Raw genomic sequence first — 57671 nt, forward strand, 5'->3', positions numbered from 1 at the left:
TTTTAGGTTTTAGGTTTTAGGTTTTAGGTTTTAGGTTTTAGGTTTTAGGGAGCAGAGACCAGGGAGCAGGAAAGAGGGAAGTCGGAAGTGGGAAGAGGTAAAAAATAATGTGTACCTCATAGCTATGATAAACGCTATATATCTATCTAGAATTTTAGTTGATATGTCAACCTATAATTGATATAAAAACAGATAAACTTTAAACTTGGTGCAAGATATGAGTTTAATACTTCATCATTAACAATTAGTGATTAACAATTAGTCTAAGCTAGCAAGACTTGTTCAACTGTCAAAGCTAACTCGGGAAATGTTGGTGATTCAATCTTTTGATTTCCTGTAAATTCTGTCAAATCATAAAATCCATCAACTAAACGCAAAACCGAAACCTTAGACTTCATTGGATCAACAATCCAATATTCAGGCACTTCCCGGACTGCGTATTCAGAACGCTTGTAGCGGTAATCATCTTGGGGATTACCTGCACTGACAATTTCTACTGCTAGTAGTGGTGCTGATTCCAGCACCGCTGATGACATGGAACGGATAGCTTGCCGCTGACTTTCTGAGATAATGACTAAATCAGGAATTCTAGATTTATTCTCAGCTATGCGAACCCCAAGATTACCAGGCATAACCACCCAATCTAAACTAACCCTCTCAATTTCTCTATCAAATTGCTTGAATAAAAAAAGCATAATCAGGGCATGTAGTCCACTAGCAGGTGGCATAGCAATAAGCTCTCCATTAACAAGCTCATACTTATTGTCAGTGTCATCATGGTAGGAAAGATACTCTTCAAATGTGTAAAACTTTTTGGCAGTTTGAATCATTTGATTTGCCTCCTAGAGCACTGGTTTATTAGTGTAGTTAAGGTGGGTTTTGTTGACGGTTAACCGTCAACCGTCAACAAAAACCTATTGTAGGTTTATTTCTAGTGGCCTATTTTTCTGAATCTACTGACTCTTGCTGCTCTTCGGTTTGTGGCTCTTCGGTTTGTGGCTCTTCGATTTCCGGCTCTTCCATTTCTTGCTCTTGATCTGAGATAGGTACTAAAGCAACCGCTGCGATCGCATCTTCATCATCTAACTTTTGCACTCTGACCCCAGTTGCCATCCGGGATTGGGGAGAAATAGCATCAACAGCTTGACGAATGATAATCCCTCGACTAGTGACTATCATCAATTCATCCCCTTCATTAACTACCTGTAGGGCTGCCAGTTGGTCTTTGGGTAAACGGAATTTGGTTGAGCGAACTCCCATACCCGCACGGTTTTGTAGCCGGAATTGGGATACCGGTACTCGCTTGCCATAGCCTCCCATGGTGACAATTAATACCCAAGGACCCTGAGCCGCTGTTTCCACCATCTCAGAATCACTAAGGTCTTCTGTCTCTTCCTCTGAATCCTCAGTAGCAGCTAGACTAGCGATGATTTGACCGGACAAAATATCCATACCGATTAATTCATCATCACCCTTGAGTTTCATAGCCTTAACTCCTCTGGTCGCACGACCGAGGGGGCGGAGTTGATCATTGTCACACTTGAAGTGAATTGCCATGCCATGACGAGACCCAATTATGATGCTGTCTTCTTGCCTAGCACGAAGTACCCACCGCAACTGGTCTCCTTCCCCGAGGGAAATAGCAATTAATCCATTCGCCCGAATTTTGCTGAAAGCATCTAGAGCAGTTTTCTTGATGTAACCCTTATGGGTTAACATGACTAGATATTCATCATCCGTAAATTCAGATACTGGTACAATAGATGTAATTTTTTCTTCGTGGGGAATGGGTAACATCTGCACAATCGGTACCCCCCTGGCGGTGCGAGATGCAGCGGGGATTTGGTAGGCACGCAGAGAGTAGACTACACCGCGATCGCTAAAAAATAAAATGCTATCGTGGTCGCAGCAAGTGAAGAAATGCTCTACCTCATCATCATCTTTGATCCTGGCAGCAGCTTTACCACGAGTTGCCCGAGCTTGAGCTCTAAACTCATCCACAGGCATGCGTTTGATATACCCTTGCTCAGTCAGCAGAATCACAGCTTTTTCATTAGCAATCAGGTCAGTATCATCTAGTTCCCCTTCAACCTGTTGAATTTGTGTGCGGCGTGGTGTGGCAAAGCTCTGTTTCAGTTGCTGGGCTTCAGTTTCAATAATCTCCAGGATGCGACTTCGGCGAGCTAGGATATCCCTTAAATCGGCAATCCGAACTTGTAATTCCTCATGCTCAGCTTGAATCTTTTGGGCTTCCAAAGCAGTCAGACGGCGCAGCTGCATTTGCAAAATAGCATCAGCTTGGGCTTCAGATAGACTAAATTCTGTAACTAATTGTCCTCGTGCTGTAGTCGTATCCGCCGCCCCCCGAATCACCGCAATCACAGCATCTAAGCTATCTAGGGCAATTAGTAACCCTTGCAGTAAATGATCCCGTTCCTCAGCTTTGCGCAATTGATATTGAGTCCGTCGGGTAATGGTTTCAATGCGGAAATCCAGGAAAACGTTTAAGAACTGCTTTATGGTCAGCAACTGGGGTTCATTGCCCACCAGGGCTAGCATATTTGCTCCAAAATTGGTTTGGAGGGGGGTTTGCTTGTACAGATTATTCAGGACAACTTTGGGATAAGCATCGCGCTTTAGTTCGATTACGATGCGCATGCCATTGCGATCGCTTTCATCCCGAATATCGGAAATGCCATCAATGCGCTTATCATTAACCAATTCAGCAATTTTTTCGATTAAGCTTGCCTTATTGGTTTGGTAAGGTAGCTCAGTAATAATAATGGCTTCCTTGTCTGGACGACCTCGTTGCCCAATCGTTTCAATTTCTGCCACACCTCGCATGGTGATAGAACCCCTACCACTCGTGTAAGCATCTTTAATACCCGATGTGCCTAAAATCTGTGCCCCAGTGGGGAAATCTGGACCAGGGATATACCGCCGTAACTCCTTATCAGTGATTTCGGGATTATGGATCAGGCCAACTAAGCCATCCACCAACTCTCCCAGGTTATGAGGGGGGATATTGGTTGCCATACCCACAGCAATCCCCGATGAGCCGTTGAGTAGTAATTGGGGAATCCGTGCCGGTAAGACAGTCGGTTCTTGTTGGGAACCGTCAAAGTTATCAACGAAGTCTACAGTTTCTGACTCAATGTCCCGGAGTAGGGCATTGGTAGCGATCGCTTGCAAGCGGCACTCTGTGTAACGCATTGCCGCTGGGGGGTCGTTGTCTACGGAGCCAAAATTTCCATGACCATTAATTAGAGGCGATCGCATGGAGAAATCCTGAGCCATGCGCACCAAAGCGTCATAAACAGCAGTATCCCCATGGGGATGATACTTACCCAACACTTCCCCTACCACACGAGCGCATTTCCGGAATGGACGGTCTGGGCTTAATCCCAGCTCATGCATGGCATAGAGAATTCTTCGGTGTACTGGCTTGAGCCCATCCCTGGCATCTGGTAATGCCCGACCTACAATAACGCTCATAGCGTATTCTAAGTAAGACCGGGACATTTCGTTCCGCAAATTTGTCGGGACAATGCGTTCTTGGGATGTACTCATAGTTGGACAAACTCCCTTATTATCGAGGATTTTGCTAAATAAATCGGTTAAAATCTCTTAAAAGAGGCTTTTAACACGTTTTTTTTTCAAATTTGGCTGGTTATTTTTAAATTTTAACACAAAATCTAGACTATAGCCGCTAACAGAACCACAGGCAAGGCTTAGACAACGAGCAGATTCGCGCTTCTTGTGCAAAAATTATGGGAAAAAGACAGAAAATTTCCTAGGGTAGCTTAGAAAATTAACCTGTTCTTGTTCATGTTGACTGGCGGTTCATACCACCAGGTTGTTTTCCTACCCTGACAAAACGTCAGAGGTTCCCAACAACTAAGGAGTTTTTGATGAAACTATCCTATGTTTTGATCGGCTTAGCTATTTTTGCCTTCGTTTTGAGACCAGATTTAATCCCTGTCTCCCTCGCTCTAGCTATAATCGGCTTTGGTGTCGTGTTTGGTATGTTTAGGGATCACCTGATGAAGTAATCAGCCAGGTTAATTTATTCACAAGTACCTTGCTCTGAAACGTTTTTCCATCATTTTGGCTGAATCGTGCTATACTATGTTGCCTGTCATTTACTCCGATGAGTTTCTTGAACACGATAACGGTCGGTTTCACCCAGAACGACCAGAACGTTTAACTGCCATTGTGGATGCCATCAAAGCTGCACCTTGGGCTGACCAAATTAAGTGGCAGTTACCGACAGCGGTGGAAACTCGTCGAGTGATGCCCCTAGTACAACAAATTCATAGCCAGCGCTACATTGAGACAGTTGAAGAAATCGCCTTGAGTAATGGTGGCAGGTTAGATGCGGACACAGGGATATCCCCCCGCAGTTACGACGTTGCCCTACTCGCCGTTAGTGCTTGGCTAGATGCGGTAGATCAAGTCCTCACTACCAATAATTCAGCCTTCGTTCTAGCCCGTCCCCCTGGTCATCATGCTGAACGTCAGAGAGGGATGGGGTTTTGCTTATTTTCCAATGCTGCGATCGCAGCCTACTATGCCTTAGAGCAATCGGGAGTCGAACGAGTTGCCATCCTAGACTGGGATGTTCATCACGGCAATGGCACTCAAGATGTTGTGGAACGAGATGCTCGCATTGCCTACATCTCCCTTCATCAATCCCCTTGCTATCCTGGTACAGGCCAAGCCAGTGAACAGGGGTTTCACAATAATGTCCTCAATCTTCCCATGGCACCAGGCAGCACCTTAGCAGATTACCAGCCGATGTTTGAAGAGAAAGTGATGCCATGTTTAACCAAATTTCAGCCAGATTTATTGATTGTCAGTGCTGGTTATGACGCTAATGCCGCCGATCCCTTGGCAAATATTGCGTTGCAGCCAGAAGATTATGGGTTATTTACCAACTATTGTCTGCAACTAACTCGTCGGATTGTTTTTGGTTTAGAGGGCGGGTATGAACTCACTGCTCTAGCTCAGTCGGTGGTAGCAACAATTGAAGCGTGTTTGGCTTAGAAAGTTGATATGGGTAAGTATTCAGTCATCAGCAGTCAGCAGTCAGCAGTCAGCAGTCAGCTGATAGCTGATAGCTTACGATATGGCTAATTATAGATAGTTATAAGTAGAGTTTGCTAATTAAAACTTGATAACGATAGAGTTTTATGTATAGCGCTATAGTAGGCGGCGATAGTCAAAACAATTAAATGTTTTAACTCGCCATACTGCCTTGATGATCTTGGAAACAAGAGTAGTTAGATCAACTTAACTGCTCTAAGTCCAAAAAATAGAGTCAGAGCCACAACAGTGGCACCAGCTAGAAGTCCAAAGTAAGCGATCGCTGCAGAGATCATAGTATCCCCCGAAAATTCAATAGTTTAATAATATTACCTAATTTTACCTCATATTGACTGTTATTCCTCAGAGCAATAGTCAAGCGTCAATAGTCAACCGTCAACCGTCAACCGTTAACCATTAACCGTCAACAGTCAATAAACATGGAAGACAATCAATTTTTTATTTTTGTGTGGCGCTTTAATGCGATTCTTATTCTGGTTGCCGGATTGCTGGCAATACCAGCAGCTTTCGCTTCTTTGGCTTCTGTTGCTATGCATAGAATAGTCAAAATTACTAGGAGAAACCGGCGGACTATTAACGTTGTTAATGTCAATCATAACGATAGATCAAAGTCTCAAAAAAAGTTTCAAAAGTTGCAAATCGGTGATTTTATAGAAGTTGATGGCACAACCTATATAATGCTACAGCTGTACTATACCCAATCCTATTCTGCTAAATCTACAAGTTCAACTATAAACTATTTGTTTTTGGATAGTGAAACAGGTACAAGTAAATGGCTCTTTGCTAATAATGACTATTTAATTAAGAGCTTTAGGTTCATTTCAGAAACTAATAATACAAATAATACTGGTGAATCTATATCACAAGTTCGCGCCGTTTTATACCAGCTTATGAAACAAGATACTAATGGTGATGGAAGATTAACAAACGAGAATGGTATGACAATAGCATTTACCCATTACAATGGTAATGACTATCAGGAAGTTATAACTGGAGTAGATAGATTTTTGGGTTACAAGGTTATCAACGCAAATAGCCTATTAATTGTGTACAAGCGGGATGGGATTGTTTATTCAGCAAAGGTTTCTCTAGATAATTTCGCTCTCTCCAATGAAAATGAAATCGCTAAATACGAAAAACTTACCTCTGTAAGCTAAACTCTCCTGTTCTTTCTTCTTCTCGTCCCAAACCAACCACACTTCCCACACCCCCGATCAGCTCACCTTAAAATCAGAAATCGTCTCAATCCATACCCGTGCTCCATAGAAGTAGGGCGGGGTAGTTGATCAGAGATCCAGACAATGATCGCTTCTACGCCACTAGTAGTGGCTATTGCCAGTCGTTGGTTTTTGTAAACTAAATCTTTTGTTGACTAAGCTCCTGCTCTGTATCCACCTATTTTACCTACATGGCTCTTGCATCTTGCCTTACCCGTAGCGCTATAAATGCTATTGTATGCCGATCAAAAAACCGTCATTGCTCTCAACTTACCAGACAATAGGCTTTGTATCATCAAAATTAAATTGATTAATATTATTGCGCTTAAAGGTTTAGTAAAATGCAAGAAAGATTTAGTAACCAAAGCCATAGTACAGGTTGGGTAATTCAATCTTGGGCATCTTTTGTTATTTCTGTTTTTGCCATGGGTATTGGCATTGCGAATTTGCCAGGAGATAACTGGATTAAAGGTTACTTAGGCATGGGTTTAGCCTTCTCTGTTGGTTCTAGCATCAACATCGCGAAAACCACAAGAGATATCCATGAATCGAAAAAATTAACCTCCAAAGTTGAAGAAGCTAGAGTTGAAAAACTACTGACTGACCACAACTCTATCCATTAATATAAAGTCTATCAGCTTAAGCGCTACGCGCACGCTACGCGAACAGTTACTAGCTATTTTTAATCAGCTATCAGCTATCAGCTATCAGCTATCAGCTATCAGCTATCAGCTTCTGGCCAATGGGTGATCGCTGACCGCTGACCACTGACCGCTGACCGCTTAGGCAATTACCTTAAAATCAGAAATCGTCTCAATCCATACCCGTGCTCCACAATGTAGGGGATTATCTGGGCGATACATGACCCGACAAGGGCCATTGACTTCCACAGTGTGACCGTAAGTGTTTTTAGAGCCACGTTTGACGGTAATCACTGGATTGCGTTCGCCGGTCTTGAGATTTTGGCGAATCACTTTCTGATTAACGTGGATGACCGCCTTCGTATAATTTGTACGCTTTGACCAATTCCGCTTCGGTCCGCGAGTGCCAGGGGTAACTACTGGCATGCCATCAAATAAGGGAATCACCCAAGTTCTACCGACCTTATAAGCTCCTTTGACTCTGCCCTTGCTCAACAGGAAACGGACGCGAGTGGCAGAGATACCTAGTAATTCAGCAGCTTGTGCGGTAGAAATCATCATGGCGGTAAAACCATTGCTTTAACGATATTGTTATATTAACACGATTTCCGAAAAGATGCAAAGGTATCGAAAGGGTGTAAAGGGTTGTAAGTGTGGAAGGTTAGAAAAACTATTGCATTGTCGCAAGTCTTTGGTTGGTGCGTTACGGGGCGACTTTAGCCGCGAAGAAGTTGAACATCAAACTAAGCCCGCCCCTAACACACCCTACGCAACATCTCCCCGATTCCCTAATCAAAATAAAAAAAATTCGGTCAAGTTCTGGTTAATTCCAATCCTTGACCGAATTTTTTCTTGTAATAGTCAAGAACCCTAGGATCCTTGACTATGTGTTCACCAAATCAACAACATACTAACTTAGATTTTAGAATTCAGACGTCGTACTTTCTCCTCAGTTTTTGACCTGTGGCCAGGGATTCAAATCCCTGGCAACTTGCTATCTTAATCTACCAACAGATGTCGAATCAAAATACTGATCACCTCACCAGAATTTCCGACAGGTTGAGGAGTGCTCCACTCATGAACTTGGGCGTAGCCACGGCTATAAAGATTATAGATTGTGACCCGCACAGTTTTGGGAGAACCGATCAATACATGTTTGATTTGCTCCCGTCCTGGCTGAGGTTGGCCAAATAATTCAGGGAGATTAGGATTGTTGGGATTATACTCAAAATTTGGGAGAAAGTTTTCGATGTCCATAATTTTTTTTGCTGTTGTATTTGTGACATTTTTATGGTAATAATAATTATTTATCTTGTCAAGTATTTTTGTTTTTTTTGTGATATTTATTTTTCGTAATGGGGTATATATAAAAAAAAATAGATTAGTATTTTTGTTTTTTTACTGATGTTTTTAATTAGCGATCGCGTAGCGTAGCCTAAGGCGAATCCATAGCGCCTATTTCAGAGCATCATATTTTTTTATCAATTCTAAATTCTAAATTCTAAATTCTAAATTCTAAGCAGGTGCACAAAATTAATTACACATTTTTCAAACCTCAAAGCCTTACAATGTAAGGGTTACAGAGATTGGTAGTAGGAAATTAATTTTGTTTAGGTGCTTATCGTTTATACTAATAGTATTGAAATACCTAGTATTTTTTACCTGCTCCCTGCTCCCTGCTCCCTGCTCCCTACTCCCTGCTCCCTGCTCCCTGCTCCCTGCTCCCTGCTTCCTAAATTGCTATAATTAAACCTATCGAACATAATTACCTATAAATTATGGCAGTATTGTCCCTTTTGGCTAGTTTAGAACTATCGAAAGTAGCGTCACCGTTGTTAGGTATTATTGCGGGACAAGCAGGGAAGCATATAATTAAATCTCTGAGTAAAAGCGATATCGAAAAAGCCATTAAAGCGGGAGCAGAAGCGGTTGATGAATGGGACAAACAACTGGATAATCAACAGCGCTTATTTTTTCACGCTCCCCCGGATGGCTGGAAGGGAGTTAATCGGTTTTTGAACGACTATTTTACTCATTCTGCTGTTGTGGCGGAATTACAGAAACCGTTACTTAATCAAGGGAAGCCAGACCGGGAGATTTTAAGCACCGTATTTCAACAAGAAGCTGACGCCAAGACTATTAAACTAAATCAAGACAGTCTCAAGCCTTGGATAGAGACATTTATTAATGCGTATTTTCAGCACACGGATACTTATATAAAATTTCAGGTAGCTAAAGGGGATTATAATCAACAGTTAGCTAACTGGTTTGATGATGTCAAATTTGCTGGCATTGCTGTACCTGGGCAAGAAGTAGAAAAATCGGAGAAGTTAGCTCAGATTTTTGTAATGCCAGATGTAGTGGAAGACGTATCAACTGCTGGCGCTTGGGAGCAGGAGTTGTTAGCAGCTGGTAGTGGAGAAAAACCGGAAAGGCTACTATTGGAAAAGACAACTGGCCGAAAATTATTAGCTCAGCAGTTATTGAATCAAAATCAGTCGAGACGAGTAGTAATCTTGGGTGCGCCAGGCTCCGGTAAAACCACCTTGATGAGCTATTTTGCGGTAATGTTAGCTCAGCAAAATCCTGAGGTTTTAGGATTAGATCGTGATACCGACTGGCTACCGATTTTAATCAGGATGCGAGATTTTGCCAGACATCTCGATAAAAGCGTGATCGACTATGCTCGGATATTTGCGGAAAAGACCATGTCAGTGAAACCGTTACCAGTGGGATTTTTTGAGCATTGGTTGTCTGATGGTAGAGCGTTGATATTGCTGGATGGTTTGGATGAAGTAGCAGATGAGGCTAAACGCCATGATGTAGTCAAGCGCATCGAGAATTTTTTAGGACAGTTTGATAGAAATCGCGCTATTATTACATCTCGCCCTGCTGGTTATCGGCGCGACTTTTTCCGCACTGAGGAATTTCCCCACTATCAAATTCAACCCTTTGATGACCAGAAGATTTCAGCTTTTATTGATAACTGGTATAACAGTCGTTTTCAAGACAAAGCAGAAGCGGAAAGGTGGAAGCATAGTTTACGAAAGGCGCTGAATGATAATGACCGGATTACCTTGTTGGCACGGAATCCCTTATTGTTGACAATTATTGCATTAATCCATCGGTATCAAGCGGTATTGCCCAAAGAACGGTTTGAGCTTTATAATTGTGCCGTCAAAACCTTGTTAACCTCTTGGGATGCTAAGAAGGAAATCCGTTATAGATTAATATTTAAGTATCTAGATTTGTATGATTTGCGCCGATTGATGGAATTGTTGGCTTATTGGATTCATAGCCAAGGAAATAGTGACGATAACGAAGGCGGCACCATTATTAATAAAAAAGATTTGATTGCTCAGTTGAGTAAAGAGATTAAAACCTTGAAGCAAGTACAGTTATATCAAGCTAAAGAAGAAGCAGAAGCATTTGTAACCTTGATTCGCGATCGCACGGGTTTATTGAATGAGCAGGGGCAAGATTGTTATGGGTTTGTCCATAAGACGTTTCAAGAATACTTGTGTGCTGAAGAGATTAACTATCAAGCAGAAAATGAGTATGATTTTGGAATTGTTTTGAATCATATTAAAGAGCATTTACATGACTCCCACTGGCGCGAAGTGTTATTATTGTTGATAGCACAACAAAAACCGAAAAATGCGGCGAAGGCGATTCGGGCAGTATTGACTAATAATAGTAACTATGAGCAATGGTTACATCGGGATTTGTTATTTGCTGGTAATTGTTTGGCAGAAGACCCGAAGAATTTGCGAGGTGCTGATCGTGCCTTAGTGCAAGAGATTTTAGAGCGGTTGGTTGAGTTGGAGGTGAGTAGTGAGGAGCGGGTTGGGGAGAGGGTTTACGAGCAGATTGATCAAATAATTTGTAGTTTCTATGAAACGGATTTTCAAGCACAGGTATTGGAATTGTTGAAAGAGCAATCAAATTTAATTGATGAAGAACGATTGCTCAACTATCGAGGCGAGTTAGGGGAAAAGGATCAGCTAATTACAACATGGCTGGCACGGCTTCAGGATAGCCATCTTCTAGTGCATTCGAGGGCAGCCGAAGCCCTGATCAATTTGGGCAACAGCTCAGAACCCTTGCTTAACGGCCTGCTAGAACTGATTGAGCATGAGAAGGTTTATGTGCGTCTGATCGCAGGCTATGCCTTGGGCAAATTTGGCAACAACTTAGAAGACGTGGTCAAAGGCCTCCTAGCACCATTTCACTTTCCCTATTATTTTGTGCGTCTTTGTGAATTGGGTGTGGGTGTCTTGGACATATTGGGAAACAATTCAGAAACCTTAGTCAACGCCCTCCTAGTAATGCTTAAGAATGATGACTATGATGACTATTATGTGCGTGGAAATGCAGCTGATGTCTTGGGCAGATTGGGAAACAACTCAGAAACTGTACTCAGCGCTCTTCTAGAACGGCTAATGGATCATGAGTCTTCTGTGCGTGTCAGAGCAGCCGATGCCTTGGTCAAATTGGGCAACAGTTCAGAAACTGTAGTGAGCACCCTTCTAGCACTGCTTCAGGATGATGATTCTGATGTGCGTGGGGATGCAGCCAAAACTTTGGTAGATTTGGGCAACACCTCAGAAACTGTAATCAGCACCCTCCTAGCACTGCTTCAAGATGATGATTCTTTTGTGCGTGGGAATGCAGCGACAGCCTTGGGCAATTTGGACAACAGCTCAGAACCCGTAGTCAGCGCCCTCCTAGCACTGCTTCAAGATGATGATTCTTTTGTGCGTGGGAATGCAGCGACAGCCTTGGGCAATTTGGGCAACAACTCAGAAACTGTAGTCAGCACCCTCCTAGCACGGCTAATGGATCATGAGTCTTCTGTCTGTGGGGATGCAGCCATAGCCTTAGGCAGATTGGGAAACAGCTCAGAAACCGTAGTCAAATCCCTCCTAGCACAGCTTCAGAATGATGATTCTGGTGTCCGTGGGAGAGCAGCCGAAGCCTTGGGCAAATTGGGAAATGGCTCAGAAACCGTACTCAACGCCCTACTACCACTACTAAAGGATGATACGTCTTTTGTGCGTGGGAATGCAGCCGATGCCTTGGGCAAATTGGGCAAAACATCTAATCATGTGCTCCCTACCGTGATTGAATGGATTGAACAACACCAAGATTCCGACTATGTGGGCAGAGGTATTGATGCTCTGTGGGATTTGGTGGTAGGACGGCAATAGGGAATCGGGAGTCGGGAGTCGGGAGTCGGGAGTAGTAAGAAAGAGAGCCAAAGAATTTTTGATATTATTACAAATAAAGATATTGCTGTGCTATAATAATATATTTTCCATTTTTAAGGTATTGTTGTTGTTGGATGCGATCGTGTAGCGTGACCAAAGGTCTATCGCATTGCTGATCATCCTACTAATGGAATCAGTTTTGAAGGACGCGATCGCATTTCACCTTTCCCTAAAGACCTCACGGAGTTATCACCCCCTCAGCGTTAAAATTTAAAGGTTATTTTAACCCAGAGGTGCTCGTCTCAGAGTTGACATAGACGGCAACTGTCCCTAGACTCACTATCGGAGCTAGAGCTTCACAAATTTGTGATTTCAGGGAGTATCTAGATGATCAATATCTTACAGATCCTGCGTGTTGCTGCTGCAGTACGCCATGGTGGAGAACTCACTTCAGACGACCGGGATCAGGCTATTGAGATTATCGACTGGCAACGGGAGGTTCTACAGTTAGCAGAAGAGAACCCCGAACCCTTACGACCTTCAGTGCGGGCTTTGTCTGATTATCTCAGCTGTCATACTAATGATGCTATTGCCCGTATGTATGCCAGCATGATGATCGAAGAATTCATTGAGGGGGTGATTGAGTACTTGGGTGTAGAGCCCAGCTTTACAACAGTTGAACAATGGCTGGTATGTATCAACTACGTGATTCAACGAGCACCTGAGTATAAAGGACAGCACTTTCCGATGTCCAAGCTGTTCGTGTTTTTTATGTACGCTCCTTCTGGGGCGACCTTATTTCGCCTCAAAGAATTTAATGTTCTGTTGACAGCCGTGCTGCAAGGGTGGTGTGATTATCTAGACTCTCCGGATTCCAGAACAGTTCTCAACCCAAACCAAGACCTTGAAGCTTCAGATGGTTGGCTGTCTCTAGAAGCCCAAAATGAGTTGTGCCTTGAACAGTGCGTAAACTATGCCAATAAAGATAACCCCGATATGCCCTACTGGGGGTTCAAGTCCTATAATGACTTTTTCCACCGGGAGTTAGACCTCGATACATACCGACCTGTTGATAGCCCGGATGATGACACAGTAATTGTATCACCTAATGACGGTACTGTTTATCGAATTGCTTGTAATGTCAAGTTATGCGACAGGTTTTGGAGCAAAGGTCAGGAGTATTCCCTGATTGATATGCTCCAGGGTAGCCCATACATAGAAAGTTTCATTGAGGGTGATGTTCTACAGTCATTTCTTGATGGCTCTGACTACCATCGTTGGCACGCACCAATTAGTGGTACTGTTCTAGAAGCCCGTGTGATTCAAGGCTTGACCTTCAGCGAATTACGCTCAGAAGGATTCGATATAACTGCGGGAACTTTATCTCAAGGCTACCAAGCTATGGTTAATACCCGGGGGTTAATCGTGATTGAAAATCCCACAATTGGTAAAGTAGCGGTTTTACCGATTGGGATCACAGAAATTTCCTCAATTACAATCAATGTTAAAGTAGGTCAATCCTTAGCAAAAGGTGAGGAACTGGGATACTTTAGTTATGGTGGATCAACTCTGGCCTTAGTGTTTCAAACCGGTATGATCAAAGAATTCATTGCCCAGGAACCTGACCAGAATCTAGTGTTGCCGTCTTTAGGTAAAAGCGAAGGCAATCCTAATTGTAAAACTGAGGAGACCTGTCAAGCCAGCGATGGCTGTTTACGAGTACGCTCTCAAATTGCGGTAGCCAATTAACTGAATTCTTACCTTCAGGCGTCAGCTGTCAGCGGTCAGCTTACTTAAAATAAACCTCGTGGCACAGGCTTGATTGTGGCACAGGCTTGGACGCTGTGACCGATAAGCTGATAGCTTACGTAGGGAGCAGGGAGCGTTAAAAGGGTGGTAAGGGTGGAAAGTAAGTAGAAGTATCCAAACCTTGATTATACCTCATAACTAAGAGAAACGCGCTGATCATGCTACTAATGGAATTAGTTTTGAAGGACGCGATCGCATAGCGTGACCAAAGGTCAATCGCGTAGTGGCTCAATGCTCACGCATCGCATTTTCCCTGCTCCCTGCTCCCTGCTCCCTGCTCCCTACTTCCTAAAATCCAACCATTGCGATCAAACAACATAAAACCCTCAACAGCTCTAAGCCATCGAGGATTTGGTAATATTAAAAGCTGAAAGCTGATGGCTGATAGCTGAATGCTTACCTTTTTTTCCTACGCTTCCTTGCCAGCTTCCTTTCCTTAATTTTGGCAGCAACAATACTCCGGTCAATGGGCAATCCTGCTCTAGGAATTACCTGATATTGTCGCTCTTGTTCTAGATTTTTAAGCTTAGTGTAATCAACCCAGTGGATACAATCTACTGGACAAGTGTCTATCGCTTCTTGTATCACGTCTTCTGGGTCGCCATCTTGCCGAAAAACCCGGGATCTACCGTGGTCGGCTTCCATATAAAACGTATTTCGAGCGACGTGGGCGCAGTGTTTACAGCCAATGCAGGTAATTTCATCAACGTAAACACCTTTTTGTCGCAGAATACCCCCTAGCTCTGGCTCAAAACCAGACCGCTCTGGAGCATCTCGAAAGACACCCCCTAACTCTGGTTCTAAACCCGAACGCTCTGGCGTCGGTGAGAACTCAGACATTACGCGCTCCAGCGTTGTACCACTAAACGAATTGAACCATCTTTATTATCTTGTTGCTCAGCAACCTCAAAGCCTTGCTTAGCAGTTTCCTTAATTACTGTGTTGTAAGCGTAACGCTGGGTTACCCGTTGTAGGAAACCATCTACAGACCAAGGCTGTTGCCAATACTGAAAATCAGCAACAAGTTCGTAGGCGTTACCATTCCAACTAAAACCGATGTCGTAGTCATTCTCTTGCTCAATCACTACTTCAGCAGTGCGAGTTTGACCTTGATAACCGCGCACAGAGCTAGGACCAGATTGCCAATCAATCCCTAAGTCACTTAAAGCAGTTTCTAAGGATGAACGGTTACGGATTTGGGTTTTGATAGTGCTGAAATGAGACATGTTTGGTAATTAAACGAATTTACTAACTGGAACACAAATTTACCAATGGCTAACCGTAGCTTGAGTTGTCGCTGTTGCGGACAGTTCAAGCTTTTGGTCGAAGTAATCTGATGTTTTCTCAACAGATACGACTCGTCCTAGCTGAGCTTCAATAGCAGCTGTTACCTCTGCGCAAGAGGCTCCGATGATCCCAGTGACTTTTTCCTGGACTCGACCATCTGGATAAATGACAAACTCTAATGTTTCCATAGTCGCCTTAGTGCTCGGTTTATGCCTATTTAGAGGTTGTGGCACCGGTTGTTGCACCTGTCCAGGAGTATGTAATCCCGGATTGATATCACACTACGCATTAAGGTGTTTGACATTGATACAAGCAGCAAAAGTAGTTCTACTAAACTATTGCCTATTGCCTCTTGCCTATTGCCTTGCGCGTAGCGCTATATCACTGATCACTGACCAGTGCTATAGCTGGTCACTAATCAAATGATAATAATTTAGATCATGGCGCAAACAACATTAACATAAGTTTATAGTAAATCGAGTGTTTACTTTAATATTTTGTAAGTTTCTCGTAACTTTAGGGAATAGTCAAGGGGTGGTATAACCCAAAAATGGTTTGTTAACAAAATCTAGAGAATATAGGGGACTGGGCAAACTATCAAGTATGAAGTATGAATTATGACAGTTCGGCTAAACAGTCTATAAAGTTATGAGTGAAACGCAAGTCAGAGGTGTAAATAACCCCAAAACCGCCAATCCCAATGGATTAGAGCGAATCAGAGTAGGGGTTTTAGGCTTTGGGGGATTAGGTCAAGCGGCTACCAGAGTGTTAGCTCCTAAGGGAGAAATGCTTTGGGTAGCAGCAGCTGACCGTAAAGGTTATGCGTATGACGCGGCTGGGCTAAATCCTGAGCGTTGTATCCAGACCTACCAATCTCAAGGTTCTTTAGGTTATCTAGAACCAGGTGGCACCTTAAGTAGCAACAGTATCGAAGACTTAATCCAAAACGCGACAGTAGATGGATATTTCCTAGCACTGCCAAATTTACCGAATACTTTTATGGCATCGGTGGTTAAGCAATTTATTCAATCGGGTTGGCAGGGAGTGTTAGTAGATGCTCTCAAGCGCACTAGTGCTCTAGAACAACTGTTGCAACTCCAAGATGAATTGCAAGCCGCTGGAATTACCTATATGACTGGCTGCGGTGCTACACCAGGACTATTGACCGCTGCTGCTGCGATCGCATCTCAAAGCTATGCCGAGATTCACAGTGTCAAGATTACCTTTGGGGTAGGGATTGCTAACTGGGAAGCCTATCGAGCCACCATTCGAGAAGATATTGCTCACCTTCCCGGTTATGATGTAGAACGAGCCAAAGCCATGAGTGATGCTGAAGTCGAAGCCTTATTAGATGAAACCAAAGGCATCATCAGCCTAGAGAATATGGAACACGCTGATGATGTGATGCTGGAACTAGCAGGGATTTGCTCACGCGATCGCGTTTCTGTTGGTGGTGTCGTTGATACCCGCAATCCTAAAAAACCCCTCAGTACCAATGTCCAAATCACCGGTCGCACCTTTGAAGGTAAGATTTCCACTCACACCTTTACCCTTGGTGATGAAACCAGCATGGCTGCTAATGTTTGTGGTCCCGCCTTTGGCTATCTAAAAGCAGGAGTTTCCCTACATCACAAAGGGATTTATGGTCTATTGACTGCTGCTGAAGTCATGCCCCAGTTTGTGAAATAGTCGGTTTTAGGGAGTAGGGAATCGGGAATCGGGAATCGGGAATCGGGAATCGGGAATCGGGAATCGTGCGTAGGGTGCGTTAGGGGCGGACTTGCTATGATTTTCCGCCTCAACGCCCAGGTTGGGATAGTCCGCCCCGTAACGCACCACCTCTATTCTGTCTATAGGTATTAAAAACGCTATAATAGGATGTTGGGATAACTAACATTGATCAAAATCTCCCTATTTCCCCATTTCCCCATCTCCCCATTTCCCCATCTCCCTATCTCCCCATCTCCCCATCTGCTTACCCTCTTCAACTAAGCTGGATGTTTCCTCCTGTTCCAGATTAATCGCATCGGTCGTTTGTAGCACAAATGGTAGACTAGCCCCTAGTAAACCTCGCTGAATCCGTTGGGGTGTCTCTGGGAAAACCACAAACAAGGGATAGATACGATTTACGCCATCACTGAGAATGTGTTGATAGCCAGGAGGCATTAGCCATTCATAGTCTTTGTCTAGTAACACTTGGGTCTGACGCCAGCGACTGAGCAAGTCAGAGAAGTCTTCATGGGGACGATGGATGAATAGAACAATCTCTATCTCCATCTTGATTTTCCATTCGGGATCGCACATTACCATAGCTAGATCACAGGGTAAAGCTACAGTTTCGGTGATCGTGCCATGGCTGACACTTTTATGCCCTAAGGAGGATGGCGAGTGGCGAATTCTCACCACTGGCAAGGGAATGGTGATCACACTCTCATAAGGTCGGCGCATACTAGGAATCATTTCCAGGTAAGGTCGATAGGATTTCAGGAGTGCGATCGCACCATCATGGTTACTATACTCTGCTAGCCAAGCTTCGTAATCAGATTTCTGAACAGGCATCGAATTAGCCCATAGTTTCAAACACTTTAAACATTGGTAGATACATAGATATCAAGATCACACCAACCATGCCTCCCAAAACCACAATCATAATTGGTTCCAAGATACTAGTTAGTGCTTTAACCGCTTGCTCCACTTCATCTTCATAGAAGTCAGCAACTTTCATCACCATAGAATCCAACTCACCCGTCTCTTCACCAATACTAATCATTTGAATTGCTAAAGGAGGAAAAATGTTTTCTCGTTGTAAAGCCAGACTAATCATCCCACCCTGTTGAATCTCATTTTTAGCTGAATTAATAGCATTAGAAATTACCTGGTTACCCGCTGTATCTCTGACAATATCTAAGGAATTCAGGATCGGTACTCCCGAACGAGTTAAGGAGCCAAAGACTCGGCAAAACCGAGCTACGGAGCCTTTTTCATTCAACTCACCAAACAGAGGCATTTTCAACTGCAAACCATCAATTTGCAACTTACCCATGGGGGTTTTGTAGTAATACTTGAAAGCTGTATATAAAGCAGCTACAACAACAATAGGAATCAGAACTTTCCAACTTCTGAGTATACCGCTCAACCATAGCATAAATCGGGTTAAAAGTGGCAATTCTGTTCCTAAATCTTGGAATATTCCAGCAAAGATTGGGATCAGAAACATTGTCATTGCCAGAAAAACCAGTAGGGCTAAAAATCCTACCACACTAGGGTAAGCCATAGCTGATTTGATTTGGTTTTGCAGGCGATTCATATCTTCGAGCAGCTTAGCTAATCGGTTGAGCACTTCATCAAGTACACCCCCAACCTCCCCAGCCTGAACCATACTCACATAAAGATCATCAAAACAATCTGGATGGTTACGCATGGCTTCCGATAGATTAGTTCCTTGTTGAACCTCGGTACTGATGTTCATCAACGCCTTTTTCAGCTTAGGATTAGAACACTGTTCCCCTAATACCCCAAGACATCGGACGATAGCCACACCAGCATTAACCATAGCGGCAAACTGACGAGAAAAGACTGCTTTGTCTTTGATCGTGACATTGGTAAATTTTTCAGAAAGGCCTGATAGGCTAAAGTCAATATCTATGCTTTTCTTGACGCTGCCAACAGCATCATACCGATGTTCTAGCATGGTGCGGGCTTGTTCAGGAGTAGCAGCGTCAATTTTTTCTTTTTTGGATTTGCCTGATTTGTCCCGAACTTTAGCAATAAAAGTAGGCATGGCTTTTTTCTAGATTAAGTCTAATGGAAAGTTTGATGGTAGCAGTCGGTCCTTTCTCTAGACTAGCGGGTCGCCTTTGCTCTACCGCCCTTAGAATTCATCCCTGCAGAACCAGCAACGATACGTTGCAATTCATCCGGTTTAGAACTTTTACTAAGTCCTGCTTCCAAAGAGATCAAGCCAGATTTCACCTGACCCGCTAAAGCTTGTTCCAGGGTCTGCATTCCCAATTTCACACCGGTTTGGATAGCAGAGTAGACTTGAGACGTTTTTCCTTCCCGGATCAGGTTAGAAATAGCAGGTGTCACTACCATGATTTCCTGAGCCATCGTCCGACCAAACTCACCGGGTTTAGGATTTTTCTTCGGTACTAGACATTGACTAAATACTGCAATCAAAGAGTTAGACAGCTGAGCTCGTATTTGAGCTTGCTGTCCAAATGGAAACACATCAATGATCCGGTCTACGGTTTGAGCAGCTGAGTTAGTGTGTAGTGTTCCAAATACCAAGTGACCAGTTTCAGCTGCGGAAATAGCGAGACCAATAGTTTCCATATCCCGCATTTCACCCACCAAAATCACATCCGGGTCTTCCCGCAGTGCCCCCTTCAGAGCATTGGCAAAGGTCTTAGTATCTTCACCTTTTTGACGTTGGTGAATCAAGCTCTTGATGTTAGGAAACACATATTCTATCGGGTCTTCCACTGTCAGAATATGTTCTGCCCTTGTGCGGTTAATTAAATCAATCATGGCTGCTAGGGTAGTAGTTTTCCCAGAACCAGTCGGTCCGGTGACCAATATCATTCCCCTTGGTCGTTCACTCATCGACCGCACCACATCCGGTAAACCCAATTTGTCAAAATTAGGAATCTTGGAAGACAACGCCCTCAAGCAAGCCGCATAGCAACCCCGTTCTTTGTAAACATTGACACGGAAACGAGCCAACCCCTTGACACCATAGGAACAATCAAGTTCCCAGTTTTGCTCCAATTCCTTACGCTGTGAATTGTTAAGCATACTGAAAATCAATCGCTGACAGGCTTGAGGGTTCAAGGCTTCGTCATCGATGGGTTGGAGTTTACCACTGACGCGGAAGTAGACTGGCGCACCCGCTTGGATGTGCATATCTGACCCCCCCATCTCGATCATCTGCTCCATCAAGTCTTCAATCATTAGTTCCATAATGTTGTCTCCCTTAAAAACCTCAGTAGTAGTTATTGATTAGACCTGAGTGAAAATAAAATAGCCAATTGTTAATTTTTACTTTAAAATTAACAAGAAACTAATAACTAAATTAATTTTGGAAACGCGGTGTCATACAGTAAGGACAGTCTAGCCACTCCGGCTGCAATTGAGCTGAGCAAGTGGTACAGGTTAGAGAACTCTTGCGCTTAGCTTTCATTTCTGTCTCTAAGCCGGAATCAGTAAAGGTTACTCGTTCCACTTCTTCAAAGGTGGTATAACCTTGCTGTACCAAATTCAAGCTATAGGCTAATATCGTGATCATCCCTTCCTCTACAGCAGCTTCCTTAATCCTCTCCGTGGGAGCCCCTTGGTTGATTAAGCCTTGCAGGTTCTCAGTGATGCGCATCACTTCATAAACACCAACCCGTCCTTTGTAACCAATACCATTACAGGTTTTACAGAGTGTACCTTGTGTCCTAGCTTCAGCAATTTCCTCCGGTGTTAGGGTATTGGCGCGATAGACGGTAATCTCGCCATCTCTAGAAGCTGACAGACCATAGCGCGCTAGTTCTGCAGAACTTGGTTGGTAAGAAATGCGGCAATTAGAACAAACACGCCGCATCAATCGTTGAGCCAACACTCCCAGCAAGGCACCGGAAACCATGAAGGGTTCAACACCCATTTCATCTAAACGAGCGATCGCACCAGCCGCATCATTAGTGTGTAGAGTAGTCAATACTAGGTGACCAGTCAAAGCTGCTTCAATCGCGGTTTTAGCTGTTTCTTTGTCTCGGGTCTCACCCACCAGAATCACGTCCGGGTCTTGGCGCAGAAAGGCTCGTAGAATTGAGGCAAAATCCATGCCTTTTTCCCGAATAACTTGCACTTGGGTAATCCCAGGTAACGAATACTCAATCGGGTCTTCTGCAGTACTAATATTCACCCCAGGATCATTACGTTCTGCCAGAATTGAATACAAGCTGGTTGATTTCCCCGATCCCGTTGGACCGGTCACCAATATTAATCCAAAGGGACGCTTAGCCATTTCCCTGACCAATTCTAAGGTGTCTGGGTCTGTGATCAACTTATCCAACCCCAACTGGGTGGATTCGTTATCTAGGATCCGCAGAACCACCTTTTCCCCATAACGACTGGGCAAGGTATTGACCCGAAAGTCAACTTTGCGCCCCTGGAACATACGCCGAATTTTACCGTCTTGGGGTAAGCGTCTTTCAGCAATGTCGAGATCTGCCATGATTTTGAAACGAGCCGCCACCGCTGTATGTATTCGCTGGGGTAAGGCATCAAAGGCTTGACGCAGTACCCCATCTTTGCGATAGCGCACCCGCAACTGCTCCTCTTGGGGTTCGATGTGAATGTCAGAAACCCCTTCTTGTAAAGCCTTAGCCAGGATTTTGTTGACCAGGTTGATGATCGGAGCCCCCCCTGCCTCATTCAAAGACGAATCTAGGTCTGCTTCTGCTTCCTCTGGGGCATCCTGTAAAGTATCGAATGAGCCTAAATTCTCTAAATCCTCCTTTACATCTACGGATTTTTGTTGATCTAGTTGCTTTTGCCGTGCCAACTGATCGTCAAGATACTGACTAATGATTTGCTGATAGTCTTCCTTAGTGATGACCATCCGTTGCAACTTGATTCCCTGAGGTCGTAGAATCCGATTCAAATCATCCTGGGCTTCTAGATCATCAGGAGAAACCATTGCCACCAAAACCGATGGTGGCTCAGTTTCATGCTTAGATATGGGTAGCAGGTGATAGCGACGGCAAATATCAATGGGAATCAGGGTTTCGATCAAGCCACCGACTTGCTGAGTAGAAATATCACTAATTTCCGGATCTAGAGACTCAACACCAAACAGAACTTTCAGTTCAAACAACTGCTGTTTCTTGTATTGGCGGATCAAATCAGGTGGTAACTGACGTCCGGTCATTGCTTCGATGACTTCCGTCAGGGGTCTTCCGGACTTGCGAGTTTCCAGCCAAGCTTGCTGCATCTGGTCAACATTAACGTAACCAGCCTGAATAAGTTTATTACCAAAGGGAGAAAAATCGTTACGGACTACTAGGGCGCGTCGTTGAGATGAGGAGTAAGTCATGACGGAATAGGAGCTCTCCTTACTTTACACAGTATTCCCAAAAGCCTTATGTTAACTTGCATCGGAGTGGTTGCCACTCCATTATTTTTACCTTTTAGTTATATTCACGGACTCGGATAATTTCTCGTAGCTAAATATAGGATTATACATCATAAAAACTAAGCCAACTCATTCGCTGTATAATTCTTATGGAAATTCTCACAAGCCAAAACCCCGTGTTTTTAAACCACCGGATGTAGGCTCGCAGAGACTTTAGTCGCCTAGAAATATTTTTGTCAAAAGGTTGACAATACCCTCGCGCTATAGTAATATGAAGATATGGGTACAGGCTGAGAATCCGTTCGCGTAGCGTGGCCTTTGGCCTTGGCGCAACCGGGAGAGAGACCCGCCACTGCAAGGGCGTTAAAGTAGAAATGCCCGGAGGGTAGGGAAAATCCTCCTTTCTTGATGCAGCGCGGTCTTGGGGGTTTCCCCCAAGACCGCGCTGCATCGCTAAAAACCCAATCATCAATTAAACGTTGGTGTGTGAACCCAGCAGAATCGCATTTTGAGAAAAGAACGGTACGGCGGGGTTAGAAGTTACCGTAAGAAGAGTGGAGCCTTTATAGTTAGTCGGCTATGAGTAACAAGTTTTAATCTTTTTGATTAAGGCTCCACTCTTCTAAGGTTTCGTCTCCGGCACGCCGGAACCAGGTGAAACAGGGAAGCAATGGACTTCATAAGGCACTTCTCAAAAAGTAACTAAACGCTATCGCGAGACTAGCCCGCTGGGTATGCACGTGAACTGAACTAGAATCTTGGTCTTGACGGGGTTCAGGTTTAGATATTGCCATTTGGACACGGAGGTTTAAGGCCGGTCGTAGATCTAGGAATCCCCGTCTTTTTAAAGCGGGGAGTGTCAACATCAAAACATTCAACTATGCAACAAGGCCAGCAAACTGAAGTAGCACCATCAAAGACAGTCCGTGGAAAAACCACAGTAGGTGGCGAGCGTAAGCGTACAGGCCATAAGGATCTGATCGGCGACCCTGCCCAAGACCCGCATTCTTGCTGATGGAGGCCGTGGAAGACCACACAGTTGAGGTAAGTGTAAGGTCGCAACAACTCTCAATCAGGTTAGAAAGCCATGCTATAGTCTTAGACTGAACCTGGTTAGTTTAAAAAATTTGCTGGAAAATTGGATGGCTAGTAAGAATTAATAGATAAACTAGCAGTCTATTGAATTGGGATGAGTGGAGCATGATTGACGAAGCAAAACAGTCAGATAACACTTCGCATGAGACAAACGAAGAGTCCACTACGGTACTCGAAGACAATCGTGAGGCGGAAGTGGTAGCCGTAGCATCTGACTCAGATGTTAACCCTGAAGCAGCACAACCAACTGAATCCCCTGCGGCTGTTGCATCTGAGTCAGAGTCGGTAGACCAAGAAGCCCAGACCGAGGTAGCTCAAGCAGCTACCGATGAATCACCTAAGGAGGACGATTCCAAAATTATAGAAACCATCAAGCAGGAAAATGAGGCTCTGAAAGCTCAACTAGAAGAGCGAACTCAGCAATGTGACTCCTTTAAATCTCAATACATCCGGATTGCGGCAGATTTTGAGAATTTCCGTAAACGGTCAACTAAAGAGAAAGAAGACTTGGAACATCAAGTTAAAGGAAACACCATCACTGAGTTATTGTCAGTAGTCGATAATTTTGAACGGGCGCGCACCCAAATTAAGCCTCAAAATGATGGGGAAATGTCGATTCACAAAAGCTATCAAGGTGTTTATAAACAGCTGGTAGACAGTCTCAAGCGCCTTGGGGTTGCTGCGATGCGACCCGAAGGGCAAGAGTTTGACCCCAATCTCCACGAAGCGGTTATGCGAGAACCAACGGATGACTATCCAGAAGGAGTAGTGATAGAACAGCTAATGCGGGGTTATTTACTTGGGGAGCGGGTGTTACGTCACGCTATGGTGAAAGTAGCTGCTGCCGCAGAACCACAGGAAACCTCAGAAGCTCAGAAATCTGCTGAGGCAGAAAATTAGCTGCCATTGAGTGGTTAACCTTCCTTTGGTGTCAGTCTCTGACCATCCTACGAAAAGGGACGAATGCACCAAGGGAAGTTCTATTATTTTGACCAACTCAACAAAAAATCAAACTAAAATAACTTAACATAACCGTTAAGCCGCAACCCTATGGGAAAAGTTATTGGCATCGACCTAGGCACAACCAATAGTTGTGTTGCTGTCTTAGAAGGAGGTAAACCCATAGTCATTTCTAGCTCGGAAGGTGGGCGAACCACACCGAGTATTGTGGGATTTGGCAAGTCAGGGGAGCACCTGGTGGGTCAACTGGCCAAGCGTCAAGCAGTGACCAATGCGGAAAACAGTGTCTACAGTATCAAGCGCTTTATCGGACGTCGTTGGGATGAAACCGCTACAGAGCGTTCCCGTGTCCCCTATACCTGTGTTAAGGGTCGTGATGAGACGGTAGATGTAAAGATTCGGCATCGAGAGTATACCCCTCAGGAAATCTCGGCCATGATCTTACAAAAGCTCAAGGCTGATGCTGAAACCTTTCTTGGGGACTCAGTGACTAAAGCTGTGATCACAGTTCCTGCCTACTTTACCGATGCTCAACGGCAAGCCACCAAGGATGGGGGTACCATTGCTGGTTTGGAAGTATTGCGCATTATAAACGAACCGACTGCTGCTGCTCTTGCCTATGGTTTAGATAAGCTGGATCAAGACCAGCTTATATTGGTGTTTGACTTGGGTGGTGGTACCTTTGATGTCTCAGTTCTGCAACTGGGGAATGGGGTCTTTGAAGTAAAGGCAACTTCTGGTAACAATCACTTGGGGGGAGATGACTTCGATAATGTGATTGTCCGCTGGATGGTTCAAAACTTTAAAGCCAAAGAGGGCATCAATCTCACCGAAGACAAAATGGCTCTTCAGCGTTTGCGAGAGGCGGCGGAAAAGGCAAAAATTGAACTGTCTAGCATGGTAGCCACCCCCATCAACTTGCCCTTCATTACTGCTGATGAAACAGGACCAAAACACTTAGAGATGGAGTTGTCCCGGGCTAAGTTTGAAGAACTATCCAGGGACCTAATTAACGCAACTATAGAACCGGTAAAGCAGTCGCTCAAAGATAGTGACCTCAAGCCAGAGCACATTGACCGGATTTTGCTGGTAGGGGGTTCGACCCGTATCCCGGCGGTGCAGGATGCTATTAAAAGGTTTTTTAATGGTAAGGCTACCGATCGTTCGGTTAACCCCGATGAAGCTGTGGCATTGGGAGCAGCAATTCAGGCTGGTGTTTTGGGCGGGGAAGTAGAGGATGTCCTGCTACTGGATGTTACTCCCCTGTCCCTGGGTATAGAAACCTTAGGAGAAGTGTTCACCAAAATTATCGAGCGCAATACTACTATTCCTACCAGTAAGTCCCAGGTATTTTCCACAGCTACTGATGGACAAACCTCGGTAGAAATCCACGTATTGCAGGGGGAGCGGGCAATGGCTAGAGATAACAAAAGCCTGGGAAAATTCCTGCTCACTGGTATTCCCCCAGCTCCCCGTGGTGTCCCTCAAATTGAAGTTACCTTTGAAATCGATGTCAACGGCATTCTTAAAGTCGCTGCCAGTGATCGAGGAACTGGGAAAGAGCAAAGTATTGTGATTACCAATACGGGTGGATTAAGTCCAGCGGAAGTGGAACGGATGCGCCGTGAGGCAGAAGACTATGCTGACCAAGACCGCCGTCGCATGGAATTGGTGCAACTGAAAAACCAAGCCGATGGCTTACTATATAACTATGAATCTACTATCAAAGACCATGGGGAATTGATTAGCGCTAACCTTCAGGCTCAAGGACTAAAGGAGCAAGCAGATCAACAAAAGCAGCACCTAGACACCATAATGACAGACCCCTCAATTGAGGTCGAGGAGGTGAAAGGAGCTATTGAAACTTTGCAGAAAACTGTCTTGGAAATTGGGGGGATCATTTACGCGAGTGCCAGCCTGGGGTCAGACCCGGAATTTATGGCGTCTGACGAAACAGTTCAAGAGTCCAATTCAAACGACTCCACCCAAATAGAACCGGATGCTGTAGGAGAATTTGTGGTTGATTTTGAGGATGAAACCTTAGAAGTAAATGTTGACTACGAAGCAGTTGATTACGGCAACAGCTCCCTCAAAGATAGATAATTCAATTCGCTCCTTTGACTAGCTCAAGCCAACCTTGAGATTATGATCACATAAGCAGGTGGCAATCAGCTGATTTTTTTGATAGACAATGATATAGGATGCAGGTAATGCTGGAATGCGCTCTTTGTGCTTTTATAGCAATAACCTGAGGAATAACAATAGCCCCCACTATGTAAATGGAAGACCGATCAGCGCTCTATGGCTGACTATTATGATCTGCTTGGTGTCTCTCGTGATGCCGACAAAGATGAAATTAAACGTGCTTACCGTCGCTTGGCACGGAAGTACCACCCAGATGTTAACAAAGAACCAGGAGCTGAAGAGCGCTTTAAGGAAATTAACCGGGCTTACGAAGTCCTCTCAGAACCAGAAACTCGAGCAAGATATGACCGTTTTGGGGAAGCTGGTGTTTCCTCAGGTGCGGGAGCAGCCTACTCAGATTTTGGCGATATGGGCTTTGCTGATATTTTTGAAAGCTTCTTCAGCGGCTTTGCTGGTGGTATGGGTCAGCAGCAAACTGGTCGTCGGCGTAGTGGCCCGGTGCGTGGTGACGACCTCCGACTAGACTTGAAGCTGGCTTTCAAGGAAGCTATATTCGGTGGTGAAAAGGAAATCCGCATTCCTCACCTAGAAACTTGTAAAGTCTGTAACGGCACAGGGGCAAAGCCAGGAACTCGACCCCGCACTTGCCCAACGTGTAACGGTACAGGTCAAGTACGGCGTGCTACTCGTACCCCTTTTGGTAGTTTCACCCAAGTCTCAGTTTGTCCTACCTGTAACGGTGAAGGTCAAATCATTGAGGATAAGTGTGAAGCCTGTGGTGGTGCTGGTCGTAAACAAGAAACCAAAAAACTGAAAATCACCATTCCAGCAGGGGTGGATAATGGCACCAGGCTACGGGTTTCTAAAGAAGGGGATGCTGGATTACGTGCTGGTCCACCAGGAGACCTATACGTTTATCTATTTGTAAACGAAGACAGCCAGTTTCAGCGGGATGGCATTAACATTCTGTCTGAAATGAAAATTAGCTATTTACAAGCAATTTTAGGCTGTATTATCGAAGCAGAGACAGTAGACGGTCCAGTGGAATTAACTATTCCACCCGGTACTCAACCCAATACTGTATTAACTTTAGACAATCACGGTGTCCCTAAATTGGGCAACCCAGTCAGTCGGGGCGATCACCTAATCACGATTTTGATAGATATCCCGACTCGGATTAGCCCTGAGGAAAGGGAATTGCTAGAGAAGCTAGCGAAAATAAAGGGTGAGCGCACTGGTAAAGGTGGTATAGAAGGATTCTTGGGAGGGTTGTTTGGCTCATGAGTGGACTAGCCTCCTCCGAGATCAGTTCTAGACCTGATGATCAGCTGGATCTGCGGGGTACCCCTTGCCCGATTAACTTTGTTCGCACTAAACTCTATCTAGAAAAAATGGCTCCAGGTGCCCTATTAGAAGTGTGGCTCGACCCAGGAGAACCCATTGAACAGGTTCCTGATAGTCTGACTATGGAGGGTTACCCCATAGAGGGTGTTGAAGAACGCGATCGCTATTTTGCTCTGAAGGTGCGTCGTCCACACCAGCATCTTCATGATTGAATTAGAATACACTAATTCGTCAAACTTGTCAACCCGTTGGCTGGGTACCGTGCTGGCGGTTCAGGCAAATTTCTATCAGGTGCGTTTAGATCAGTTGAAGGTTGACAAGTTGGAGGTTGTAGGTTGTGAAGATGACCTTCAAGCAAATAACCTACAACCTTCAACCCTCTTATGTACCCGTAGAGCCCGGTTAAAAAAAATTGGCCAGCAGGTGATGGTGGGAGACCGGGTTGTAGTAGATGAACCTGACTGGGCTGGTGGACGAGGGGTGATTGCTGACGTGCTGCCCCGGACAACCCAGCTCGACCGCCCACCAATTGCCAATGCTCAGCAAATTCTGGTAGTTTTTGCTCTGGAAGAACCGACCCTGGATGCTTATCAGCTGAGTCGGTTTTTAGTGAAGGCAGAATCTACTGGTTTCAAGGTATGTTTGTGTCTGAATAAACGTGATTTAGTAACACAACAGCAACAGCAGCATTGGCAACAGCGTCTGGAAGCATGGGGTTATCAGCCAGTCTTGATCAGCGTTCATAATGGTACTTGTTTAGAACAACTGACTGACCTGTTGAGTCAGACCATCAGCGTTATGGCTGGTCTTTCCGGTGTCGGTAAATCCAGTCTAATTAATTATCTGATTCCAGCAACAAGGGTGCGGGTGGCAGAAGTGACTGGTAAACTCGGTCGAGGACGCCACACCACTCGGCACGTGGAATTATTTGAGTTGCCTAAAGGTGGTTTTTTGGCAGATACCCCCGGATTCAATCAGCCTGACTTGACTTGTTCTCCTGAGGATTTAATCCATTACTTTCCAGAAGCAAGAGAGCGTTTAGCCCAACACCGCTGTCAATTCAGTAATTGCCTACATCGGAATGAGCCAAACTGTGCTGTGCGAGGAGACTGGGAAAGGTACCAGCATTATCTGGATTTTTTAGCAGAAGTGATTGCACGGCAAGAGGCTTTGAAGCAAAAAGCTGATCTTGAATCCACTATGAAGTTAAAAATTAAAGCTTCTGGTCGGCGTCAATACGAACCTAAGCTAGAAACAAAAAAATACCGCCGTCGCTCCCGCCGTACTCAGCACCAGAACCTAGATGAACTTTATGACGAGATGAATTAAGGTTAAAGGATGAAGTATGTAAAGGATGAAGTATGAATACTTCATCCTTTAAACGTTTAACTTCAAAGCGCGTTTAACTTCTAAGGCTAACCCCAAATTTTTCCTCTAGGGCTTCTCGCACTTTCTGATGTACTGGCTCGACTTCTGCATCAGTAAGAGTGCGATCGCTAGCACGGTAGATTAGCCGAAATGCCAAACTTCTCTGTGCCTCAGGAACAGACTCCCCTTTATATTCATCAAACAATTCCACTGACTCCAACAAAGTTCCCGCAGCTTTGCGAGTTGAACGTTCGATTTCTGCCACAGAGACTTTTAGTGGGGCAAAGAAGGCAATATCCCGGTCAATGGCTGGGTAGGTGGAATAGACTTGGAACCGGGGAGTCAAAATTTCATCGCGATCAAGAGCCTCTAAAATTAGCTCCAAGTCCAAATCAAATACATAAACCTGATCGGGAAAACCTCTTTCTGAGCGTAGCTGGGGGTGCAACTGCCCAAATTTGCCTAATTTTTCACCTTGCAACCACAAGGATGCAGTGCGTCCTGGGTGAAGACGGGGATCGCTGTGGTCTGGTTGGTATTCTACTGTCAGACCGCAACGGGAAAACACTCTCTCTAGTACTCCCTTAGCCTCGTACCAGGTCATGGGTTCGGAATGCCCTCCCGTGACCCAGTTACCTTGGGTGATATTTCCCCCTAAAATCCCGGCAATAGCATCAGCTTCTGCAAAACCCTCTTCTGCTCGCCAGAAGATCCGACCAATTTCAAAACCGTTGAGTACACCATTGCCTTGCTCGATATTGTACTGACAGGCATCAATAAGCCCTGATAGTAAATCCGTGCGTAGGGATGAGTATTCTGTAAACAGGGGATTATCAAGATGAATTTGGTTCTGTTCCTCTGGCTTGACCAAGGAATACTGGACTAATTCGGTGAACCCAACTGCACGAAATTGCGATCGCAGTTTTCGCTTTAAAAATTCCTCAGCAGATAGATAACCTGGTTCACTCTTGTTTGGTAAGCTATCGCAGAAGTTGTCATAGCCGTAGAGACGGGCAATTTCCTCAATTAAATCAATTTCCCGCTCTAAATCCCGGTAGCGGTAGGGGGGTACAGTCACTTTCCATTGGGGAGAATCCTCTGATGCTATCGGTTGTAGTTGACATCCGAGGGCAGTCAGGATTCGTTCCACATCTTCTGGCAGGATTTCCCCAAGCTCCTCTGCCTGATGAACTGGTCCTAAAATCTGATTGACACGGTCAAGACGTAACTCAATGGAACGTGCCCAAGTAGAGGGGTCAGGGCGCTGGTCAGCAATACTCTGGGTTGTGGGGGTACCACCAGCTAACTCAGTAATTAATGCGATCGCTCTTTTACAAGCAATATCCAATTCTGCTTGATTGACACCACGCTCATAACGGGTAGATGATTCTGTCCGTATGCTTTGACTACGGGAAGAACGACGAACAGTCACTGGATCAAACAGTGCTGCTTCCAAAACAATACTTTGGGTGTTGTCGTTCACTTCTGTGGCTTCCCCACCCATAACCCCAGCCATCGCAACGGGTTGGTCGTTAGCTGTGATCAGTAACGCTTGTGGTTCCAGGGAACGGGTTTGACCATCAAGAGTAGTCAGGGATTCCCCACTGTTAGCAAAGCGGACACCAATGGTGAGGTTTTCGACCCCAGCAACAGCTTGCAAGCGTTCCCGGTCAAAGGCATGGAGGGGCTGACCCCATTCCAAGAGAATGTAATTAGTGACATCCACTACATTATTAATCGGTCGCACTCCAGCGGCTTCCAAGCGCTGTTGTAACCAATCGGGAGAAGGAGCAATCTTCACCCCTTCAATCACAGTGCCAATATAGGCGGGACAAGCTTTGGGTTCAGATACTTTCAAGGTCAAGGCATCGGATGTTTTTGGAATAGACACCTCAACAGTTTCTGGCAAGCTTAAGGATACCCCAGTTAAGGCCACTACTTCTCTGGCCACGCCCACCATACTTAGAGCATCCGCCCGATTAGCCGTAGACGTAACATCAAGAATGGTATCGGTTAACCCCAGTAAAGGACGAGCATCACTGCCTAGGGGTATAGTTTCTGCCTCGAAAATATGAATGCCAGCAGATTCCTTGGCCAAGCCCACTTCTGCTAGGGAACAAATCATCCCTTCTGAACGAACACCGCGCAGTTTTGAGGAGCGAATTTTCAAATCAATAGTTGGTAGGTAGGTTCCGATGGTGGCAACCGGCACGTAAATGTCTGGTCGGACATTGGAGGCACCACAAACAATATTCAATGGGTCACTGCCACCAATATCCACTTGACAGACCCGAAGCTTATTTGCATTAGGGTGAGGCTCTACCTCCAGAACCTTGCCAATGACCACGCCATCGGCCAGGGTTCCCTGGTCTTCAATATCTTCTACTTCAAACCCAGCCATAGTTAGGGTTTGAGCTAGCTCTTCTGGTGTCAGAGTTACCTCTACTAGTTCTCGCAGCCAGTTTAACGATATACGCATGGACTCCTAAATTTTTTTGCTGAACTCAGTCTATATCTCTATATAAGGTAATAAATAAGGTGCAAGTTGCCCGTTACTTCCACCAAAACATTTTTCTATTGTGATGGGCATAACCCTTTAACGCTTGACAAAAGTTCACTACCTATGGTCAATGCTAAATAAACGCTCTAAAATATAGGTAGCTTCATATACGTTTTACTTTAATCACCCTTTACTTAACTCAAAATTGTCTTTTCGACCCTTAGATGGATACAAAAAATAGGGTATCCTGGTTGAGGATCAGGTTTCACCGGAATAGTTGTCTAACTAAGGGGGTAGTAACAGGCATTTTGCAGAAAATAAAGAAAAGTAAAAGACTATAAATAATCTTTGCTGCTCAGGTGCTCCGAGCAAAAGTTTTAGTTCCAGTATGGGCATGCGCAACATCAGTAAGGCTGAATGAGCTACTGTCTAAATCCTACCTGCACTCAGGCAAAAAACCCACCACACGCCGACTTTTGTCAGGCGTGCAGTTCTAAATTATTATTACTTGACCGCTATCGTGTGATCAAACCACTCGGTCAAGGCGGATTTGGAGCAACTTTCTTAGCAACAGATCAATCGTTGCCTGGTAAGCCGACCTGTGTAATCAAACAACTCCGCCCAAGCGCGACAGCCTCAGAGATTTCACCGATGGCAAGGGATCTGTTTGAGCGAGAAGCCCGAACCTTGGGAGAAATTGGGAATCATCCCCAATTACCACGGTTATTAGATTACTTTGAAGACAATCAGCAGTTTTATCTGGTTCAGGAATACATTAGCGGTTTGACACTGCAACAGCAAGTCAGACGCTCTGGTTCCTTCTCGGAAGAAGGAGTTAAACAATTTCTCAGTGAAATTCTACCACTCCTGCAATATATTCATCAGAAAAAAGTAATTCACCGGGACATTAAACCAGCCAATATAATTCGTCGTGAGCAAGACCGAAAACTGGTATTGATTGATTTTGGTGCTGTGAAAAACCGCCAAACCAATCCCTCCAACTCCTCAGACACAGTATTGACGAACTATGCCATTGGAACTCCAGGCTTTGCTCCTCCTGAGCAAATGGCATTGCGACCTGTTTATGCTAGCGATATCTATGCAGTGGGGGTTACTTGCCTTTATTTGTTGACGGGTAAATCTCCCAAAGACCTCGATTATAATCCTTCTACTGGAGAAATAGTCTGGCAGACTTTTGTCAGCGTTAGTGACCACTTTGCTAAGGTTTTAAGAAAAATGCTGGAGTCTTCTGTCCGTTATCGCTATCAGTGCTCAGAAGACATCCTTAGAGCTCTTGACCTAGAGCCATATCTGGAGAGTTTAAACAAAAGTTTAGTGTCAAAACCCCTTGATGACGTTAATTCTCACTTCAACTCCGGGGATTTGGCTCCTGGGAATGGTTATTCATCCCCGTCCTCAGCTCAATCGAGAAGAATGGCAGAGAGAATTAGAGAATTCCGGGAGCGTCGGGGATGGAGCAATGGTCGAAGATCAGAACCTAGAAACGGTGGAGGTTTTACCAGTTACAGGGATTCTACAACTGTGAGCGGTAGTAGGAGTACTACTACAGGCAAGTCGAAGGGTAATGCCAAATGGGATGCGGAAACGTTATTAAAAGCTTACTGCTCTGGCAGGAAAGATTTTGCTGCTAAAGATTTGAGGGGACTTAACCTTAATAATGCCAAGTTATCTGGGATAATTTTCCGCCAGGGAAAACTATTAAATATTAGTTTGAAGGGAGCGGATTTATCCAATGCTAATTTTGGTGAAGCGAACCTCCATCAAGCAGACTTACGTAATGCCAATTTGGGTCGAGCTTACCTGAACAAGGCTAATTTGGCAGGAGCAGACTTGCGTGGGGCAAATCTTAGTTATGCTCATCTAGAAAATGCTAATCTGCGGGGAGCAAACTTCTGTGGAGCCAATCTTTCTAATGCTAAAGTTACTAAGGAACAGTTGGCCCAAGCTAAGACTAATTGGACAACAGTACTTCCTACTGGGAAGCGGGGGTTTTGGTAATATAACGAAGGGAGTAGGGAGTAGGGAGTAGGGAGTAGGGAATCGGGAATCGGGAATCGGGAATCGGGAATCGGGGGAAAGAGATGGGATTATTTTTTGGTGTTATGAGAAATCCGCAATCGCAATTTTAATAATAAATTGTCTAGCTTACGGTCGAGTGCAGTGATTGGTTAAACTGTTTTGGTGGTTCAGTAGCGGTCATAAGTTATTTTAGTACATTTGTTATGGGAATTTGACATGCTCCCAACACACCCTAAAAAATTAGCGATTGGCCGTAGGCCACGCTACGCGAACGCACTAATCTTAGATTGCATCAGTACTTGTGTTTGATTGCTCAACTTGTTGCTGATGTATCAAGATAGGCAAGCAACAAAGCCTCAATGTAAGGCACCAGAGATATGACATCAATGGACTCCTAAACTCACCATCCCGAATCAAACCATGAGCCATACGATTTCTTAAGTTACTACCAGCATGTTCAACCAGTAAACATTTCAATTCAAATAGCATAGTTTCATAAAAAATAGAGGTTATCTCTGGATGATAAAGAATAGAGTTCAAATTATGTTCATTCTGAATACCGTTGTCGTCCAACCCAGAAGTAATGATGCCTCTTTGGCGCAGGATATAACGGATAGAGTTTTCAATTTGGGGAATTAGGATGTGGGTAGATGTGAAAAAGTCTCCAGTAAGTCCAGCATACAGCCCCTTTGCAAACAGGTATTCACGCTCAGGGGGAATAAATGGACTATTGGAAACAATGAAGAGAATATCGTCTAGTCGAACACAATGCTCTAAATTAATCTGATCTCTGGCAGGTTCAATATATGCTTGAGCTTGTAGCTTATAATATTCAATGGCTTTCTGGCACATATAAAAATGGGTTGCACGCTCCGCTTCTTCAGGATCACTGGAGAGAACAGAACCTGGTTGAATAGCAACAGTTTTGCCCATTTCATTTATGATGACATTAGGGACAAGATGAATTCCTAAAGAGTTATCAGCGTCCTGCTGTACTTCTTGTCTCAATTTAGAGACATGAGTTGGAACAGCTAAAACAGACAAAGCGAAGAGTGCCTCTTGAAGGTTTTTGCCCCTAACCCAATTTCTGGCTTCCTCTACGACCTTGCTAATATCCATTTTATGAGAAATGGTCATCATCTCGTTGCGACTTTCTTCTTGGTACTGAAGAAGCCGCTTGTGAAGTTCCTCGGCTCTTGCTTTTGTGCCTGGAATCTTTCTAAAGGCTTCAACAGCTTGTAACAAATATGATGCGACTATAGCGGCGTCGCTTGGTGGAGTTGTTTTGAGAGCTGACTCGGCTTCCTCTACATAAGTCTCAGCGGCTGACATTGAAGCAGCAAGCTTTTCGCTCTTGTTTTTCTCCATACGATGCAATTTTGCTTTAATCTCCCAGAATTTTCTTGCTATTGGCCAATTAGAGCTTGATTCTGCTAAAGTTGCTGCTTTTTCAGCAAGAGCTGCATATTTGACTGCTTCTTCACATTTATGTTCCTCCAATAGCTCCATTAACTTTAGAGATAGCCCCCAAAGTTTTTCCCCTTGATAGCGATCAAGAACTTCTTCTATATGGGCAAAAACAACTTCGTATTGATGGTTAATTTTCCGTGCCAACCGAAATGCTCGTTCTATTCTGTCACAACAATCAGTCCAATGCTCAGGGTTTTCTAAGGTAGTTGCTGATTTTAAGTAAGCAGGAATTGACAACTGAGCCATTCGATATCTATCTCGTTTATTTCCTATGAGCCAGAGAAAATCTGCTACTCGTGCTTGAAGTTCAGGATCTGATATTTCAGGTGCGATTTCAGCAAGAAAATTTAACTGCTCGTCTGTCATATCCTTAAAAACCTCAGCAAAAAACTCTTGTTTTGATTGTGGATTAATTTCAGCCATAGTCACGGTTGCCAGAATTTCAAAAACAGCTTTTTCTCTGAAATTTACTAATTCTTGCGCCTCCTTTGCTTTTTTATCAAAAGCAATACAATAGGTCATACAATCCTTACTTTCGCTGCTTTTCACTACATCTTCCCAGCAAGTGTTAGTAAAGTCATGTTTGGTAAGAGGTGGGTTCAGTCCTGACATAGTCCTAATTCATTCTTTTATTTTATACTGTGCCAAATTTTTCTTAAATTAACTTAAGTATAAACACTAGAAAATAAATAAAAAAATTAAACCACTAGTAACTTAAGCCATAGACTTACTAATGATTCTAATAAAAATGTTCGATACTACTATATCAGGATGATAACGGTTACCTTATAGAGCTATTGATGAAGTTTCAACTAAAAATCATAATTTATTCTCTATTTACCAGACCTTCGGTTGTCGATAACATCCTTAAAAAAATGTTGACTATTCTCTCTATCAGTTAACTCTTTATAGTTTACTAATATTTCGGAAATTATTTGCTCATTATTTTTCCTAACCTCAGGAGGTATCAAGTCGGCCATTGTTGTTATGATTTCCTGAGGAGATTACGGATAAAACAAGGATTAGGGCTGGTGTGGAATTCCATGGGATTAGCCCGAAGGGCTACGCTACGCGATGAAGCAAAGCTTCCGCTAAAAGCGATCGCATATAGCCTAATCCGGGATATATTCTTTTTTTTCAAGTTATCTTACTATACTATAGTATTTGGAGCTGGGTTGTAAATACACTTCTTGGGGCAAGAGGCAAGAGGCCAGAGGCCAGAGGCAAGAGGCAAGAGGATTAAAGAGATAGGATTATTTTTTGGTATTATGATAAAGCCGCCTTGAGTTTTATGATCTATTTGGAAATTAGATAAATTACATTAACTTACCCTGGTAGGTGATCAGGGATTATTTTTTTTTACTTCCTGGCTTGACTTTCTTAATCTCACTTGCTGGCTTAACATTCATCTTAGATAAAGACTTTCTGATTTTATCTATTTTATCTTTGAGGGATTCTGAAAGACATTTGGTGGTTTTAATGACAGCAAGCAAATCATCTGTTGTCACTGTATCTTTTTCTGGATCAAGAAAAACATTTTCTATGGTTTCTTTAACAACAGCTTCAATGTCAGCACCACTATAACCATCGGTTTCTTTTAGCAAGCTAATTATATCAATCATCCTATTCCATTTATTTCTCCTTTTTAGATGGATTTCAAATATTTTTTTGCGCTCATCCCCATTAGGAAAATCTACAAAGAACAGTTCATCAAATCTTCCTTTTCTGAGAAATTCAGCCGGAAGTTTGGAAATATCATTAGAGGTAGCCACAATGAAGACAGTGTTTTCTTTCTCTTGAATCCAAGTTAAAATATTACCAAATAATCTGGTGGTGATATCACTTGCGCCTCCACTTTCGCCAATGCCAGCAAAGGCTTTTTCAATTTCATCTATCCATAAAATACAAGGACTAACCGCCTCAGCTCTTCTAATTGCCCGACTTAAGTTTTCTTCACTCTCTCCGACATACTTACCAAATAGTTTACCAATATCTAGCCGCAGTAGAGGAACTTCAAACAGATGAGAAGTAGCTTTGGCGACTAAACTTTTGCCACACCCAGGCATCCCAATTAGCATCATACCTTTAGGTATGTCCACTCCAAATTTGATAGCTTGGTCGAGATTTTTGAATATGTTAGCTTTTTTAGTCAGCCAGGACTTGAGATTATCAAGCCCTCCAACATCATCTAGTGTTTCTTTGAAATTAAGAATTTCAAGGGTGCCAGATTTTTTGATAATTTGTTCTTTTTCTTGGATGATTAGGTGCTTATCATTTTTGTCTATACAGCCACCCTGTTGATAGGATAGGTTTAATATCTGGATAATTTCAAATTTACTTAATCCTTTAAAGGATAAGGATAATTCTTCAATGACATTGTCAGTCATCTCAAATTGTAAATCCTGCAAAAATTGTTTAATTATTCCTCTAATTTGATTAAGATTGGGAATAGGGACATCAAAGACCGTAATAAATTTATCAAGTTCAGGCGGAATGATTAATTGACTAGCAACAATAAAACTAGTGGTATAAAAATTATCCTTGTATAGGGTTTTGAGGGCAATTGATTTGAGCAGAGCAATGACTTTGGGATTATCTAAATAAAAGTGAATATCCTTGAGTACCAGAAAACTCTCTCCACTTTCATTATTATCAAAAGCTGACAAGAATGTTTCTAAGTCAAAGTTAGACTTAGAATTTTTGGTATCAAAATCAACATGACCCCCAGCATCATTATATTCATAAATTTCAGCTGTTGTAGCAATCTCCTTAATCAGCAAATCAATAGCATGAAAATCAAAATGATTGATATAAATGATTGGTCTTAAGGAATCAACATAGGAGGCGAGTTTATGACTTGTATTGTTCATGATAATTGTTAATCGGGAATCGGGAATCGGGAATCGGGAATCGGGAATCGGGAGTGGGGAAGAAAGGTAAGCATTCAGTAAGCTATCACTCACAAGCTGACGGCTGAAAGTTTACAGCTGACAGCTAACATGAGAAATGCTATATAATCTCAAACTTCTAAATAACCAATTACATGGTCAGGATTTCTACTCTTGTAATCTATCCCATCTAGAATGACAAATTTACCATTAACATCATCGGCTGATAACTCTTCACCATGTTTACCAGAGTTTCTTACATAATTTCCATCGTTCATACCTAAAATCATAAAACGCTTACCCTTGGGTTCAATATCTTTCCAAAACTCTTTTGTCTCCCCTTTAAATATTTTTAGATGATTCCTGACTAAATAAAACATTTTATGAATGGCAAATTCTTTTTCTGAAAGTACCAAATTTTGTTCTGAAGGAAATATAATGTATTCCACATAATCATTAGAACTATTAGAAGAAAACATTAAACCATTCATAATTTTTCCCACAGCATCTTCTTTTTTAAATTGATGGGACCTCAAACTTGGTTCTGAATGAGATACCATCACATCATCTCTATGAGTTAAATCCAGAATTAAACACTTTTTTTCTGGAGTAAGAAGTTTCTGCCACTTACGATTAGTGTCGGCTTTATGCTGAATAGATTTTATACTAAGTATATCAGGATGTTTTAAAAATCCTTCAGATAACATTTTGGCTGTATTAGGATTAATTTTATTTGTCAAGTTTTCTATTCTTTCAGCCATCATGTCAGACCCTAACACTAATCTTCTCAAAGTGGGATTCATGAATGATACAAAAAGAGATAAGGGTACTTTTTCAAAAAATTCATCATACAAGGATGGTAAGTGAAACTTAAATATCCAGAAATAGTTTTTAGCAATTTGTGCTACACTACTTTTAATCAACGCAATATTATCGGGCTCCTCTAACATCCCTGTCAATACTCTATAGTAACCCTGGTGATAATCCTTAATAATGGCTTTGCGATTAACATTGTTCTTAGCATAATCATTTACCTTGTTCTGGAATTCTTCATGGAATTGGATACTATACAACGATTCCTCTAGTTTAATTCCTTCAATTTCCATCTCAAAAATTTTAACTAGTTCCTTGCTAATCTCTAGGTCACTTTCGCCTGAGATATCCTTTATTTTTGATAAGGTATCTGTAAATCCCCTAACAGCAAGCCACTTTTGTAATAGACCACTTTTGTAATATCTCAAGATATCATCGATATTAAAATTTTCCCTAACACCATCTAAATCTCTGACTGGAGTATTATCCAAAATAAGACTAAACTTAATTGTCTTTGCCATCTGTCTTAACCTCAATAATTTAATTCAATAATTTCATTTTGCTGTCAAGGGCTACCAATTCAATGGATTTAATTTACTTTTAGCAAAGGCTTTCCCAAAAGATTTTGCTCCTGCCCAGGCTTTTTTTACTGTTTTGCTTATTGTTTCTTTCCCAAACTTGGCTACTTTTTGGACACCAGTGGCAATAGTTGGAGCAATTTGTTTTCCGGCAATTTTACCTGTAAAGCTTCCTAGCATTCCTCCAACTGCTGTCCCAATTGGTCCAAATACAGTTCCAACAGTAGCTCCGATAGTTGTACCGGATAACCAACTGACAGCCTTGGTGTTTAGACTCACTAAGGTACAGGTAGCTGCAACTTGTCTATCATATAAATCTTCTACAGCCTGAATCAGTGTAATCTCACCTTTGCCAAGTTTAAAGCCGATTTGGGGAAGCGTAAGTCCCATATCAATCATGGCAGCAATTTCGGCTATATCTACTTCATCAAGTATGCCTAAGTGACCCTCTTCTTTAGCAACTACTGTGCCTAAAGTAACTAGTTGTTTGAAGGTATTATCGACCTGACCAAGGTATTGATTGAAATAATTCTCAGCAACGTCCAGAAAAGAAAAATTATTAAATAAATCTAGATTTAAAGGGTCTGAAAGCATATCAAACGGCTGAGCCATGGAAATTGAAGATAGCATGGTGTTGTTCTGAACATCATCTAATACTTGTTGTTCCATCACTTTAGGATTATTGATGCCTTCAACTTCAATTTGCTTCGGAGGAGTATATACGCTCGTTTGTTCACCAGACAATGACGCTAATTGCTGATTATTAGCTAAAACTAAGGCTTCGTGAAGCTCTTGAACAATTTTACGTCTTTTTTCTACACTTTCTCTATCGGTGATTTCTTCAAGGGTAGATTCAAGCCAATTTACTTTTGATTTCCCTTGTTCTTGAGCAGTGATTAAGCGTTGATGATAACTATCAATCATGTCGATAGTATCTAACGCATTCTTGAGATCAGTAAGGGTTTTGGTTTTGTCTTTTATTCCTTGACGCTTGTCGATAACATGCTTACAAAAATGTTGAATATTATCTCGATCACGATACTCTTGATAGTTGGCTAAGATTTCGGAAATTATTTGTTCAGTATTTTTTCTACCCTGAAGAAGGATAAAGTCGCTCATTGTTGTCATCACTTACTGAGGATATTACTGATAACACAAGGATTAGGGCTGGTGTGGAATTCCATGCGATTAGCCCGAAGGGCTACGCTACGCGATCGCATATACCCTAATCCGAGATATATTTTTTTTTGAGAATTATCTTAATATAGTAGCAAGTTAAGAGCTAATTTGTAAAGTCAATACTAAGAAGTCTGAAAGCGTTGCTATGATTGTCTTCTGGCTATTAAATAATTCACATGTACTATATTAGTGTAATCCTTATCCTACAAGGATTACAGCGAGTTTACAAATCAGCTCTAACTGGGATCAAGTCTTAGATTTTGACGTATAGTTATAATAATTAATATCGCGCTTTGGCAATCGAAACCCATTTGCTGTTTTACCCGGTGGTGCGTTACGGGCAGCAACCTAAAACTGGGGAGTGTGAAAATGATGGCAAGCCCGCCCCTGAAGCACCACTAGCACTTACCCAAACCGTTCAATCAGATGATCCCCCACCCGTAGACCATTAGCAATAATGGTTAAAGCTGGGCTGACACTGGCATTGGATGGAAAGAAACTGCCATCGACTACGTAAAGATTGTCCACATCATGAGTGCGGCAGTTGCGATCGAGCACTGAAGTAGCAGGATCGTCCCCAAAACGGCAGGTGCCACACTGGTTTGCCATTACTTGAATCGGTACTTCCCCACGGGGATATATTTTCCCGCTCTGAAAACTATCCAGCCGTTTTTCAATGGTTTTTAGCACCTCAGTCAAGCGATAAACTAGGCGATCGTGGGCTTCGATATTATTGGGAGTGTAGTCAATATACAACTTGTTTCCATCAATTCGTACTCGATTATTGGGATCCGGTAAATCCTCGGTCTGCACCCACCAGCCAATGGAACGAGTAGCTAACTGCTTTAGTCCAAATCCTGGCATAAATTTTGCCAGAACTGATAACAGTGGTGGTGCTTCAGCAAAAATAATATCTGTCAGCAATCCACCGGAATTTTGAATGTGACCCATTGGGTAAGGAAAATCGGGATCACCCCAATAAAAATCATTGAGATAAATACTTCTTTGAAAAGCACCTGAATTGGGCTTAGTGCTCAGTTGCACTACAGCAGTCATTAGGCTTTTCATCAAATTCTGTCCCACTTGCCCCGAACTGTTGGCAAGTCCTTGGGGGTGTCGATCATTGGCAGAGTGTAATAGCAATGCTGCTGAATTCACGGCACCACAAGCAACCACTACAATCTCCCCCATAAACAAGTAGGATTGTCCGGCAATTTCGGCTTCGACCCCTTTGACTGCTAAACCTGAGGGATTAGTGTGCAAACAGACCACTTTCGCATTGGTTTTTAAGGTCACGTTCGGATGTTTCAAGGCTGGCACAATTCCGCTGACCTCGGAATCATTGGTTGGGTCGTCGTCTTGGCGCGTCAGTCCTAACGGTAGGTAAGATGGATGTAGACCTTGTTGAGCGATCGCATTGTAAATTTCCGCAATTTGAGGCTCTTGGGGGATTGCTTCAAAGGGATAGTCTTGACTATGAAATGGCTCGGTGGGATCGCTGGTTGCCTGACCGTGAACCTTATAAAGCTGTTCCGCTTCCGTGTAGTAGGGTTCAAAGTCCGAATATTTCAAACACCACTCCGGCGATACTCCCTGTTGATGTTGCACTTTCTCAAAATCCCGCTCCCGCAGTCGTAGCAATGCTGCACCATAGATTTTAGTATTGCCACCGATAGCGTAATTCATTTGGGGGAAAAACGGTTCTTCAGCAGTGTCATACCAGATTTCAGGAGCATGATAGCGTTCTCGCTTAAAAATATCGACATTACTGCGATTTTGTTCTTCTAGAGGCATAAAATCCCCTCGTTCTAGGATGAGAATTTTCTTCCCAGTTGGCGCAAGTTTATAGGCTAAGGTTCCACCGCCAGCCCCTGTGCCGATAATAATAAAGTCGTAATATTGGTCGTCGATAATCATAGTAAAAGTCCGAAGTTTGAAGTGGGAAGTCGGAAGTTACAGGAGTTCAGGATTTACAGGATTTTAGGAGCTTAAAATTATTAACTTATGCTATATTAATCTTAATAAAAAATTTTCGATTTTACGATCAGGTGTAGCGATTGGTTATATTTTTTTGGTGGTAGAGATACTGCTTTGATATTGATTGGTCATAGCTTATCTTCTTGATCAAGACTTGCCGCATAATCGCTCATTCCCACTTCAGCAAGAGCGCGGTCTTCCTCAACAAACTCATGAGCAAGGGCTTTTAACTGAGCAGGATCAAGAACAATCCGACGACGTTTATCTTGAAATTTAAGAAATGCAATAAAATCAGCGACTTGCTGAAGTTGTTCAGCAGTAAGTAGATCCAGGTCTTGCTTGATAGCTTCGGTGCTGATTGACATAAATGCTTACCTCATAAATACGATAAACGCTATCGACAAGTTTAGCTAGGCACAAGGCTCAATTGTCCAATCTGTAGATTTCTCACTTCTATAACAGGACTGTTGACGACCTGCTTCCTTTAAATTCCATTTACCGGTAGATTGATCGAATTGAAACTCAAGTCGATAACGCTTGCCCCTAATTTGGTCATCAGGTAGATTCATCTGGGTCAGAATCACGATTTTTTCAAAAGCTTGCTGATCAATCACCTTTATTTCTTCAGTAAACTCGTTCTCTACCGTTTCTTTGTTACCAAATAAGTCTAATGCGATCGCTTTCGGATCATCTCCTATTCCCTTACCTTTGATTTCAGCTAGATTCAAGGGTTGATAACGAGATTTTTCTAACGCATCATCAGAGGGATTACAACCCATTATGATGAAGCTAATAGTCAACCCTACTCCTATAAGCGGTAACCTGTATTTTCTATCCATGGTCATTTAAACTTAAATTTGTTATAGCCTTGATTTTATCAAACACGAATCAATTTTTAATTGACGGCAAATTCAGTTTGCTGACGCATTTCGGGAGGATAGAAAGCTAAAACAATATTTTCTTTCTTGATGCCAGCATTAATTAAATCAGTAGTGATACCCGTTTCTATTCCATCATATTCAATATAAATTTTAGTATTTTTTAGAGTAATATATATTAGGTTTCCTCTGATTCTTTTTCCCTGTGACCATCCTACCTGCATTAATCCATAGTGCTCTCGTGTTTCGTCAAAAATGGGATCAAGTCGGATGTCTCCATGAGAGGGACGAAATTGAGTGTATTTTAAAATAACTTGTTTGATTATTTCTCGATAGGTCGTTTGGGTATCCATGGTTTTACATCTAGTTTGGAGGAAACCAATCGGATTGGATTTGCTCAGGGGAATAGGGACAGTTGTCAGGAAAGTCCCAATCGGAAATTCCGGTTTCATTGGCAGCATCGGCTCTCGCATCACCATAAACCTTTGATAAATCTGCCCAGTATCGCTTTAAACTAGGAGTATCTCTGAGATAGCGTTTAAGGTTATTGCGCTCTCGTTTAATGGTGATTTCCCAAGACCTAGACCGTTTTTCAGGTTGATATTCCCATTTCAACAGATGTTGAATCGTTAAACGAATAGAAGATAAAAAGCGGTCTCGCTCTCGTTTACTCAAGTCTTGAATCTCTTCTAGGAGATTAACCCAGTCTACTTCACTATATCGTTGTTCTTTGATCAGAGAAACTTGTTGTTCAACCCATTGGATGATGTCAGTTTTATAGAGCATTTTTTTATTGGAAATATCACTAAACGTGACGAAAGCGTTACCTGGTTGGGTTACGCTCCTGCTCACCCAACCTAAGAATAACCCTAGTGCCAGATGTAACAGGATAATGAACTTTTTTTTATTTTACTTCCATGTGGCATAAACGCAGTATTCAAACAGTTCCTTCTTACTGTTACGTTTCCTTATCGCCTTGCTACCCACGTTTGTGAACCCAAGGTAATTTAGCGAATCTTCAAGTAGTTTTTCCGTGTGTACCTGCACACCGTAGAAACTAGAATTGCCCACAATATACGACAGTAAAGCACCTTTATTCAGTATACTTTTTAGATTATGAAAATGTAAGTGCATATCATGAAAATACTTATAGACATAATTGGCCATCAACAAGGTATTCTTTTCTTCAGTCTCAAGGATTTCGGAAACTACTAGCCTTATAAGTTCCGGCAATTCAATACTGTTTGATTGCCAGTTCTGAAGTCTGCTGGTAGCAATTCCCCATGTTCCTCCGATCGCTTTCCAATCAAGTTCACCAGCTTCACGGGCAGTATCAAGAAATTTTGTCCAGTACATATAAGGACGAAGTTCCCTAATATAGCTGATCCGGTTTGGGTAAGGTGGGGAGGTAACAACGTGGGAATACTTCACTTCTTGAATAGAAACAGGTTCCCGTGAATCTACGGAGTGAACCGATGCGGAACCGGAAAGTGCTTCACTGGCATTCTCAACGATCGCATCCAAGATTTCTAAATACAGAGATTCAATCTGTTCTACCTCAAAGATTGTCACTTCATCGTTAAATGACATGGACACATGATTGAATGCTGCGGAAGATGTTTCAATAACCAACCGGCAAAAAGAAATCCATGCCAGAGAAGAAACATTGTTGTCTTTCGGTTCGCCAAACTCGTTAACAAGCACCTGACGAAGTGCAGCTAGAATTTTTAATGTATCTACGGACCACCACCTTGTAATGTTATGTATTTTTGGCAACCAGTTATCTTTATTAAGATAATATTTGGATTCTATCAGCGCTTTGTTAACCCCTATTTGTAGCTTTTTAAGTTCCGTTTTTGTGTAGTTACGGCATTTAGCATTACCTAACCATATCAAGAAGGGGTTTATATCAAAACAGTGTGAATAAAAACCATGTTCAGCCGCCACAATACCAGTTGTTGCTGTTCCTGAAAACGGGTCAAGGATGAAAGCATTTTCAGGGATGTTATCAATAATTTCTTCTACTAGCTTAACGGAATAAGCGGGGGTTAGCCGCAACCATCCATGTCTACCAAGTTTCTTGTTGTATTTGAAGGTGTAATCCGAACGTTGCTTAACCGTCATATCCATTACTCAGCCCTCAATAACGTTTCCAGGACATCATGGATTTCTTGTTTAATCTCTGTGCTATTACGGTTGAAAAAGTCTGCTAAGTCATACCCAATAACCTGGTCACAGAAGGCATACAGAGACTCTTTATTGTTGCTATTCGTTGTACCAATAAGAATACCGCAACGGTTATTCCGGTATCTCAGTACAATGTCAGAATCAATCTGTGAAGAAAAGATTGCGAATACAGGAAGATAATCGTTTGCCCATGCTACTACAGCATTATCAATGTCGGCATTCTGACGCTTGGAGTCTTTGCTTTTGTAACCCTGACGCACTTCAAAAACGATCCCGTTAGTGGGTTCCGTAACTTCACCTAAGTCAGAACAGTAGTCTTTAATCCATTGCTTGACGTTGTTGAGAATCATTTGATTCTTAACTTCAGAAAGTTCAAGTCTGCCGTCAAGGGATAGCTTTTTATCTTTCCCAGAGCGAGTCTTTGCTGTGTAGGACCAGGTTGCATAAACGGGGTCTGTGTAACCAGTTGTATCTACCAAAACTGCACGGAATAGACGTTCACACCCAATGCCGATTTGCCGATATACGGAAGTCATTCCACCTGCTGCACGATGTGCAGCGTACATCAGCTCGGTGTCAAGACCTACCCATGCGTAGAAAGGGTCTGAACCGTAAAGCGTCTTGAATCCACTCAGGGATAGCCCCTTATCGCTGTTACCCTGCCCGAACTTGGGTCTGTAGGTCTTGCACTTCTTGATAGGTGCAAGGAAAGTCTTTAGATATTCCGTTTCTCTGTTATTCACCATAAATTGGGGTTGGTAAGGGGGAAACTGGAAGCCCCTGTCGTTCACGTATGGGGAGGAAAGTTTCCCCCTTACATAAACAACTGAGCGTAAGGGAATCCTTATTGATAGGAATAACCATCGCTGCGATGAACAAAAGAACAGTATTTGTGTGAAATTCCGGCTACTCGACCTGTAGCCGTTGTGATATCAAAGCTACCGGTTGCTCGACATAAAACTCGACCAATATAAGAGCCAACTTTTTTCCCTTTGGTAACAACAGCTTTAACAATATCCCCTGTTTGAAATCCAAAGTGTTTCTTGGTGTTTGACCGATGTCGAATCGGAAAACCAAAAGCATTTGTTCCACACATTTGACGGTTGCCATGTCCTGTTGCTTTGATTCTCATTGGTCTTGACACTAAAATTTTTAAGGTATCTGGGGTTGAGTAGCCTACATTGGCCGCGTCCAACCAATGAGTTTTAGGTAAATTTTGACGACAACGGTTGTATTTAGTCCTACCACCAGTTCCCGTTTCCACAGGTATTCCTAGCTCTTTGAGGCCATTAAACAGTTTCCATCGAGTAGCATTAACGGCGGCTGTGTCAGCTAGTGATCTTTTCGCTTGAGATAGAATTGACTTGAGCAGTAAGGGGTTATTTTCTAAGAATTGCTCAATCGGTTTGTTTCCTTTCTTTTGGTTGCATTTTCGACAACTCAAAGTCAAGTTGGATAAGCGATTAGAGCCTCCTTTTGACTTGGCAACAATATGCTCAATCTCTAGCTTAGTGTCCGTAGCACCGCAGTAAACACAACGACGATGCCATTTTTCTAGCATATATTCCCTTAATTCATAACCGGCTAGGGTTCCTTGTTGATATTCAATTCCCGAGATTTCTGGGTTTTGTATGAGTTGGGTATCAAATCGTACCAATTCAGTTGAGATATGAGCAATTGGTGATAACAGCCAAAGCCGTTTTACCCAAGTCAATATGTTTTCAACTCGACTGATTAATGACGGTGGCAACCATCCCTCTTGACGACATCGATTGTTAAACCGAGGTTGGCGATAACGAGTTTTGCGATTTCTGCGAGAACGCCTTAACTGTCTTCTAGAGGTCAGAGCGGATCGAATTTGATCCCCTCTGTGAGTCAGTTCTGCTCCCCACAGCACAGATTCATTTCTCAGGATAGCTATACCTGTAGTCTTCGCTCCCGGGTCGATTTTAATCCTGAGCTGTTGATTATTTGGTTCAGCAACTTCCTCCTTCAATATAATCGTAAAAGGATACCTTTTAAACACAGCCGCTTTTCCCGTTTTGAGCAATTTTCTGGCTCTAGCTGGATGAGTTGGGTTTAAAGGTTTTCTTGAACTGTTCAAAACAAAAACAAACATGAGTTTAATCTCCCATTAGGGGTAATGTGAACCTCGCCAATGTTTAGAGTCGGTACTTTCTTCAACACACGGGCTTAACCCTTGTACACCACACTTAATGCTGAAGTTCTAGAGCTACAAACTGGTTCATGCATTCATAGGTAGGACTTAAACTCTTGCTCTAAACGTAGACTTTTTAGGTCTTTGGCTGGTCAGGTGGGCTTTATTCAAGCCCCCGGCTTATAGCCGTGGGGTTCCTGACATCCTTCTATATTACAACTTTTTTGATAATTTTTTTTGAGGGCTAACTACTAATTATACCGTTGTTCTTTGATCAGGTAAACTTGTTGTTCAACCCATTGAATGATGTCAGTTTCATAGAGCATTTTGTTCTTGAAAATCTAACTAAACGTGAGCAGCAGCATTACCTGGTTGGGTTACGCTCCTGCTCACCCAACCTAGGAATAAGGCTACTGCCAGATGTAAATCAGCACAAACAAAATAATCCAGATCACATCGACAAAATGCCAGAACAGGGAGGTGGCAGCAACCCCAAACTCACCGTTGTCGTAGTTACCGGGAATGAAGGAGCGTCCGAGCATAATCAATTGCAACAAGACTCCTGTGAGCACGTGCAAACCATGAAACCCGGTGAGCAAATAAAAGGTGCCGCCAAATACCCCATCGGTAAACCCAAAGGGGAGACTGCTCCATTCCACTGCTTGACCATACAAAAAGTAGCTCCCCATTGCCATGGTCAAGAGCCAAAATGCCCGAAAGCCCCACAGATTTTTGGCATGGAGATATCGTTCAGCAATATAAATTACGAAACTACTAGACACCAGCACTACAGTATTAATAGCTGGCTCTTTAATTTCTAGCCCTGTGACACCAGCGGGGAGCCAGTCGGCTGTGGTAGTCTTGTAAACAATGTATCCAGTAAAGAAACTCAGGAAGATTACACTTTCCGAGAGCAAGAAGATGATGAAGCCAAACATGCTGTTGCCCGCTTCATCATGGCTATGTTCTGCTGTCCCATCAGAGGTATGGGTCTTACTCGGTATTACACCAGAGGTGAGTGATGGATCGATTTCAGTTGGGTTCATGGCTAACTTCTAGGGCATCAGGGTTAGAAAGCAAAGGTTCAGATTTGCCATAGCCATAGGGTTCGGCAATCACCACAGGTAACTCTTCAAAGTTCTCGTGACTGGGCGGGGAGGAGACAAGCCATTCTATCCCGATCGCCCGCCAGGGATTGGCTGGTGCTTTTTCTCCTTGTACCCAGGAACCGACCATATTGAGGATAAAGGGCAAAGTAGACATGCCCAACAGGAAAGCTCCAATGCTAGCAACCACATTCCAAAAGGCAAATTCGGGATCGTAGGACGCAACTCGGCGGGGCATGCCTTGCAGTCCTAATGGGTGCATGGGGAAGAAATTGAGATTGGCTCCGATAAAGGTTAGGGCAAAGTGCAGTTTTCCCAATCCTTCATTATACATGCGCCCTGTCATTTTGGGGAACCAATGGTAGAAGGCGGCATAAATCCCCATAACTGTTGCGCCATAGATAACGTAGTGAAAGTGACCAACAACGAAATAGGTGTTGTTGACGTGAATATCTACTGGAACGGCTGCTAACATAATGCCAGTAATGCCCGCAAATACGAACATCACTAAGCCACCTAGTCCGAAAAGCATGGCGCTGGTTAGTCTGAGTTTACCTCCCCAAATGGTGGCTACCCAAGCAAAGACTTTGATGCCAGTTGGCACGGAAATCAACATTGTGGAGAACATAAACAGCATCCGCATCCATCCGGGGGTGCCACTAGCAAACATGTGATGCACCCAGACTATAGCGCTCAACCCAACAATAATTAGGGATGAAATAGCAACTACTTTGTAACCAAAAAGGGGCTTGCGGGCGTAAACTGGGAATATTTCTGAAAAAATGCCAAAAATCGGTAAGATAATTACGTAAACGGCTGGGTGAGAGTAGAACCAGAAAAAGTGCTGGAACAGAATGGGATCGCCCCCTTTGGCAGGGTCAAAAAAGCTGGTGCCTAGGGTTAAATCAAACAACAGCATGATCGCTCCAGCAGTCAGGGCAGGTAAGCCAAATAATTGAATAATCTGGGCACTGAGTACAGCCCAGACAAACACAGGCATTCGGAAGAAGGTCATTCCGGGCGATCGCATCCGAATAATCGTGGTTACGATGTTGACGGCTCCCAGAATAGACGATATCCCCGAGAGCGCCACGGCTAGTAGCCAGAGAAATTGACCGCTAATCAAAGCACCAGTGGGGTTTTGCAGGCTCACGGGTGGATAAGACCACCAACCTGCTTGGGCTGGGCCTCCTGGAGCTAAAAAGCTTCCCATCAGGACAATCCCAAAAACAGGCACCATCCAGAAGGCGAGGGCATTCAGCCGGGGAAATGCCATATCCCGTGCCCCAATCATCAGGGGTACTAGGTAATTGGCCAGCCCGGCCAACACTGGAAAAGTCCACAAGAACAGCATTACTGTTCCGTGGAGGGTAAACATAGCATTGTAGACGGTGCGATCGACCAGATCGGCTTCTGGGGTAATCAGTTCACCCCGGACGATCATGGCAAAGATTCCACCAATGAGAAAGAACAAAAAAGAGGTGACAATATACTGAATCCCAATCACTTTGTGATCGGTGCTGAAGCTGAAAAACCGTTTCCAGTCTTCAGGGGTACCTGGCGAGGGCTGGTTGCCCAAAGAGCCGATTGGTTCAACTGAAGAAAGATTAGTCATAACCCTTTATTTTGCAGATTGGAACCGGAGTAATTCACCATAGGAGGCGCAGCTGGAACCACCGTTTTCCAGCCTGCACTAATTGCTGTTTCAGAGGTTCGACGATATTCCTCGAAGGCTGGATTGTAGGCTGGTGTGGGGGGGTGAACCGCTGCTTGAGCAAGCCACTGCTGATAGGATTCCGGGGATTCTACTACCACATCCGCCTGCATTGCTGCAAAGTAAGTCCCACTGTATTCAGAATCCCGCAAGCGATAGTTGCCTTCGCGAATGGGAGTAAATTCAAACTCGATCGCCTGATTTGGGATAATATCCTGCTTGACTCGAAAGGCGGGTATATAAAACCCATGTATCACATCCTCTGATTTCAGGGTAAGCTTGATGCGATGGTTATTGGGTAAATGAAGTTCTGTGCTGCTGATACTCTGCTCGGGATAGCGAAATTCCCACGCCCACTGACGAGACAAGACTTCGATGCGCTCTATTGGTTCACTGGAGTCAGGCATTTGTGAGTGAGTGCTTGGCTCGATGGGTGCAGCCTCAGCGGTTGCCATTTCTATATGAACATGGTCCATCGGACCGAGAATCGACATCTGGTCGTAGACCTGGTAGCTGTAGGCTGCAATCCAAATTACTAAGGCTAAGGGAATCGCTGTCCAGACGATTTCCAGGGTGATGTTTCCTTCAATTGGTGGACCATCACTGATGTCATACTTGCCTGCCCGCTGAAACAAGACTGAATAGGTTAGGGTTCCTACTACTCCTAAGAAAATAAAGGTTCCCAGTGTCACAAGGAAACTGAATAAATCGTCAACTAGCAGGGATTCAGCTGAAGCTTGGGGGGGAAACCAAGAGTAAGCCTGTTGACCCATCCACAGACTAATCCCGGCTAATGCGATCGCAACGACAACCAAGGTCAAAATCCTGCGAATATTCATAAGCCTATCTATTTCAACAGTAAGTTTGGATCTTCTCCCAGTCTCAACAGGCGATCAGCGCTAATGTGTAGGCCAAAATCTGCCGCCAGTTGCGCTCCCAGGGTACCGTGAACAAACATCAGTGCGAAAATCCCTAGTCCCGCTAACAAATAGGTCCATTGTACCTGTCTGGCCCTATCCTTATTCCAAACAAATCGCTGAAATCCTCGCCATACTGCCATTCCTACAATCAGCAGCAGCAACAAGACCCCACCAACTCCATGCCAAAGCATGGTTTCCATGGCCTGTAATCCCCAGGCACTTCTAACGTCTGTGGGTGGGTCTGCCAGCATGATTTCATAGAAACCGGCTGCAACGGTGAAGAAAGTAACTACTGCTGCTGCCAGCATGTTGTACCAGCCGACATCAAAAAAATTGGATCTTGTGGCAGGAATTGCCAGTATCTTAAAGACTGGCTTTTCCAAGGGAAACAAGACCCCAACGATATCAAAGCCGATGGCCACGATAAATAAACCAAGGGTTAGATGTACCAGATTGGGATGAATCGGAATCGGGTAAGGCAAGCCATTGGCTCCCAATTGGCTCCCTAGTTGGTCAATTAGGTTTGAACTCATTGCAACAAGCCCTCCCTAGTCCCTTCTACTACCGGAACAGTATGTAATCCATAGACCCAAACGAGTAAGTCACCCAGGTAGACCTGGACAAACACTAACCCTACTAACAACACCCCCACCCCCAAAAAAGGTATGGGTAACTCTTTGGGATTGCGAGAACGAATGATGTAGCGCCATGCTGTCACCCCTGCAATGATGCCAGATAGAGACCAACCAATCAGCGTATGCAGGTTCAATGTTCCCTCTGCTGCTGTGTAAGGCTCTGCTAATCCGGCTTCAATTTGCCCAAAAATAACAGCAATAAAGATAGAAATAGTCGCAAAAAATAAATTCCACCAACTTACCTCATACAGGCGATAATTACGGCTAAAGTAGCCGACAGTGTCACAAAAGACGGCAAACAATACCATGGCAATCACAAAATGAACCACGATCGGATGAATGGTATCGGGATACGGCAAGTTGTGATCGTTGAGTGGGGGGAGATACTCTAGCATATTGTTCTCAATGAGGTCTCAATGAGGAATTGCTCAGGCTGATACTACTAAATGACTAGTAAAATACACTAAAACGCTACTATAAAGCTACTATAAAATTAGTTGGCATTTTTGACATTAGAGCCATAAAAACAATTACATTAATGCTGATAAGCACTAAAATAATATAAACTTGTTGTGGCTTAATTCCTTTAAAAAAAATCACTGCAATTCTCCTAGTTACTAGTTATTGGTTAGTATTTTTGCCTAGATATAAATACTCATTTAATGAGTATTTATTTAGACTTTCGCAGATATCTAGTTAGTGCATGCTAATTGTTACCCTAACAACTAATTCTGTCCAATGACTTGACTCAAATGACAGGGTTTCAGCAGCAGGTAGCTAGCTCCAGTTAATAGATATAGCAACTATAGGGATACCTGACTTCAGATATATCACCTGGTTTGAGTATAGCCAGCTAATCCTCGGGTTTAGTAGATTATTCAGGAAGTTTTAAGATTTATTACAAAGCCAAAAAGGTTGACAATTTGTATTATTTGATTGTGATAATTTTTATTGTGATAAACCTGATAACTTGGTTATAAATTAAACTAGTCTATCTGAGGGATGTTAACTATAGCATTTCTCAGTTATAAATTGGTTAAGGTACTTTCGTGCTAGGTTTTAGGGAGTAGAGAGTCGGTTTGAGGAAGTAGGGAGTAGGGAGTAGCTACAAAATTCTGTGTACCTGATTACTATCAGAACCGCTATATAAAGTCTTGGTGGTATAAATTAAATGGCATTTGCTCTGGAAACTCTAGACTAGAACTCTGCACTAATTTTCCTGATAGATTTAATTAGATGAAGATTCAAACCTTTCTTCAACCCATTGACCGTACTGCTGGGGCAGTCATAGTTATACTGAGTCTACTGATTGGTATATTACTGTGGACTGGCGATCGCACTGCCCCCAGGGTAAGGGAATTTTCGTGGCAAGATAAACAAGTCGGTGCGGAGGATAAAGCGTTTATCCTAACCTTCAGCCGTCCTATGGATCAGACTAGTGTAGAAACTAATCTGAAGATAGTTCCAGCCATCCCCGGCAAAATTAGCTGGGCTGGACGTAAAATGGCTTATACTCCGCTGCTCCCTTTACCCTATGGCACTGAGTATCAATTCCAGCTGACTGGGGCAGTAGACCAATTCGCTAAGCCTGGCAATAAGACTGCCATGGAACCGTTTAAGGCATCTTTCCGTACCCGTGACCGAGCCTTTGCCTATGTGGGTGTTAAAGCAGAAGAACAGGGGCGATTAATTTTCTATAATCTCACTCGCCAACAAAAAACTATCTTGACGCCTCCAGATTTGCTGGTTATGGACTTTAAGTTCTATCCTGATGGCAGCCGAATTCTTTTCTCTGCTGTTAGAAGTCAGAATAAAGAACAGGACTTGCTCTCTGCAAAATTATATACTGTGACCACGGGCATATCTACTCGTGCCCCAGCTCAAGCGACCGTATCCTCAGACTCTCATGGTAAAGTTGATCAGGTTCTCGATAGCAAAGACTACCAGAATCTGAAGTTTGATTTGTCTGCTGATGGTAAAACGATTGTGGTGCAGCGGGTCAGTCGGAGTAATCCTTCGGAATTTGGGCTGTGGACCATACAACCTGGTACTAAACCAAAACCATTAGACCATGAACCAGGAGGAGATTTTATGATTACTCCTGACAGCAACGCTATCGCGATGGCTCAAGGTCAGGGAGTGGGCATTTTACCCTTGACACCAAATGCTCAACCCCTAGACTTTTTACCTAAGTTTGGCATGGTCCTAAACTTTGCTAAGGATGGTTCAGCGGCAGTGATGGTTAAGTTTAATAGTGACTATACGCGATCGCTATTTCTAGTCAAAAACCAAGGCTCTGAGCAAGAGATACTGCGCACCACTGGTTCTGTCCATAGTTGTGAATTCTCGGCGCAAAACCAGATTCTCTATTGTCTGCTCAGCCAACTCATTGCTGGGGAAGAATTCAAAGAAGAACCGTTCCTAGCAGCGATTAACCTTAAACCTAATGACAAGAATGAGTATACTTTAAAGCGCTTGGTAGTTTTACCCGAGCAACAGGAAGTTCATATGAGTTTGTCCCCAGATGACTTAGGCATACTCTTTGATCAAATAGTCCCTGAACGGGCATCTGATGAAGGTTTGATCACTGATGAAGGACAAATAATTGCCAATGCTAGACTCTGGCTATTACCTTTAGTGGATGATACATCGTCAGATACTCCAGTGAAGCTGGAAGCCGAACCACTCCTAACTGGATTTAATGCTCGTTGGCTACCTTGAAGGTTAACAGGTTGAACGCGCACCCGTGGCCAATAGGCCAAGGTTAACTGGTTGTTCGCGTAGCGTGGCCAATAGGCCAAGGTTTTAATGTTGAAGGTTGTTCGCGTAGCGTGGCCAATAGGCCAAGGTTAGCAGGTTGAAGGTTGAACGCGCACCCGTGGCCAATAGGCCAAGGGTTAAGGTTGGTAAAATAACCGAGCAACCTGTAACCTCTAACCTCTAACCTCTAACCAAACAACCTTCAACCCTTCAACCCTTCAACCTTCAACCTTAAACCTTCAACCTTAAAACCTTCAACATTAAAACCTTAAACCTGTAACCTATAACGTGTAACTTTACATGAAAAGACTATGGAAATTAATCAGTGTCTTCATGTTGCTGTTTTAGTTTCTGATTTGGAAAAGGCAGAGAATTTTTACGGTAAGATTCTGGGATTATCTAAAGTTGAACGAGAGCTGAGATTTCCTGGTGCTTGGTACCAAGTTGGTCAATTCCAAATTCACTTGATGGTTAATCCTAATGCTAAAGTTGAGCTAAAAAATATTCAAAAATGGGGTCGTAATCCCCACATTGCCTTTAGTGTAAGAAATTTAGATGAAGCGAAGGAATCTCTACAAGCTCATGGTTACCCGATTCAATTGAGCTCGTCTGGTCGTGCGGCATTATTTACCCAAGATCCAGATTGTAATATTATTGAGATTAGTGAGATTAGTCAGATTAGCACTTAGGGGTTTAAGGTAGGGATCGGGAAAATAGATGAAAACCATTGCCTACCTGTACAGCAATCCCCTACTTGACCCACGACCTGACGCAGCAGTTTGGGGTTTGGAGGTGGATCAGGTCTATCTAGATTTGGGAGGACGTCAGCAGTGGCAACAGTTAGTTGCGGATTGCCAAGCTCAACCCCCTGATTACTTGCTAATTCGTCGCCTGGAAGAACTGGGAGAGTGTTTAGCTGAAATTAGCGATCGCATTAGCCAAGTTGAAAGCCTTGGTGTTTGCTTGGTTGCCACAGAGCAATCTTACAAATCTGCTCAGCTAACCGATGCTACCAACTACACTGCGATTCGTGCTAGTTTACTGAAACTTCTACAGGAAATTCAGCAGGAAGTCAACAGCCGCCGCCTTCGGCAAGGACATGCTCGTAATCGCCTCAAAGCTTTACCCCCACCAGGAAAAGCCCCCTATGGCTATCGGCGGGGCAAAGACCGCTATCTAATTGACCGCAGTACTGCACCGGTGGTTAAAGATTTTTTTGAGCAGTTTCTGCTTTATGGTTCCTTGCGGGGTGCAGTACGGTACTTAGAGCAAAAATATGGTAAACGGATTTCCGTGACTACCGGGCGTCGTTGGCTGACAAATCCAGTCTATCGGGGAGACCTTGGCTATCAAAAAAATGGTGAGGTCATTTCCGATACCCATAACGCTATTTTGAATCGCGAAGAAGCCGCACAGATTGACCGACTGCTCAGGCGCAACCGACAATTACCTCCTCGCACCGCCAGTGCTCCCCGTTCTTTGGCAGGGTTAGTGGTTTGTCAGGAATGTCAGTCGGGAATGACCGTTGTTAGTGTTACTCAATACCGTAAAAACAAACAATATCTCTACCTACGTCCGATCAATTGTCCTAAGCATCCCAAATGTCGTGCTATTAGTTATGAACAGGTTTTGGAGCAGACTATTCAACTGATCTGTCAGGAATTACCCCGTGCTGTTGCTGCTATGAATGCTCCCAGTTTGGATGGGGTTAAGGAATCCCTTAAGGGTAAAATTACTCAAAAAAAAGATAATTTAGAGCAACTACCCCTGTTAACCTCTAGTGGGGTGCTTGATCAAGAAACTGCTGATTTACGAGCATACAAACTACGCACAGAAATTTACCAATTGCAGCAGCAGCTAGCTGCTTTGCCGCCAGTGAATTTAAAAGCGATCGCTCAAACAGTATCCATTCCTCAATTCTGGATTGATTTATCAGAATCAGAGCGTCGGTTTTACTTTCGGGAATTTATTCAAAAAATTGAAATCCTGCGTCAGGTAAAAGACTTGCAGCTGCAACTTGTGTTTATTTTTTAGGTAAGCTATCAGCTATCAGCTATCAGCTATCAGCTAATGCGTACGCTACGCGAACAGCCATTTGGCACCGAAAAATTACTCCTACTTTAAGCAATGCCCTTTGGCGAGGCATCCTGTTCTGAGTTCTGACTAAAAACACAATCCTTGGAGGCAAAAGGCTTGCAGGCAAAATCATCGATTAGCCACCGCTAACAGGAGGAATCAGAACCACTTCATCCCCATCTTGCAAGGGTGTATCCGGGGGAACAAATTGCAGATTGATGCCAAAGCGGGTCACTTCACGCCATTGCTCCAGCTCTGGGTGTTCACTCAGTAAACGGTCTAGCACGGCTGATACTGATGTTTGAGGAGGAAATCCTAACTGGAGTTCTGGCAAGCCATAGGTTTCTTGATAGGCAGCAAAAAGCTTGACTGTAACAGTAATTGATGGTTCAGACATAATTCAATTCGGGTTCAAGCTCTTTTATTTTATTTAATTTTGTTTAATTCTATTTAATTCTGTTTGATTTTAGTCTGCCTGACGAGACTGAGA

General features: G+C 43.3%; 48 protein-coding genes. 16 read left to right on the forward strand and 32 right to left on the reverse strand.

The features are described from left to right. Positions 1-263: 263 nt before the first annotated feature. Together AC4II3_RS03125 and gyrA are read right to left on the reverse strand one after the other, a co-directional pair. Positions 264-830 carry a Uma2 family endonuclease gene (locus AC4II3_RS03125; RefSeq protein ID WP_488009974.1) on the reverse strand — a complete coding sequence of 189 codons (567 nt, stop codon included), beginning with the start codon at positions 828-830 and terminating at the stop codon, positions 264-266. A 109-nt stretch (positions 831-939) separates the two neighbouring features. After that, entirely contained in the window at positions 940-3570 is a 2631-nt protein-coding gene (gyrA, locus tag AC4II3_RS03130) for a DNA gyrase subunit A (RefSeq protein WP_488009972.1), read from the reverse strand. Between the two features lie 341 nt (positions 3571-3911). On the opposite strand from gyrA, the gene AC4II3_RS03135 reads away from it, so the two are divergent. Then, entirely contained in the window at positions 3912-4052 is a 141-nt protein-coding gene (locus AC4II3_RS03135; protein ID WP_488009970.1) for a hypothetical protein, read from the forward strand. Positions 4053-4128: 76 nt separating this feature from the next. After that, complete coding sequence (locus tag AC4II3_RS03140) at positions 4129-5046, forward strand: histone deacetylase family protein (RefSeq protein ID WP_488009968.1); 918 nt, start codon at positions 4129-4131, stop codon at positions 5044-5046. A 236-nt stretch (positions 5047-5282) separates the two neighbouring features. On the opposite strand, the gene petL is transcribed toward AC4II3_RS03140, so the two are convergent. Then, positions 5283-5381 (reverse strand): cytochrome b6-f complex subunit PetL, encoded by a 99-nt coding sequence (gene petL / locus AC4II3_RS03145; protein WP_070395182.1) that lies wholly within the window; start codon positions 5379-5381, stop codon positions 5283-5285. A 144-nt stretch (positions 5382-5525) separates the two neighbouring features. On the opposite strand from petL, the gene AC4II3_RS03150 reads away from it, so the two are divergent. Together AC4II3_RS03150 and AC4II3_RS03155 are read left to right on the forward strand one after the other, a co-directional pair. Then, complete coding sequence (locus tag AC4II3_RS03150; protein ID WP_488009966.1) at positions 5526-6263, forward strand: hypothetical protein; 738 nt, start codon at positions 5526-5528, stop codon at positions 6261-6263. A gap of 401 nt (positions 6264-6664) precedes the next feature. Continuing rightward, entirely contained in the window at positions 6665-6946 is a 282-nt protein-coding gene (locus tag AC4II3_RS03155; RefSeq protein WP_488009964.1) for a YiaA/YiaB family inner membrane protein, read from the forward strand. 159 nt (positions 6947-7105) lie between these two features. On the opposite strand, the gene AC4II3_RS03160 is transcribed toward AC4II3_RS03155, so the two are convergent. Continuing rightward, positions 7106-7525: a helix-turn-helix domain-containing protein gene (locus AC4II3_RS03160; protein WP_293117132.1), complete on the reverse strand. Its 420-nt coding sequence runs from the start codon at positions 7523-7525 to the stop codon at positions 7106-7108. Positions 7526-7963: 438 nt separating this feature from the next. After that, a complete protein-coding gene (locus AC4II3_RS03165; RefSeq protein ID WP_488029156.1) occupies positions 7964-8221 on the reverse strand; it encodes a hypothetical protein in 258 nt (85 codons plus the stop codon). Between the two features lie 521 nt (positions 8222-8742). Between AC4II3_RS03165 and AC4II3_RS03170 the strand changes: the two genes are divergently transcribed. After that, positions 8743-12174 carry a HEAT repeat domain-containing protein gene (locus AC4II3_RS03170; RefSeq protein WP_488029157.1) on the forward strand — a complete coding sequence of 1144 codons (3432 nt, stop codon included), beginning with the start codon at positions 8743-8745 and terminating at the stop codon, positions 12172-12174. 387 nt (positions 12175-12561) lie between these two features. Then, positions 12562-13923 (forward strand): phophatidylserine decarboxylase associated domain-containing protein, encoded by a 1362-nt coding sequence (locus AC4II3_RS03175; protein ID WP_488009957.1) that lies wholly within the window; start codon positions 12562-12564, stop codon positions 13921-13923. A gap of 456 nt (positions 13924-14379) precedes the next feature. On the opposite strand, the gene AC4II3_RS03180 is transcribed toward AC4II3_RS03175, so the two are convergent. From AC4II3_RS03180 to AC4II3_RS03190, 3 genes are read right to left on the reverse strand one after another with little or no spacing between them, the layout of a single operon-like run. After that, positions 14380-14823 carry a ferredoxin gene (locus AC4II3_RS03180; protein WP_488009955.1) on the reverse strand — a complete coding sequence of 148 codons (444 nt, stop codon included), beginning with the start codon at positions 14821-14823 and terminating at the stop codon, positions 14380-14382. Then, a complete protein-coding gene (locus AC4II3_RS03185) occupies positions 14823-15209 on the reverse strand; it encodes a DUF1257 domain-containing protein (RefSeq protein WP_293080899.1) in 387 nt (128 codons plus the stop codon). Before AC4II3_RS03185 ends, AC4II3_RS03180 begins: the two co-directional genes overlap by 1 nt. Before the next feature lie 39 nt (positions 15210-15248). Next, positions 15249-15458, reverse strand: a complete 210-nt coding sequence (locus AC4II3_RS03190) for a DUF2997 domain-containing protein (RefSeq protein ID WP_071108026.1) — start codon at positions 15456-15458, stop codon at positions 15249-15251. Positions 15459-15918: 460 nt separating this feature from the next. Here AC4II3_RS03190 and bioU point away from each other — a divergent pair, with 460 nt between their 5' ends. Further along, a complete protein-coding gene (gene bioU, locus AC4II3_RS03195; RefSeq protein WP_293080896.1) occupies positions 15919-16959 on the forward strand; it encodes a (S)-8-amino-7-oxononanoate synthase BioU in 1041 nt (346 codons plus the stop codon). A 6-nt stretch (positions 16960-16965) separates the two neighbouring features. Here bioU and AC4II3_RS03200 read toward each other — a convergent pair whose 3' ends face one another. The 5 genes from AC4II3_RS03200 to AC4II3_RS03220 all read right to left on the reverse strand — a co-directional run bounded on the left by AC4II3_RS03200 (position 16966) and on the right by AC4II3_RS03220 (position 22351). Further along, a complete protein-coding gene (locus tag AC4II3_RS03200) occupies positions 16966-17109 on the reverse strand; it encodes a hypothetical protein (RefSeq protein ID WP_488009952.1) in 144 nt (47 codons plus the stop codon). A 72-nt stretch (positions 17110-17181) separates the two neighbouring features. After that, the gene (locus AC4II3_RS03205; protein WP_488009950.1) at positions 17182-17829 is read right to left on the reverse strand and encodes a hypothetical protein; all 648 of its coding nucleotides are present in this window, start codon (positions 17827-17829) and stop codon (positions 17182-17184) included. 4 nt (positions 17830-17833) lie between these two features. Next, positions 17834-19051 carry a type II secretion system F family protein gene (locus AC4II3_RS03210; protein ID WP_488009948.1) on the reverse strand — a complete coding sequence of 406 codons (1218 nt, stop codon included), beginning with the start codon at positions 19049-19051 and terminating at the stop codon, positions 17834-17836. 62 nt (positions 19052-19113) lie between these two features. Continuing rightward, the gene (locus AC4II3_RS03215) at positions 19114-20232 is read right to left on the reverse strand and encodes a type IV pilus twitching motility protein PilT (protein ID WP_293112645.1); all 1119 of its coding nucleotides are present in this window, start codon (positions 20230-20232) and stop codon (positions 19114-19116) included. A gap of 112 nt (positions 20233-20344) precedes the next feature. After that, entirely contained in the window at positions 20345-22351 is a 2007-nt protein-coding gene (locus AC4II3_RS03220) for a GspE/PulE family protein (protein ID WP_488009946.1), read from the reverse strand. A gap of 1239 nt (positions 22352-23590) precedes the next feature. On the opposite strand from AC4II3_RS03220, the gene grpE reads away from it, so the two are divergent. The 5 genes from grpE (at position 23591) to rsgA (ending at position 29263) form a co-directional block, all read left to right on the forward strand. Further along, on the forward strand, positions 23591-24385 hold the full coding sequence (gene grpE, locus AC4II3_RS03225) for a nucleotide exchange factor GrpE (RefSeq protein ID WP_488006652.1): 795 nt from the start codon (positions 23591-23593) through the stop codon (positions 24383-24385). Positions 24386-24535: 150 nt separating this feature from the next. Beyond that, positions 24536-26548, forward strand: a complete 2013-nt coding sequence (gene dnaK, locus AC4II3_RS03230) for a molecular chaperone DnaK (RefSeq protein ID WP_488006654.1) — start codon at positions 24536-24538, stop codon at positions 26546-26548. A gap of 198 nt (positions 26549-26746) precedes the next feature. After that, entirely contained in the window at positions 26747-27874 is a 1128-nt protein-coding gene (gene dnaJ, locus AC4II3_RS03235; RefSeq protein ID WP_488006656.1) for a molecular chaperone DnaJ, read from the forward strand. Then, positions 27871-28146 (forward strand): sulfurtransferase TusA family protein, encoded by a 276-nt coding sequence (locus AC4II3_RS03240; protein WP_488006658.1) that lies wholly within the window; start codon positions 27871-27873, stop codon positions 28144-28146. Before dnaJ ends, AC4II3_RS03240 begins: the two co-directional genes overlap by 4 nt. After that, positions 28139-29263 carry a small ribosomal subunit biogenesis GTPase RsgA gene (rsgA, locus tag AC4II3_RS03245; protein WP_488006660.1) on the forward strand — a complete coding sequence of 375 codons (1125 nt, stop codon included), beginning with the start codon at positions 28139-28141 and terminating at the stop codon, positions 29261-29263. Before AC4II3_RS03240 ends, rsgA begins: the two co-directional genes overlap by 8 nt. 73 nt (positions 29264-29336) lie before the next feature. Here rsgA and pheT read toward each other — a convergent pair whose 3' ends face one another. After that, positions 29337-31781 carry a phenylalanine--tRNA ligase subunit beta gene (gene pheT / locus AC4II3_RS03250; protein WP_488006662.1) on the reverse strand — a complete coding sequence of 815 codons (2445 nt, stop codon included), beginning with the start codon at positions 31779-31781 and terminating at the stop codon, positions 29337-29339. A gap of 438 nt (positions 31782-32219) precedes the next feature. On the opposite strand from pheT, the gene AC4II3_RS03255 reads away from it, so the two are divergent. Further along, on the forward strand, positions 32220-33821 hold the full coding sequence (locus tag AC4II3_RS03255) for a protein kinase domain-containing protein (protein WP_488006664.1): 1602 nt from the start codon (positions 32220-32222) through the stop codon (positions 33819-33821). Positions 33822-34124: 303 nt separating this feature from the next. Here the strand turns inward: AC4II3_RS03255 and AC4II3_RS03260 are convergent, their stop codons facing one another. The 17 genes from AC4II3_RS03260 to AC4II3_RS03340 form a co-directional block, all read right to left on the reverse strand. Further along, a complete protein-coding gene (locus tag AC4II3_RS03260; protein ID WP_488006666.1) occupies positions 34125-35924 on the reverse strand; it encodes a DUF7380 domain-containing protein in 1800 nt (599 codons plus the stop codon). 737 nt (positions 35925-36661) lie between these two features. Then, positions 36662-38182 carry an AAA family ATPase gene (locus AC4II3_RS03265; protein WP_488006668.1) on the reverse strand — a complete coding sequence of 507 codons (1521 nt, stop codon included), beginning with the start codon at positions 38180-38182 and terminating at the stop codon, positions 36662-36664. A 149-nt stretch (positions 38183-38331) separates the two neighbouring features. Continuing rightward, the gene (locus AC4II3_RS03270) at positions 38332-39534 is read right to left on the reverse strand and encodes an SPFH domain-containing protein (protein ID WP_488006670.1); all 1203 of its coding nucleotides are present in this window, start codon (positions 39532-39534) and stop codon (positions 38332-38334) included. Between the two features lie 51 nt (positions 39535-39585). Next, positions 39586-40710: a hypothetical protein gene (locus AC4II3_RS03275; protein ID WP_488029158.1), complete on the reverse strand. Its 1125-nt coding sequence runs from the start codon at positions 40708-40710 to the stop codon at positions 39586-39588. 465 nt (positions 40711-41175) lie between these two features. After that, positions 41176-42687, reverse strand: coding sequence for a GMC oxidoreductase (locus AC4II3_RS03280; protein WP_488006674.1), 1512 nt, complete (start codon positions 42685-42687; stop codon positions 41176-41178). Positions 42688-42875: 188 nt separating this feature from the next. Continuing rightward, complete coding sequence (locus AC4II3_RS03285; RefSeq protein WP_488006676.1) at positions 42876-43112, reverse strand: hypothetical protein; 237 nt, start codon at positions 43110-43112, stop codon at positions 42876-42878. Between the two features lie 45 nt (positions 43113-43157). Further along, entirely contained in the window at positions 43158-43526 is a 369-nt protein-coding gene (locus AC4II3_RS03290; RefSeq protein ID WP_488006678.1) for a hypothetical protein, read from the reverse strand. 116 nt (positions 43527-43642) lie between these two features. After that, on the reverse strand, positions 43643-43978 hold the full coding sequence (locus tag AC4II3_RS03295) for an element excision factor XisI family protein (protein WP_488006680.1): 336 nt from the start codon (positions 43976-43978) through the stop codon (positions 43643-43645). 10 nt (positions 43979-43988) lie between these two features. After that, a complete protein-coding gene (locus AC4II3_RS03300; protein ID WP_488006682.1) occupies positions 43989-44411 on the reverse strand; it encodes a DUF29 domain-containing protein in 423 nt (140 codons plus the stop codon). A 123-nt stretch (positions 44412-44534) separates the two neighbouring features. Further along, complete coding sequence (locus AC4II3_RS03305; RefSeq protein WP_488006684.1) at positions 44535-45755, reverse strand: DNA adenine methylase; 1221 nt, start codon at positions 45753-45755, stop codon at positions 44535-44537. Then, on the reverse strand, positions 45755-46378 hold the full coding sequence (locus AC4II3_RS03310; RefSeq protein ID WP_488006686.1) for a hypothetical protein: 624 nt from the start codon (positions 46376-46378) through the stop codon (positions 45755-45757). The genes AC4II3_RS03305 and AC4II3_RS03310 overlap by 1 nt, the downstream gene beginning before the upstream one ends. A gap of 278 nt (positions 46379-46656) precedes the next feature. Then, positions 46657-47931, reverse strand: coding sequence for an RNA-guided endonuclease IscB (gene iscB, locus AC4II3_RS03315; protein ID WP_488006688.1), 1275 nt, complete (start codon positions 47929-47931; stop codon positions 46657-46659). Positions 47932-48380: 449 nt separating this feature from the next. Continuing rightward, positions 48381-49016, reverse strand: coding sequence for a cytochrome c oxidase subunit 3 (locus AC4II3_RS03320; protein ID WP_488006690.1), 636 nt, complete (start codon positions 49014-49016; stop codon positions 48381-48383). Next, positions 49003-50691 carry a cytochrome c oxidase subunit I gene (ctaD, locus tag AC4II3_RS03325; RefSeq protein ID WP_488006692.1) on the reverse strand — a complete coding sequence of 563 codons (1689 nt, stop codon included), beginning with the start codon at positions 50689-50691 and terminating at the stop codon, positions 49003-49005. Before ctaD ends, AC4II3_RS03320 begins: the two co-directional genes overlap by 14 nt. Then, positions 50688-51629 carry a cytochrome c oxidase subunit II gene (locus tag AC4II3_RS03330; protein ID WP_488006694.1) on the reverse strand — a complete coding sequence of 314 codons (942 nt, stop codon included), beginning with the start codon at positions 51627-51629 and terminating at the stop codon, positions 50688-50690. The genes ctaD and AC4II3_RS03330 overlap by 4 nt, the downstream gene beginning before the upstream one ends. 8 nt (positions 51630-51637) lie before the next feature. Further along, complete coding sequence (locus AC4II3_RS03335; RefSeq protein WP_488006696.1) at positions 51638-52243, reverse strand: DUF2231 domain-containing protein; 606 nt, start codon at positions 52241-52243, stop codon at positions 51638-51640. Beyond that, positions 52240-52740 carry a DUF2231 domain-containing protein gene (locus AC4II3_RS03340; RefSeq protein WP_488006698.1) on the reverse strand — a complete coding sequence of 167 codons (501 nt, stop codon included), beginning with the start codon at positions 52738-52740 and terminating at the stop codon, positions 52240-52242. The genes AC4II3_RS03335 and AC4II3_RS03340 overlap by 4 nt, the downstream gene beginning before the upstream one ends. An 841-nt stretch (positions 52741-53581) precedes the next feature. Between AC4II3_RS03340 and AC4II3_RS03345 the strand changes: the two genes are divergently transcribed. The 3 genes from AC4II3_RS03345 (at position 53582) to AC4II3_RS03355 (ending at position 57139) form a co-directional block, all read left to right on the forward strand. Then, positions 53582-55066, forward strand: a complete 1485-nt coding sequence (locus AC4II3_RS03345; protein WP_488006700.1) for an Ig-like domain-containing protein — start codon at positions 53582-53584, stop codon at positions 55064-55066. A gap of 350 nt (positions 55067-55416) precedes the next feature. Next, positions 55417-55794, forward strand: a complete 378-nt coding sequence (locus tag AC4II3_RS03350) for a VOC family protein (protein WP_488006702.1) — start codon at positions 55417-55419, stop codon at positions 55792-55794. Positions 55795-55822: 28 nt separating this feature from the next. Then, entirely contained in the window at positions 55823-57139 is a 1317-nt protein-coding gene (locus AC4II3_RS03355; RefSeq protein WP_488006704.1) for a recombinase family protein, read from the forward strand. A gap of 178 nt (positions 57140-57317) precedes the next feature. Here AC4II3_RS03355 and AC4II3_RS03360 read toward each other — a convergent pair whose 3' ends face one another. After that, complete coding sequence (locus tag AC4II3_RS03360; RefSeq protein WP_009149283.1) at positions 57318-57578, reverse strand: MoaD/ThiS family protein; 261 nt, start codon at positions 57576-57578, stop codon at positions 57318-57320. Positions 57579-57671: the final 93 nt, after the last annotated feature.

It is taken from the genome of Moorena sp. (assembly GCF_982860115.1).

Excerpts from the sequence above, each read along its gene's own strand:
- AC4II3_RS03320 (WP_488006690.1), bottom strand. The coding sequence starts at position 49,016 with ATGAACCCAACTGAAATCGATCCATCACTCACCTCTGGTGTAATACCG.
- AC4II3_RS03175 (WP_488009957.1), top strand. The coding sequence starts at position 12,562 with ATGATCAATATCTTACAGATCCTGCGTGTTGCTGCTGCAGTACGCCAT.
- ctaD (WP_488006692.1), bottom strand. The coding sequence starts at position 50,691 with ATGACTAATCTTTCTTCAGTTGAACCAATCGGCTCTTTGGGCAACCAG.
- AC4II3_RS03140 (WP_488009968.1), top strand. The coding sequence starts at position 4,129 with ATGTTGCCTGTCATTTACTCCGATGAGTTTCTTGAACACGATAACGGT.
- AC4II3_RS03300 (WP_488006682.1), bottom strand. The coding sequence starts at position 44,411 with ATGCTCTATAAAACTGACATCATCCAATGGGTTGAACAACAAGTTTCT.
- AC4II3_RS03270 (WP_488006670.1), bottom strand. The coding sequence starts at position 39,534 with ATGGCAAAGACAATTAAGTTTAGTCTTATTTTGGATAATACTCCAGTC.
- AC4II3_RS03180 (WP_488009955.1), bottom strand. The coding sequence starts at position 14,823 with ATGTCTGAGTTCTCACCGACGCCAGAGCGTTCGGGTTTAGAACCAGAG.
- AC4II3_RS03155 (WP_488009964.1), top strand. The coding sequence starts at position 6,665 with ATGCAAGAAAGATTTAGTAACCAAAGCCATAGTACAGGTTGGGTAATT.
- AC4II3_RS03135 (WP_488009970.1), top strand. The coding sequence starts at position 3,912 with ATGAAACTATCCTATGTTTTGATCGGCTTAGCTATTTTTGCCTTCGTT.
- AC4II3_RS03160 (WP_293117132.1), bottom strand. The coding sequence starts at position 7,525 with ATGATGATTTCTACCGCACAAGCTGCTGAATTACTAGGTATCTCTGCC.
- gyrA (WP_488009972.1), bottom strand. The coding sequence starts at position 3,570 with ATGAGTACATCCCAAGAACGCATTGTCCCGACAAATTTGCGGAACGAA.
- pheT (WP_488006662.1), bottom strand. The coding sequence starts at position 31,781 with ATGCGTATATCGTTAAACTGGCTGCGAGAACTAGTAGAGGTAACTCTG.
- AC4II3_RS03190 (WP_071108026.1), bottom strand. The coding sequence starts at position 15,458 with ATGGAAACATTAGAGTTTGTCATTTATCCAGATGGTCGAGTCCAGGAA.
- AC4II3_RS03255 (WP_488006664.1), top strand. The coding sequence starts at position 32,220 with ATGAGCTACTGTCTAAATCCTACCTGCACTCAGGCAAAAAACCCACCA.
- AC4II3_RS03335 (WP_488006696.1), bottom strand. The coding sequence starts at position 52,243 with ATGAGTTCAAACCTAATTGACCAACTAGGGAGCCAATTGGGAGCCAAT.
- AC4II3_RS03205 (WP_488009950.1), bottom strand. The coding sequence starts at position 17,829 with ATGCCTGTTCAGAAATCTGATTACGAAGCTTGGCTAGCAGAGTATAGT.
- AC4II3_RS03295 (WP_488006680.1), bottom strand. The coding sequence starts at position 43,978 with ATGGATACCCAAACGACCTATCGAGAAATAATCAAACAAGTTATTTTA.
- AC4II3_RS03360 (WP_009149283.1), bottom strand. The coding sequence starts at position 57,578 with ATGTCTGAACCATCAATTACTGTTACAGTCAAGCTTTTTGCTGCCTAT.
- AC4II3_RS03240 (WP_488006658.1), top strand. The coding sequence starts at position 27,871 with ATGAGTGGACTAGCCTCCTCCGAGATCAGTTCTAGACCTGATGATCAG.
- AC4II3_RS03265 (WP_488006668.1), bottom strand. The coding sequence starts at position 38,182 with ATGAACAATACAAGTCATAAACTCGCCTCCTATGTTGATTCCTTAAGA.
- AC4II3_RS03210 (WP_488009948.1), bottom strand. The coding sequence starts at position 19,051 with ATGCCTACTTTTATTGCTAAAGTTCGGGACAAATCAGGCAAATCCAAA.
- AC4II3_RS03170 (WP_488029157.1), top strand. The coding sequence starts at position 8,743 with ATGGCAGTATTGTCCCTTTTGGCTAGTTTAGAACTATCGAAAGTAGCG.
- grpE (WP_488006652.1), top strand. The coding sequence starts at position 23,591 with ATGATTGACGAAGCAAAACAGTCAGATAACACTTCGCATGAGACAAAC.
- AC4II3_RS03125 (WP_488009974.1), bottom strand. The coding sequence starts at position 830 with ATGATTCAAACTGCCAAAAAGTTTTACACATTTGAAGAGTATCTTTCC.
- AC4II3_RS03305 (WP_488006684.1), bottom strand. The coding sequence starts at position 45,755 with ATGGATATGACGGTTAAGCAACGTTCGGATTACACCTTCAAATACAAC.
- AC4II3_RS03310 (WP_488006686.1), bottom strand. The coding sequence starts at position 46,378 with ATGTACGCTGCACATCGTGCAGCAGGTGGAATGACTTCCGTATATCGG.
- AC4II3_RS03185 (WP_293080899.1), bottom strand. The coding sequence starts at position 15,209 with ATGTCTCATTTCAGCACTATCAAAACCCAAATCCGTAACCGTTCATCC.
- rsgA (WP_488006660.1), top strand. The coding sequence starts at position 28,139 with ATGATTGAATTAGAATACACTAATTCGTCAAACTTGTCAACCCGTTGG.
- AC4II3_RS03280 (WP_488006674.1), bottom strand. The coding sequence starts at position 42,687 with ATGATTATCGACGACCAATATTACGACTTTATTATTATCGGCACAGGG.
- bioU (WP_293080896.1), top strand. The coding sequence starts at position 15,919 with ATGAGTGAAACGCAAGTCAGAGGTGTAAATAACCCCAAAACCGCCAAT.
- dnaJ (WP_488006656.1), top strand. The coding sequence starts at position 26,747 with ATGGCTGACTATTATGATCTGCTTGGTGTCTCTCGTGATGCCGACAAA.
- AC4II3_RS03345 (WP_488006700.1), top strand. The coding sequence starts at position 53,582 with ATGAAGATTCAAACCTTTCTTCAACCCATTGACCGTACTGCTGGGGCA.
- AC4II3_RS03285 (WP_488006676.1), bottom strand. The coding sequence starts at position 43,112 with ATGTCAATCAGCACCGAAGCTATCAAGCAAGACCTGGATCTACTTACT.
- AC4II3_RS03340 (WP_488006698.1), bottom strand. The coding sequence starts at position 52,740 with ATGCTAGAGTATCTCCCCCCACTCAACGATCACAACTTGCCGTATCCC.
- dnaK (WP_488006654.1), top strand. The coding sequence starts at position 24,536 with ATGGGAAAAGTTATTGGCATCGACCTAGGCACAACCAATAGTTGTGTT.
- AC4II3_RS03275 (WP_488029158.1), bottom strand. The coding sequence starts at position 40,710 with ATGAGCGACTTTATCCTTCTTCAGGGTAGAAAAAATACTGAACAAATA.
- AC4II3_RS03260 (WP_488006666.1), bottom strand. The coding sequence starts at position 35,924 with ATGTCAGGACTGAACCCACCTCTTACCAAACATGACTTTACTAACACT.
- petL (WP_070395182.1), bottom strand. The coding sequence starts at position 5,381 with ATGATCTCTGCAGCGATCGCTTACTTTGGACTTCTAGCTGGTGCCACT.
- AC4II3_RS03355 (WP_488006704.1), top strand. The coding sequence starts at position 55,823 with ATGAAAACCATTGCCTACCTGTACAGCAATCCCCTACTTGACCCACGA.
- AC4II3_RS03220 (WP_488009946.1), bottom strand. The coding sequence starts at position 22,351 with ATGACTTACTCCTCATCTCAACGACGCGCCCTAGTAGTCCGTAACGAT.
- AC4II3_RS03350 (WP_488006702.1), top strand. The coding sequence starts at position 55,417 with ATGGAAATTAATCAGTGTCTTCATGTTGCTGTTTTAGTTTCTGATTTG.
- AC4II3_RS03330 (WP_488006694.1), bottom strand. The coding sequence starts at position 51,629 with ATGAATATTCGCAGGATTTTGACCTTGGTTGTCGTTGCGATCGCATTA.
- AC4II3_RS03150 (WP_488009966.1), top strand. The coding sequence starts at position 5,526 with ATGGAAGACAATCAATTTTTTATTTTTGTGTGGCGCTTTAATGCGATT.
- AC4II3_RS03215 (WP_293112645.1), bottom strand. The coding sequence starts at position 20,232 with ATGGAACTAATGATTGAAGACTTGATGGAGCAGATGATCGAGATGGGG.
- AC4II3_RS03165 (WP_488029156.1), bottom strand. The coding sequence starts at position 8,221 with ATGGACATCGAAAACTTTCTCCCAAATTTTGAGTATAATCCCAACAAT.
- AC4II3_RS03290 (WP_488006678.1), bottom strand. The coding sequence starts at position 43,526 with ATGGGTTGTAATCCCTCTGATGATGCGTTAGAAAAATCTCGTTATCAA.
- iscB (WP_488006688.1), bottom strand. The coding sequence starts at position 47,931 with ATGTTTGTTTTTGTTTTGAACAGTTCAAGAAAACCTTTAAACCCAACT.